Annotated in this window: 52 protein-coding genes (1 of these 52 running past the window's edge); 35 read left to right on the top strand and 17 right to left on the bottom strand. The window is 68.2% G+C overall.

Features of this window, described 5'->3' with window-relative positions:
- From JC881_RS22400 to JC881_RS22385, 4 genes are all read left to right on the top strand, one after another.
- A partial coding sequence (locus JC881_RS22400; RefSeq protein ID WP_198787875.1) for a DUF2345 domain-containing protein occupies window positions 1-236 on the top strand: 236 nt, incomplete at its 5' end.
- Between the two features lie 12 nt (window positions 237-248).
- Window positions 249-2,021, top strand: coding sequence for a M23 family metallopeptidase (locus tag JC881_RS22395; protein ID WP_198787874.1), 1,773 nt, complete (start codon window positions 249-251; stop codon window positions 2,019-2,021).
- Window positions 2,018-2,515: a hypothetical protein gene (locus tag JC881_RS22390; RefSeq protein ID WP_198787873.1), complete on the top strand. Its 498-nt coding sequence runs from the start codon at window positions 2,018-2,020 to the stop codon at window positions 2,513-2,515. The genes JC881_RS22395 and JC881_RS22390 overlap by 4 nt, the downstream gene beginning before the upstream one ends.
- Window positions 2,512-2,925, top strand: a complete 414-nt coding sequence (locus JC881_RS22385) for a hypothetical protein (protein ID WP_198787872.1) — start codon at window positions 2,512-2,514, stop codon at window positions 2,923-2,925. Before JC881_RS22390 ends, JC881_RS22385 begins: the two co-directional genes overlap by 4 nt.
- A 257-nt stretch (window positions 2,926-3,182) precedes the next feature.
- Here the strand turns inward: JC881_RS22385 and JC881_RS22380 are convergent, their stop codons facing one another.
- Complete coding sequence (locus tag JC881_RS22380; protein ID WP_198787871.1) at window positions 3,183-3,911, bottom strand: alpha/beta fold hydrolase; 729 nt, start codon at window positions 3,909-3,911, stop codon at window positions 3,183-3,185.
- Window positions 3,912-4,056: 145 nt separating this feature from the next.
- On the opposite strand from JC881_RS22380, the gene JC881_RS22375 reads away from it, so the two are divergent.
- From JC881_RS22375 to arsH, 4 genes are read left to right on the top strand one after another with little or no spacing between them, the layout of a single operon-like run.
- Complete coding sequence (locus JC881_RS22375) at window positions 4,057-4,383, top strand: ArsR/SmtB family transcription factor (RefSeq protein ID WP_198787887.1); 327 nt, start codon at window positions 4,057-4,059, stop codon at window positions 4,381-4,383.
- A gap of 22 nt (window positions 4,384-4,405) precedes the next feature.
- The gene (locus tag JC881_RS22370; protein WP_198787870.1) at window positions 4,406-5,707 is read left to right on the top strand and encodes an arsenic transporter; all 1,302 of its coding nucleotides are present in this window, start codon (window positions 4,406-4,408) and stop codon (window positions 5,705-5,707) included.
- Entirely contained in the window at window positions 5,704-6,135 is a 432-nt protein-coding gene (arsC, locus tag JC881_RS22365) for an arsenate reductase (glutaredoxin) (RefSeq protein ID WP_198787869.1), read from the top strand. Before JC881_RS22370 ends, arsC begins: the two co-directional genes overlap by 4 nt.
- Window positions 6,119-6,850, top strand: coding sequence for an arsenical resistance protein ArsH (arsH, locus tag JC881_RS22360; protein ID WP_198787868.1), 732 nt, complete (start codon window positions 6,119-6,121; stop codon window positions 6,848-6,850). Before arsC ends, arsH begins: the two co-directional genes overlap by 17 nt.
- Before the next feature lie 29 nt (window positions 6,851-6,879).
- Here the strand turns inward: arsH and JC881_RS22355 are convergent, their stop codons facing one another.
- Window positions 6,880-7,794 carry a LysR substrate-binding domain-containing protein gene (locus tag JC881_RS22355; protein ID WP_198787867.1) on the bottom strand — a complete coding sequence of 305 codons (915 nt, stop codon included), beginning with the start codon at window positions 7,792-7,794 and terminating at the stop codon, window positions 6,880-6,882.
- 74 nt (window positions 7,795-7,868) lie between these two features.
- On the opposite strand from JC881_RS22355, the gene JC881_RS22350 reads away from it, so the two are divergent.
- The 7 genes from JC881_RS22350 (at window position 7,869) to JC881_RS22320 (ending at window position 15,163) form a co-directional block, all read left to right on the top strand.
- Window positions 7,869-8,732 carry an HpcH/HpaI aldolase family protein gene (locus tag JC881_RS22350; protein WP_198787866.1) on the top strand — a complete coding sequence of 288 codons (864 nt, stop codon included), beginning with the start codon at window positions 7,869-7,871 and terminating at the stop codon, window positions 8,730-8,732.
- Window positions 8,716-9,690 carry a Bug family tripartite tricarboxylate transporter substrate binding protein gene (locus JC881_RS22345; RefSeq protein WP_198787865.1) on the top strand — a complete coding sequence of 325 codons (975 nt, stop codon included), beginning with the start codon at window positions 8,716-8,718 and terminating at the stop codon, window positions 9,688-9,690. Before JC881_RS22350 ends, JC881_RS22345 begins: the two co-directional genes overlap by 17 nt.
- A 50-nt stretch (window positions 9,691-9,740) precedes the next feature.
- Window positions 9,741-10,619 carry an amidohydrolase family protein gene (locus tag JC881_RS22340; protein ID WP_198787864.1) on the top strand — a complete coding sequence of 293 codons (879 nt, stop codon included), beginning with the start codon at window positions 9,741-9,743 and terminating at the stop codon, window positions 10,617-10,619.
- 3 nt (window positions 10,620-10,622) lie between these two features.
- On the top strand, window positions 10,623-11,756 hold the full coding sequence (locus JC881_RS22335) for a hypothetical protein (RefSeq protein WP_198787863.1): 1,134 nt from the start codon (window positions 10,623-10,625) through the stop codon (window positions 11,754-11,756).
- Window positions 11,753-12,964: a DUF5624 domain-containing protein gene (locus JC881_RS22330; RefSeq protein ID WP_198787862.1), complete on the top strand. Its 1,212-nt coding sequence runs from the start codon at window positions 11,753-11,755 to the stop codon at window positions 12,962-12,964. The genes JC881_RS22335 and JC881_RS22330 overlap by 4 nt, the downstream gene beginning before the upstream one ends.
- Window positions 12,965-13,003: 39 nt before the next feature.
- The gene (locus JC881_RS22325) at window positions 13,004-13,984 is read left to right on the top strand and encodes a Bug family tripartite tricarboxylate transporter substrate binding protein (RefSeq protein WP_198787861.1); all 981 of its coding nucleotides are present in this window, start codon (window positions 13,004-13,006) and stop codon (window positions 13,982-13,984) included.
- A 126-nt stretch (window positions 13,985-14,110) separates the two neighbouring features.
- On the top strand, window positions 14,111-15,163 hold the full coding sequence (locus JC881_RS22320) for a porin (RefSeq protein ID WP_198787860.1): 1,053 nt from the start codon (window positions 14,111-14,113) through the stop codon (window positions 15,161-15,163).
- A 15-nt stretch (window positions 15,164-15,178) separates the two neighbouring features.
- On the opposite strand, the gene JC881_RS22315 is transcribed toward JC881_RS22320, so the two are convergent.
- Window positions 15,179-16,159 carry a helix-turn-helix domain-containing protein gene (locus JC881_RS22315; RefSeq protein WP_198787859.1) on the bottom strand — a complete coding sequence of 327 codons (981 nt, stop codon included), beginning with the start codon at window positions 16,157-16,159 and terminating at the stop codon, window positions 15,179-15,181.
- A 136-nt stretch (window positions 16,160-16,295) separates the two neighbouring features.
- Between JC881_RS22315 and gnd the strand changes: the two genes are divergently transcribed.
- From gnd to JC881_RS22280, 7 genes are all read left to right on the top strand, one after another.
- A complete protein-coding gene (gene gnd / locus JC881_RS22310; RefSeq protein ID WP_198787858.1) occupies window positions 16,296-17,717 on the top strand; it encodes a decarboxylating NADP(+)-dependent phosphogluconate dehydrogenase in 1,422 nt (473 codons plus the stop codon).
- Window positions 17,718-17,819: 102 nt separating this feature from the next.
- The gene (locus JC881_RS22305) at window positions 17,820-19,532 is read left to right on the top strand and encodes a DUF2138 family protein (RefSeq protein WP_198787857.1); all 1,713 of its coding nucleotides are present in this window, start codon (window positions 17,820-17,822) and stop codon (window positions 19,530-19,532) included.
- 11 nt (window positions 19,533-19,543) lie between these two features.
- Complete coding sequence (locus JC881_RS22300) at window positions 19,544-20,212, top strand: DUF1175 family protein (RefSeq protein WP_198787886.1); 669 nt, start codon at window positions 19,544-19,546, stop codon at window positions 20,210-20,212.
- A gap of 2 nt (window positions 20,213-20,214) precedes the next feature.
- Entirely contained in the window at window positions 20,215-24,960 is a 4,746-nt protein-coding gene (locus tag JC881_RS22295) for an MG2 domain-containing protein (protein ID WP_198787856.1), read from the top strand.
- Between the two features lie 21 nt (window positions 24,961-24,981).
- On the top strand, window positions 24,982-26,757 hold the full coding sequence (locus JC881_RS22290; protein ID WP_198787855.1) for a DUF2300 domain-containing protein: 1,776 nt from the start codon (window positions 24,982-24,984) through the stop codon (window positions 26,755-26,757).
- Entirely contained in the window at window positions 26,754-27,560 is an 807-nt protein-coding gene (locus JC881_RS22285; RefSeq protein ID WP_198787854.1) for a YfaP family protein, read from the top strand. The genes JC881_RS22290 and JC881_RS22285 overlap by 4 nt, the downstream gene beginning before the upstream one ends.
- A 76-nt stretch (window positions 27,561-27,636) precedes the next feature.
- Window positions 27,637-28,215 (top strand): GNAT family N-acetyltransferase, encoded by a 579-nt coding sequence (locus tag JC881_RS22280; protein WP_198787853.1) that lies wholly within the window; start codon window positions 27,637-27,639, stop codon window positions 28,213-28,215.
- Between the two features lie 7 nt (window positions 28,216-28,222).
- Here the strand turns inward: JC881_RS22280 and JC881_RS22275 are convergent, their stop codons facing one another.
- On the bottom strand, window positions 28,223-28,663 hold the full coding sequence (locus JC881_RS22275; protein ID WP_198787852.1) for a DUF2000 domain-containing protein: 441 nt from the start codon (window positions 28,661-28,663) through the stop codon (window positions 28,223-28,225).
- Window positions 28,660-29,418: a TetR/AcrR family transcriptional regulator gene (locus JC881_RS22270; protein ID WP_233101965.1), complete on the bottom strand. Its 759-nt coding sequence runs from the start codon at window positions 29,416-29,418 to the stop codon at window positions 28,660-28,662. Before JC881_RS22270 ends, JC881_RS22275 begins: the two co-directional genes overlap by 4 nt.
- Window positions 29,419-29,673: 255 nt before the next feature.
- Between JC881_RS22270 and JC881_RS22265 the strand changes: the two genes are divergently transcribed.
- The 4 genes from JC881_RS22265 to JC881_RS22250 all read left to right on the top strand — a co-directional run bounded on the left by JC881_RS22265 (window position 29,674) and on the right by JC881_RS22250 (window position 36,612).
- Window positions 29,674-32,901, top strand: coding sequence for an efflux RND transporter permease subunit (locus tag JC881_RS22265; protein ID WP_198787851.1), 3,228 nt, complete (start codon window positions 29,674-29,676; stop codon window positions 32,899-32,901).
- 92 nt (window positions 32,902-32,993) lie between these two features.
- A complete protein-coding gene (locus tag JC881_RS22260) occupies window positions 32,994-34,247 on the top strand; it encodes an efflux RND transporter periplasmic adaptor subunit (protein ID WP_198787850.1) in 1,254 nt (417 codons plus the stop codon).
- Window positions 34,244-35,698, top strand: coding sequence for an efflux transporter outer membrane subunit (locus JC881_RS22255; protein ID WP_198787849.1), 1,455 nt, complete (start codon window positions 34,244-34,246; stop codon window positions 35,696-35,698). Before JC881_RS22260 ends, JC881_RS22255 begins: the two co-directional genes overlap by 4 nt.
- 149 nt (window positions 35,699-35,847) lie before the next feature.
- Window positions 35,848-36,612, top strand: coding sequence for a carbonic anhydrase (locus tag JC881_RS22250; RefSeq protein ID WP_198787848.1), 765 nt, complete (start codon window positions 35,848-35,850; stop codon window positions 36,610-36,612).
- Window positions 36,613-36,640: 28 nt separating this feature from the next.
- On the opposite strand, the gene JC881_RS22245 is transcribed toward JC881_RS22250, so the two are convergent.
- On the bottom strand, window positions 36,641-37,738 hold the full coding sequence (locus JC881_RS22245) for a PA0069 family radical SAM protein (RefSeq protein WP_198787847.1): 1,098 nt from the start codon (window positions 37,736-37,738) through the stop codon (window positions 36,641-36,643).
- Window positions 37,739-37,857: 119 nt separating this feature from the next.
- Between JC881_RS22245 and JC881_RS22240 the strand changes: the two genes are divergently transcribed.
- The 6 genes from JC881_RS22240 (at window position 37,858) to JC881_RS22215 (ending at window position 42,029) form a co-directional block, all read left to right on the top strand.
- Window positions 37,858-38,448 carry a GbsR/MarR family transcriptional regulator gene (locus tag JC881_RS22240; RefSeq protein WP_198787846.1) on the top strand — a complete coding sequence of 197 codons (591 nt, stop codon included), beginning with the start codon at window positions 37,858-37,860 and terminating at the stop codon, window positions 38,446-38,448.
- 63 nt (window positions 38,449-38,511) lie between these two features.
- Window positions 38,512-38,943: a thiol-disulfide oxidoreductase DCC family protein gene (locus JC881_RS22235; RefSeq protein ID WP_198787845.1), complete on the top strand. Its 432-nt coding sequence runs from the start codon at window positions 38,512-38,514 to the stop codon at window positions 38,941-38,943.
- 58 nt (window positions 38,944-39,001) lie between these two features.
- Window positions 39,002-39,946 (top strand): SAM-dependent methyltransferase, encoded by a 945-nt coding sequence (locus tag JC881_RS22230; RefSeq protein ID WP_198787844.1) that lies wholly within the window; start codon window positions 39,002-39,004, stop codon window positions 39,944-39,946.
- 28 nt (window positions 39,947-39,974) lie between these two features.
- A complete protein-coding gene (locus JC881_RS22225) occupies window positions 39,975-41,027 on the top strand; it encodes an SRPBCC domain-containing protein (protein ID WP_198787843.1) in 1,053 nt (350 codons plus the stop codon).
- Window positions 41,024-41,674: a DUF4166 domain-containing protein gene (locus JC881_RS22220; protein WP_198787842.1), complete on the top strand. Its 651-nt coding sequence runs from the start codon at window positions 41,024-41,026 to the stop codon at window positions 41,672-41,674. The genes JC881_RS22225 and JC881_RS22220 overlap by 4 nt, the downstream gene beginning before the upstream one ends.
- A gap of 7 nt (window positions 41,675-41,681) precedes the next feature.
- The gene (locus tag JC881_RS22215) at window positions 41,682-42,029 is read left to right on the top strand and encodes a DOPA 4,5-dioxygenase family protein (RefSeq protein WP_198787841.1); all 348 of its coding nucleotides are present in this window, start codon (window positions 41,682-41,684) and stop codon (window positions 42,027-42,029) included.
- Window positions 42,030-42,045: 16 nt separating this feature from the next.
- Here the strand turns inward: JC881_RS22215 and JC881_RS22210 are convergent, their stop codons facing one another.
- From JC881_RS22210 to JC881_RS22195, 4 genes are all read right to left on the bottom strand, one after another.
- Entirely contained in the window at window positions 42,046-42,429 is a 384-nt protein-coding gene (locus JC881_RS22210; RefSeq protein ID WP_198787840.1) for a DUF427 domain-containing protein, read from the bottom strand.
- Between the two features lie 50 nt (window positions 42,430-42,479).
- Window positions 42,480-43,826, bottom strand: a complete 1,347-nt coding sequence (locus JC881_RS22205; protein ID WP_198787839.1) for an erythromycin esterase family protein — start codon at window positions 43,824-43,826, stop codon at window positions 42,480-42,482.
- Window positions 43,823-44,494 carry a phosphoribosyltransferase gene (locus JC881_RS22200; RefSeq protein WP_198787838.1) on the bottom strand — a complete coding sequence of 224 codons (672 nt, stop codon included), beginning with the start codon at window positions 44,492-44,494 and terminating at the stop codon, window positions 43,823-43,825. Before JC881_RS22200 ends, JC881_RS22205 begins: the two co-directional genes overlap by 4 nt.
- Window positions 44,495-44,618: 124 nt before the next feature.
- Window positions 44,619-45,275, bottom strand: a complete 657-nt coding sequence (locus JC881_RS22195; RefSeq protein ID WP_198787837.1) for a glutathione S-transferase — start codon at window positions 45,273-45,275, stop codon at window positions 44,619-44,621.
- An 81-nt stretch (window positions 45,276-45,356) separates the two neighbouring features.
- Between JC881_RS22195 and JC881_RS22190 the strand changes: the two genes are divergently transcribed.
- A complete protein-coding gene (locus tag JC881_RS22190) occupies window positions 45,357-46,574 on the top strand; it encodes a polyhydroxyalkanoate depolymerase (RefSeq protein ID WP_198787836.1) in 1,218 nt (405 codons plus the stop codon).
- Window positions 46,575-46,609: 35 nt separating this feature from the next.
- Here the strand turns inward: JC881_RS22190 and JC881_RS22185 are convergent, their stop codons facing one another.
- The 7 genes from JC881_RS22185 to JC881_RS22155 all read right to left on the bottom strand — a co-directional run bounded on the left by JC881_RS22185 (window position 46,610) and on the right by JC881_RS22155 (window position 53,913).
- The gene (locus JC881_RS22185; RefSeq protein ID WP_198787835.1) at window positions 46,610-47,326 is read right to left on the bottom strand and encodes a glycosyltransferase family 2 protein; all 717 of its coding nucleotides are present in this window, start codon (window positions 47,324-47,326) and stop codon (window positions 46,610-46,612) included.
- An 8-nt stretch (window positions 47,327-47,334) separates the two neighbouring features.
- Window positions 47,335-48,903, bottom strand: coding sequence for a phosphotransferase (locus JC881_RS22180; RefSeq protein WP_198787834.1), 1,569 nt, complete (start codon window positions 48,901-48,903; stop codon window positions 47,335-47,337).
- Window positions 48,900-50,012 carry a hypothetical protein gene (locus JC881_RS22175; RefSeq protein WP_198787833.1) on the bottom strand — a complete coding sequence of 371 codons (1,113 nt, stop codon included), beginning with the start codon at window positions 50,010-50,012 and terminating at the stop codon, window positions 48,900-48,902. The genes JC881_RS22180 and JC881_RS22175 overlap by 4 nt, the downstream gene beginning before the upstream one ends.
- A gap of 19 nt (window positions 50,013-50,031) precedes the next feature.
- The gene (locus JC881_RS22170; RefSeq protein WP_198787832.1) at window positions 50,032-51,786 is read right to left on the bottom strand and encodes a hypothetical protein; all 1,755 of its coding nucleotides are present in this window, start codon (window positions 51,784-51,786) and stop codon (window positions 50,032-50,034) included.
- A 3-nt stretch (window positions 51,787-51,789) separates the two neighbouring features.
- Window positions 51,790-52,431 (bottom strand): aspartyl/asparaginyl beta-hydroxylase domain-containing protein, encoded by a 642-nt coding sequence (locus tag JC881_RS22165; RefSeq protein WP_198787831.1) that lies wholly within the window; start codon window positions 52,429-52,431, stop codon window positions 51,790-51,792.
- Between the two features lie 131 nt (window positions 52,432-52,562).
- Entirely contained in the window at window positions 52,563-52,922 is a 360-nt protein-coding gene (locus JC881_RS22160) for a hypothetical protein (protein WP_198787830.1), read from the bottom strand.
- A gap of 22 nt (window positions 52,923-52,944) precedes the next feature.
- Window positions 52,945-53,913, bottom strand: coding sequence for a LysR family transcriptional regulator (locus tag JC881_RS22155; RefSeq protein WP_198787829.1), 969 nt, complete (start codon window positions 53,911-53,913; stop codon window positions 52,945-52,947).
- Between the two features lie 95 nt (window positions 53,914-54,008).
- Between JC881_RS22155 and JC881_RS22150 the strand changes: the two genes are divergently transcribed.
- Together JC881_RS22150 and JC881_RS22145 are read left to right on the top strand one after the other, a co-directional pair.
- Entirely contained in the window at window positions 54,009-55,109 is a 1,101-nt protein-coding gene (locus JC881_RS22150; protein ID WP_198787828.1) for an adenosine deaminase family protein, read from the top strand.
- An 8-nt stretch (window positions 55,110-55,117) separates the two neighbouring features.
- A protein-coding gene (locus JC881_RS22145) for a Bug family tripartite tricarboxylate transporter substrate binding protein (RefSeq protein ID WP_198787827.1) crosses the window boundary here: on the top strand, window positions 55,118-55,951 show its 5' portion. 144 nt of this gene lie beyond the right edge of the window; the window shows 834 of its 978 coding nt (coding positions 1-834); the start codon lies at window positions 55,118-55,120; its stop codon lies beyond the right edge, outside the window.

Genomic DNA, 55,951 nt, shown 5'->3' with positions numbered 1-55,951 from the left:
AGCTGGAGGCCAACCGGATCAGCATCACCGCCAAGGAAGAGATCCTGATCAACGGGGCAAGCAGCTACACGCGGTGGAATGCCTCGGGGATCGTGCACGGCACCCAAGGCATCTGGCGCGAGCATGCGGCCACGCACAGCTTTGCAGGGCCCGACAGCCTGCCTGTGGCCATCGCCTCCTTCGACCTGCCCCAGGTGCTGCCGAAGAAAAACGGCAAGTTTCGTTTCTCTGTCTGAAGCTCGATCGACATGATCATCAGCCCCCCTTTTCTCTCGCTCAGCGACATCCCCGTCTACGACGGGCAGTGCGTCAAGGACGTCATGCCCGGTGGCATCGTTGGCAGCGGCGCTTATCCGGTCAGCCAGGCCATGGGCTGGCACGGCGGCCTTCACATCCATGCGCCGACCAACATGGAGCCCGTGCGCGCCATCGCCGACGGCATCGTGATTTTCAGGCGCGCCGCGGGCAACGCGCGCTACGACAACGAGGACCACTCGACCGGTTGCGTCGTGATCCGCCACGTGACCGAGATCGGCGCACAGGGCACCACGCCCGTCACCGTGACCTACTACTCCATCACCCAACACCTGCGGCAACTGGACCACGCTCTGCCCCCTGTCGGCAGGGCCATCTATCGCAAGGACAGGCTCGGGCTGGCTGGCACCATCCACGGCGAGAGCGACCGCATTCATCTGGAAATCATCGCGGGCGACGCCGACACCCTCAGGCTCGTCGGCCGCACCACGGGTGAGTTGGCCCTCGGTGGCAACGGCCGCACTGACGCGGTCTACGGCCAGGCGTACGTGCTGGTGCCCGCCAAGACCGCGTGCTACAGCGCCCAGCCGGTCGGCGTCACCCTGCCGGCGGCTGCGGGGGACAGTGGCAACGACGACCTGATCATTGGCATGAGGTATGAAGCGGGTAGCGCCACGCTCACCACTCACAAGCTCAACGGCGACATCGTGGGTACGGCGCCCCGAGAAACCGATGCCGAATACAACCTCTATACCGAAGCAGGCGCGCGCCATCGCCGCTTGAGCACAGCCGACCAACTCATCAGCAGCCCCAGCGGCTGGTACGAACTGCTGCGTTTCGGTCGCAATCTGGGCACCGACCCCTTGCCTGCGAATGCAGCCCATTGGCGCAAGGTCGCCGTGCCGGGCCAGCCGGGCGGCGTCTGGATCAATCTGAATGCCGCCAACACCAGGAAATTCAGCGACGCCGATTTTCCGCATTGGTCAGGCTGGAAGCTGATCGATGACGACGTTGCCGACGACAACAGTCGCTGCGACTCAACGGTGATGAACGCGATGCTGACCTCGCCGCCTCCACCGGGCGCCACGGCGTCACCTCAATCCGGCGCCACGGCGGCTCCCACACCAGCGCAGAAAGCAGCCGATCGCATGCACAACCTGTGCAAATCCGAAGTGCAGGAGAAATTGGCCAGGACCATCTGCAAGTTTCCGACCGAATGGGCAAAGGATGAAGTGCGCAAGCGCTGGGCATGGACAAGGGAGACCGGCAACCCCCATATGCCGTACCCGCTGGAAGACGAAACCGACTTCACGGAAATGGCGGACTTCGCGCAGAAACTCTGCTTCTGGGAAGACCTGCCTGCCGAAGACCAAAACCGACTGACGATCAAACACTGGCACTTCCATCCAAGGGAATTCATCAAGCACCTCAGGATGTGTGGGTGGTTAGGGAAAGAGGAATTGGCGCAACTGCTGCCCCGCCGATCTTACAAGTATGGACTTAATCCACCCAGAACTGACCCGGTGAATATTGGCTGGGTAACCGCTTTGCAAAGATTTTCAACCTACTCCAATGAATTCAACAGGGTCACCAGAAAATACGGAATTGGAATTGGTTTTCGCCTTGCTCACTTTCTAGGTCAAGTATTCATAGAAACCGATATCATCAGAACAATGAAGGAAATTGGACAAGGGCGACAAAATTCAAACGGCCATTGGCCGGCACCTGCCATGGAGTTCTATACCGTTTTTTTGGGCGAGGCATGATGCAATTGACTTGGCCAGAAAACTTTGATGGGTATCGAAGTTTTCGAACTTCGGCTTCGCTTCCCGATTCGACGGGCGCTTATACAGACCAATGGAACAGAATTACTACTACATCGATTCATTACTGGGCAAACCCCCGCGACGGTGGAATTCAACAAGTATGGTTCCCCCGGTACGATCCAGAAATAATTTCAAGCGACCCCTACAACGCCTGCGACTCCGCAGGCTGGTACTGGATCTCGAAAGCTATCGGCAATCGTCAAATCAATATCAACCGAGTTTGCGATCAGGGAATGACATCGGCAGCCATTGGAAGAGCGTCCGTCCTTGTGAACGGCGGAGGCTACGGGTACTTAGAGAGGCAAGCGTATGCGTTGTTTGTGATTCAATATTTAAGCGATTTTTCGCCCCGCTCCGACGAAGCGCAAATCCAAATCATTCATGGCAGGGCGACTGCGAATATTTTGGTTAACTATCAAGCGCAACGGCAATGAAATCGAAATTTCTCTGTTTCGTGGTTTTTTTTCATTTTGCTTTTCCTGCTTTTGCAAAAGACATGGTGTTGGAGTCAAAAAATGAGTTCCGTGCATGCATGCAAGAGACCAAGCCAGCCAGAAATGACTGCAATTTCGGAGGGTGTGGAAATATCGCTGGAACTTGCTATGAAAGACAGCTAAATGAGATTTCATCGGCAACTCAGGCTCTAACGAAAAAACTTAACGCCGGGCGGTGCAAGCAGGCCGCAAATTCAGCCTCTGATGAAGTCGATGATCTCGACGCGAAACTGAAACTGCTCACCCCTTTTGATGGCACTTGGAGTGGGTACGATATTCAGGTCGAAGTAGCATTGTTGAAAAATCGCGTCATGAATGCGCTAGCAACAGAGTGTGAGATTTCAGAATAGAACGGTTTCGATGCACAATGCGTGCCCCACGCCCACCCAAAGCACTGTGCGATGGGCAAGTCGGGCAGAAGGGAAATGGCATCGAGGGTGATTTGACACTCTGCGCTCTCAAACTCATTCGTAGCATTGAATTTATTGACTAAATAGCGAGTTCGTTTATTTCTCGGGATTTATATCAAATACCACAACGCAGGTGCACTGTGGATATACCTGACAGGCTGAATATCGAAGGAAACCGCGGTTGAGCAAGCGCCTCATCAGTCGCGCCCCGCCTCCGCGATCGCCTGCGCGAGCCGCGCGGGGTTCGAGAAGAACATCTCGTGGCTGCCGGGGCACTCCACCAGCCTGAAAAGCCCCAGCCGCTCCGACAGGCGCGGGTGCCACGGCAGGCTGTGCGGCAGCGCGATGTCCTGCTGGCAATTGACGTAGGACTTGCCCAGCGCGAGCGCCGCGAGCGGTTGCTTCAACCGGATCTTGTCGGTGAAGGTTCGGTACGGATGCGGGTTGAGCTTTTCGTAGGCCGCCTGCGCGAGCGCGAGGTCGGCATCGTTGATGAAGGCATCGCGCCACACCTCGAACGGCAAGGTCACGGCGTTGCCGTTCGCGCCGGCGATGGCGTCGAACATCGCGATGTAGTGCGGCGGCACCATGTCGTTGAGCGATTCGCCGTCGAGCGGCACGAAGGCGTTGATGTAGACGAGGCGCTTCAACCGCTGCGCGATGCGGTCCGCCACGCCGGAGATCACCATGCCGCCGTAGCTGTGGCCTGCCAGGCGCACGTCGGTCAGGTCTTTCTCTTCGATGTAGCGCACGGCCGAGTCGATGGCGTCTTCGAGGGTGGTCGTCGCGCGGTCGTCGCCGGCGCGGTTGCCTGCGAGCGTCGGGCAATGCACGGTGTGGCCGGCTTTGCGCAGGTGCTCGGCCACGGCTTCGATTTCCGCGCCGGTGTGCCAGGCGCCGTGGACGAGAACATAGGTGTCGGACATGGGTGTCTCCTTTTTCGCGGGTGGCAGGGAGCACGACTGTAGGAACCGCTGCGCGATGCGGATGGCCGCGGACTGCCAGGGCCATGGCCGGTTCGCGCCACGCGTCGGGATTGTCATCATTCAATAATTCAACGATACTTGAATGATGGAAGAAAACGACGTCGTCCGATCCCTGGCCGCGCTGGCGCAGCCGATACGCCTGCGCGTCTTTCGCGCCCTCGTGGTGGCCGGCCCCTCGGGCCTCACGCCCGGCGCGCTGACCAAGACGCTGGGGGTCCCGGCGACGGGCCTGTCCTTCCACCTCAAGGAGCTCGTGCATGCGGGCCTGATCTCGCAGGAGCGGCAGGGCCGCAACCTCATCTGCCGCGCGTCGTTCGATCGGATGAATGGCCTGCTCGGCTACCTCACCGAGCATTGCTGCGAAGGCGAAGCGTGCGCGGTCGACGGCAAGGCCGCGGCCTGCGATTGCTGAGACAAAAAAAGCCTTCGCTCGAATGCTGTCCGCCGTCCTGATCTTCGTCTTCACCCTCGTGCTGGTGATCTGGCAGCCGCGCGGCCTGGGCATCGGCTGGAGCGCCTCGCTCGGCGCGGTGCTCGCCCTGGCTTTCGGCGTGGTCCACCTGTCCGACATCGCGGTCGTCTGGGGCATCGTGTGGAACGCGACCGCGACCTTCATCGCCGTCATCCTCATCAGCCTGCTGCTCGACGAGGCCGGCTTCTTCGAATGGGCCGCGCTGCACGTGGCGCGCTGGGGTGGCGGGCACGGCCGGCGGCTCTTCGCATTCATCGTGCTGCTGGGCGCCGCGGTGTCGGCGCTCTTCGCCAACGACGGCGCGGCGCTGATCCTCACGCCCATCGTGATGGCCATGCTCGCAGCGCTCGGCTTCACGCCCGCGGCCACGCTCGCGTTCGTGATGGCCGCCGGCTTCATCGCCGACACGGCCAGCCTGCCGCTCGTCGTGTCGAACCTGGTGAACATCGTCTCGGCCGACTTCTTCGGAATCGGCTTCAACGCCTATGCGTCGGTAATGGTCCCCGTGAACATCGCGGCGGTGCTCGCCAGCCTTGCGGTGCTGATGCTGTATTTCCGCCGCGGCATTCCCGCGCGCTATGACGTGGCGCAGCTCAGGGCGCCGGCCGATGCGGTCCGCGACCCCGCGACGTTCCGCGCGGGCTGGGTCGTGCTGGTGCTGCTGCTCGTGGGCTTCTTCGGGCTGGAGCCGCTGGGCGTGCCGGTGAGCGCGGTGGCGGCCGCGGGCGCCGCCCTTCTTCTGGCGGTGGCCGCGCGCGGCCATGTCATCAGCACGCGCAGGGTGCTGCATGGCGCGCCGTGGCAGATCGTCGTGTTCTCGCTGGGCATGTACCTCGTGGTCTATGGCCTGCGCAACGCGGGACTCACGGCCCGGATCGCTTCGCTGCTGGACGTCTTCGCGCAGGGCGGCGTCTGGGGCGCGGCCCTGGGCACCGGCTTTCTCGCGGCCGCGCTGTCGTCGGTCATGAACAACATGCCGACGGTGCTGGTCGGCGCGCTCTCGATCGATGCATCGGGCGCGAGCGGCCTCGTGAAAGACGCGATGGTCTACGCCAACGTGATCGGCTGCGACCTCGGCCCGAAGATCACGCCCATCGGCAGCCTCGCCACCCTGCTCTGGCTGCACGTGCTCGAGAAGAAGGGCACGCGCATCGCCTGGGGCTACTACTTCAGGGTCGGCATCGTGCTGACCGTGCCCGTGCTGCTCGCGGCGCTGGCCGCGCTCGCGCTCCGATTGACTCTCCCTACCCTTGCTGGGCCATGACCGACATCACCATCTATCACAACCCCGCCTGCGGCACGTCGCGCAACGTGCTCGCGTTGATCCGCAACACGGGGGAGGAGCCCACCGTCATCGAGTACCTGAAGACCCCGCCCGACCGCGCCACCCTGCAGCGGCTGATCGCGGCGATGGGCGTGCCGGTGCGCGAGGTGCTGCGCCAGAAAGGAACGCCGTATGACGAGCTCGGCCTCGGCGATGCGAAGTGGCGCGACGACGAACTCATCGGCTTCATGCTGCAACACCCGATCCTCATCAACCGGCCGATCGTGGTGACGCCGATCGCCACGCGCCTGTGCCGGCCGTCCGAAGCGGTGCTCGACATTCTTCCGCGCCCGCAGCGCGGCGCATTCACCAAGGAAGACGGGCAAGCCGTCATCGACGCGAAAGGCCAGCGTGTTCCCAAGTCCTGACGATCTCCCCCACCTCGACGCCGCAGCCTTTCGCAAGCCCGACCTGCAGGCGCTGCTGCCCGCCACGCGCGCGATGCACGCGACGCATGCGCCGCGCATCCTGCTGCTCTACGGCTCGGTGCGCGAGCGCTCCTACAGCCGCCTGCTGACCGAGGAGGCCGCGCGCCTCTTGCGCGCGATGGGCGCCGAGCCGCGCATCTACGATCCGCGCGGCCTGCCGCTGCCCGACGCCGAACCCGAAGACCACCCGAAGGTGCAGGAGCTGCGCGCGCTCGCGCAATGGTCCGAAGGCATGGTGTGGACATCGCCCGAACGCCACGGCGCGATGACCGGCATCATGAAGGCGCAGATCGACTGGATCCCGCTGGCCGTCGGCTCGGTGCGCCCCACGCAGGGCAAGACGCTCGCGGTGATGGAGGTGTCGGGCGGCTCGCAGTCGTTCAACGCGGTGAACCAGCTGCGCGTGCTCGGCCGCTGGATGCGCATGCTCACGATCCCCAACCAGTCGTCGGTGGCCAAGGCCTTCATGGAGTTCGACGACGACGGCCGCATGAAGCCCTCGCCTTATTACGAGCGCGTGGTCGACGTGATGGAAGAACTGGTGAAGTTCACGCTGCTCACGCGCGACTGCGCGGACCACCTGGTCGATCGCTACAGCGAACGCAAGGAGAGCGCGGAGGCGCTGTCCCAGCGGGTCAACCTGCGCAGCATCTGAAACGCTGCGAACGCTGCGGTGGCAGCGCGCTACGACGCGACCCGGCGCTTCGCCCTGCGCTTGAGCGCCGCGCGAAGCTCCTTGAGCATCAGGTCCACATACGGATTGGGGTCCGCCTGACGGTGCGCCAGGTAGAGGCTGGAGACGGCCTCCTTGTCGAGCACCGTCTGGTAGACCACGCCGTCCAGCTGGATGCAGCGCGTGTCGCCCGGCACCAGCGCGATGCCGACGCCGGCGGCCACCAGCCCCGCGATGGTCGATGCCTCGCGCGCCTCCTGCACCATGCGCGGCCGGAAGCCCGCCTTGGCGCACAGGTCCTGCACCTTCCAGTAGAGCCCGATGCCGGCATTGCGCGGGTACATCACCAGCGGCTCGTCGCGCAGGTCGGCAATGCGCAGCGGCTTGCCGCTGAGCCGGTGCTCGCGCGGCACGACGGCCGTGAGCGGCGACTGGTACCACTCCTCCACGGTGATGCCGGTCGGAATCTCGACGTTCGGGCGGCGCAGCACGGCAATGTCGAGGCTGCGCCCGTGCACCGCGTCGAGCTGTTCCAGCGAGGTCATTTCCTTCAAGGTCAGCACCACCCGCGCATGCTGTTTCCGGAAGCGAAGAATGGCGCCGGGCATCGCCGGCGACAGCATCGACGACGCCGTGTAGCCCAGCGCGATGCTCCCCACCTCGCCCGAGGCCGCGCTCTGCGCCTCGCCCTTGGCCGTTTCCACATCCTGCAGGATGCCGCGCGCCCGCTCCAGGAAATGGCGCCCCGCCTGCGTGAGGAACACGCGCCGCTTGTCGCGCTCGAGCAGCCGCACCTTCAGCTCCTCCTCGAGCGCCTGGATCTGCACGCTCAGCGGCGGCTGCGCGATGTGCAGGCGCTGCGCGGCGCGCGTGAAGCTCAGCTCCTCGGCAACCGCGACGAAATAGCGCAGGTGGCGCAGTTCCATGATATTTCCCAGGTATTGAAAACCGACAACAATCGGTATTTCCAAATATAAGACAGCTTGCCTACGATGCCTGCATGACAAGCAGAGACAAGCCGCAGGCGCACCCTGCACCCCGCCCGTTCCAGGGCCACCCGCTGATCCAGGGGCTGGCCCGCGGCGAGCCCCTCGCGGCCTTCGGCATCCGCATGGCGCGCACCACCGATGTCGCCCGGCTGGCCAAGGCGAGCGGCCACCACGCGATCTGGATCGACCTGGAGCACAGCACCATCCCGCTCGATGCGGCCGGCGCGATCTGCGCCGCGGCGCACGACCTGGGCCTGATGGCGCTGGTGCGCGTGCCCGAGCGCGAGTACGGCGCCATCGGCAGGCTCCTCGACGCGGGCGCGTCTGGCCTGATCTTTCCGCGCGTGGAGACCGCCGCGCAGGCCGCCGACCTGGCCGCCGCCTGCCGCTTTCCGCCGCACGGCCACCGCTCGGCCATCGCCGCGCTGCCGCAGTTCGGCTATCGCCGGCTGCCGGCGGCCGAGACCTACCGCCTGGCCAACGATACGGTGGTCGTCAACGTGCTGATCGAGAGCCCGCTGGGCATCGAGAACGCCGAGGCGATCGCGCGCGTTCCCGGCGTCGATCTGGTGAGCATCGGCTGCAACGACCTGAGCGCCGAACTCGGCGTGCCGGGCGACTACCGCCACCCGCTGGTGCAGCACGCGCTGGACACCGCGCTCGCAGCCTGCGCGCGCGCCGGCACGCCGCTGTCGATCGGCGGCATCGCCGACGCGGCGCTGAACGCCGAGCTGCTCGCGCGCGGCGCGGCGCCCTTCCTCATGACGGGCATCGACACCGACGTGCTGCTCACCGCGATGCACGAGCGCGTGCGCGGCGCGCTGGCCGCCCATGCATCCATTGCCGCGGAGAAGCCGCATGCGCGCGCGGCCTGACTGGCGGGCGCTGCTTGTCGCGGCGGGCCTGCTGCTGGGCACCGCCTCTGCCGCCGCGCCGCAGGCCTACACGATCATCGTGCCCGCGCCGCCCGGCGGCCCCATCGACCGCGTCGCGCGGCTCCTCGCGCCCGACCTGTCGGCCGCGCTGGGCCACCCCGTGGTGGTCGACAACCGCCTGGGCGCGGCGGGCAAGATCGGCGTGCAGGCCGCCCTGCGCGCACCGCGCGACGGCCATACGCTGATCGCGGTGTCGCCGTCCATCGCCTCGGTCAATCCGGTGGTCGACAAGGCGCCCGGCTACGACCCGCTGACTGATTTCGACGCCCTGGGCATCGCTGCGACCAACGCCGGCGTGGTGGCCGTGCGCGCCGGCCTGCCGGTGGCCGACATGGCCGAACTCGTGCAGTACGCGAAGGCCCATCCGGGCGAGCTCACCTACGGCTCCTTCGGCATCGGCACCAGCCTGCACCTGCAAAGCGAGGAGCTGCTGCACACGCTGGGCATCGATGCGCGCCACATCCCATACAAAGGCGAGGCGCAGGTGATGGCCGCATTGGCCGGCGGCGAGGTGGACCTGATGCTCTACGCCACCGCGCCCATCGTCCCGCTCGTGCAGAGCGGCCGGGTGCGGGCCCTGGCGGCCACATCGTCCCGGCGCTGGGCGATGCTGCCGCAGGTGCCCAGCTACGCCGAAACCGGTGTGCCCGCCTTGCGCACCTACGAATACCGCTCCTGGGTCGGCCTCGTGCTGCCCACCGGCACGCCGGCCGCCGAAAAGCAGGCGGTGCTGCGGGCCTGGCAACGCGCGCTGGCCAGCCCGAAGCTGCGCGAGTCGCTGACGGCGCAGGGCTTCGAGCCCGCGTCGGGCGACCCCGCGGAAATGCAGCGCACCGTCGCCGGCGAGATCGGGCGCCTGCGCGCGCTGCTCGCGAGCGGCCGCATCAAGCTCGACTGAACGCCTCCCTTTTTTTCCTTTTTTTCCTTTTCTTCCGCCATCGCTCGACCATGACCCACGAGATCCTCACTTCCAAGCCCATGCGCGACGCGCAGACCCTCACCCGCGCGGCCTTCCAGGTGCCCGCCGGCGCCTGCGATGCGCACGTGCATGTCTTCGGCCCCGCCGAGCCGTACCCGCACGTCGCGCACCCGCACTACACGCTGCCGGACGGCAATCTCGCGCAGCTGCGGCGCGCGCTCGGCGTGCTGGACATCGAACGCTTCGTGATCGTGCAGCCCAGCTTCTACGGCACCGACAACCGCTGCATGCTCGATGCGCTGGACGCCGTGGGCGACCGCGCGCGCGGCGTCGCGATGGTGACGGACGAGGTGCCTGAAGAGGAACTTCGCGCGATGCACGCGCGCCGCGTGCGTGCGCTGCGGCTGGACCTGTTCCTCCGCGCGCAGTTGCCCACGGCCGAACTGCACGCCTACATCGAGCGCAGCATCCGGCGCATCGCGCCGCTCGGTTGGCACGTCCAGTTCTACACACCGGGCTGGGTCGTGCGCGACCTGATCCCGGTGCTGCCCGATCTCGAATCGGACTTCGTGATCGACCACATGGGCTACATGCTGGAGAGCGACGGCCTCACCCGCGCCGACTTCGACCGCCTGCTGCGCGCCGTCGCCGATGGGCGCGGCTGGTTCAAGCTGTCGGGTCCCTACCGCCTCGCGAAAGACGGCAACTACGCACGCCTCAGGCCGCTCGCGCAGGCGATCGTCGAGGCCGTGCCCGACCGCGTCATCTGGGGCAGCGACTGGCCGCACATCCCCGAGGGCGGGCGCGACACCGGCGAGTTGCTGAACCTCTTGGCCGACTGGATTCCCGATGCGGCCGCGCGCCGCAAGGTGCTGGCCGACAACCCCGCGCGCCTGTTCGGCTTCTGACCCATGACCGACCTCACCCTCATGCCTCTCATGCCCCTCATGCATTGCCTCCAGGAACTCGACACCTCCGGCGCACGCGCCGCCGAGGTCTTCACGCACGCCGGCACACGCTACCTCGTGGTGCCGCAACTGGCGCAAGACATCGCCGGCCAGCCCGCGCAGATGACGCTGGGCAACAGCGACGTCGAGGCGCTGGTCTACCGCTGGGAAAGCGGGCAGTTCGTCGAACACGCGCGCCTGCCGGTGCCGGGCGGCGAGGACGCCGAGTTCTTCTGCATCGGCACCCGCGCATTTCTCGCCACGGCGAGCCTGCGCACCGGCTCGGGCCCCTACGCGCTGGACACGCACTCGACGATCTTCGAACTGGTGGACGGCCGCTTCGACGTCTTCCAGCGCATCCCGACCTCGGCGGCCAAGCAGTGGACCCACTTCGAGATCGAGGGCCGTCATTTCCTCGCGCTCGCGCAGGGCGTGACCCACGGCGACGCGCCGCTCGCGCCCGGCGCGGAATCGTGCCTCTTCGAATGGGACGGCGAGCGCTTCGCCAAGGGCCAGACGGTGCGTTCGGGCTGGGGCTACAACTGGGCCTTCTTCGAGGTCGAGGGACAGAAGCTGCTGGCCTATGCCGACCATGCGGTGCCCTCGCAGCTGCTGCGCTGGAACGGCGACGCCTTCGAGCCCTTCCAGGAATTCGACGGCAAGAGCGGGCGCGCCTTCTGCTGCTTCGAAACGGCCGGCGCCACCTGGCTCGCGTTCGCCTGCCTGCATGAAGAAACCGTGCTCTTCCGCTGGACCGACGGCCGCTTCGAACCGCACCAGGTGCTCAGCGGCCCGGGCGGCCGCGAGTTCGAATGGATACCGACGGCGGATGGCGGACGGCTGGTGCAGATCAACTTCCTGCACGGCACGCGCGAGGCGCCGATCCCGCGGCTGCAGTCGACGATCTCGCGCATGCAGGACGGGCTCATGGTCCCGGTCGGCGAGTTCCCGACCTCCGGCGGCACCGACGCGACCTGTTTCGAATCGGAAGGCCGGCGCTACCTCGTGGTCACGAACAGCCTCAGCGGCGAGGTGCGGTTTCGCACGCCGAGCCGCGTGTACCGCCTCGACCTCGCGGCAGGCAAGGAGCCCGAATGAATCAGCTTCCTGTATCGCCGCAGAGCCACCAGAGCCCCGAACTGCTGCGGCTCTTCGAAACCTACACAGGCGGCCCGAAGGGCATCGGCGCGAACCTCGCCGCGCTGACCGGCGCAGCGACAGCGGGCGACCCGCTCATCGTGGCCACCAGCGCGGACGTGGTGCTGTTCCCCGGCAACGGCCGCGACCCCGAGGTGCAGGGCTTTCGCCTGTCCACGCGCGGCTTCAAGGAACTGGCCGGCATCTCGCACCACGGACCGGCGGTGGCGTCGATCCTCAAGATGCGCCTGGTCGACCGCGAAGGCGCGTTGTGGCGCACCGAGGCCGGGCGGCTGCTGGCCGCGACGCGCATCGCGCGCGAAGCCAACTCGGTGGCGCTGTGGCGCGACACGATCGCGGTGCCGGCCTACCGGGGGCGCGAAGAGAAGATCGCGAAGCTGGTGCACTACTCGTGCGCGCTGACCGAGCGATATCTCGAGCGCGTGCTCGCGCGCCCCGAGCTCTTCACGCCCGAGGACATGCGCACGCATTACCTCGAAGGCACAGGCACCGCCGTCGGCGCCACGGTGCCGATGAATGCCGTGATGATCGCGACCTTCTTCCTGGTCGGCATGGACATCAGCCACCGCGTGATCGGCTGGCTGGAGCGCCATGCCATCGACTGGTCGCGCGCCATGGCGCTGGTCGTGGGGCGCCAGGGCCGGCCGACCGCCGGCGTGACCTGGACCACCAACTCGGTGGCCGCGATGATCCTGGGGGCCTCGCGCCACACGCTCTCGCTCGACCGGCTCTTCATCGCGCCGCACGCGGGCGAGTTCGCGCCCGGCGCCGCCAACGACATGGCGGCTCTCCGCGCCTTCGAGACGCCGATGCGCCAGCTCTGGGCGCACACGCATGCCGTGAGCGAACTCGGCGCGCTGATGTACGAGGGCTATCCGCGCTACGAGCCCGGCTCGACCGTGCGCCCCGTGCTCGATGTCGACACCCGCGCGGTCGCCGAGATGCCGGCCATCGCCGGGCCCGATGACTGGCGCGCGCTGAACACGCGGCTGCGCGTGGTGCTCGAAGACCCGCGCCAGCTGCTCTCGGGCTGCGTGACCGACTACGCCGTCGAGCAACTGCAGGCGCACGGCAACGATCCGTCGCGCGTGACGGTGCCGGGCCTGGATGCCACGGCCTACCCGCCACTGCCCGGCGACGCCGCCTAAGCGTCGCGCCCCGAATACAAGAAATACCGGAGACAAACCATGCAGAAAAAACTCACCCACTCGCTGCTCGCTGCATTCATCGCTTTGGCCGCGTCAAGCACCTTCGAGTCCGCCTGGGCCCAGGGCGCGCCCTGGCCATCGCGCCCGATCAAGATCATCACGCCCACGCCCGTGGGTGTCGGCTCCGACATCTTCGCGCGCGCCTATGCCGACCGGCTCGGCCGCGCGCTGCAGACGCCGGTGGTGGTGGAGAACCGGCCCGGCGCGCTGGCCTCCATCGGCACCGATGCGGTGGCCAAGGCGGCGCCCGACGGCTACACGATCCTGTTCTCGACCAGCAACCCGTTCACGATGACGCCGTTCCTGCTCTCGAAGATGCCCTACGACGCGAAGCACGACCTCGTGCCCGTGACCCAGGCGCTCAAGGGCGGCTCGTTCATCGTGGCCAACAGCGCGGTGCCGGCGAAGAACATCCCCGAACTGGTCGCGCTCGCCAAGCGCGAGCCGGGCAAGATTTCCTTCGCCTCGTACGGCTCCGGCACCACCTCGCACCTGGGCTTCGAGCTGTTCCAGGAGGCGGCCGGCATCGAGCTGCTGCACGTGCCCTACAAGCAGAGCGCCGCGCCCGACCTGCTCGGTGGCCAGGTGCAGCTGGGCTTCGAGCCGCCCGTCTCGGCGCTGGCCAACATCAAGTCGGGGCGGCTCAAGGCCCTGGCCTACACGGGCAGCAAGCGCAGCCCCGCGGCGCCCGACGTGCCCACGCTCTCGGAAACCTATCCGGGCGTGGAGGTGTTCACCTGGCTCGGTTTCTGGGTGCCTGCGAAAACGCCGCCGGCGGTCGTGGAACGCCTGCACAAGGAGATCGTCGCCATCACGCATTCGCCCGAGATGGTGAGGCTCATCAACGAGGCAGGGCTCGATCCCATCGGCAGCACGCCCGCCGAAGCGGCAGCCGCCGTCGAGCGCGAGGCGCAGGCCATGGGCCGGCTGATCAAGGCCAAGAACATCCGCATCGACTGACGCTGCCCCGGCGCGGCTGAACGCGGCGCCGCTTTTTCTTTCCCGAAGTTCCCACGCCGCGGTGCCTGCAGTGCAGGCGCCGTGCGCCGACGCACGCCAATTCATTTCTACAACGAGGAGACACCCATGAGGATCACCACCCTTCCCTTTCGAATTCGCCGCCGATTGCCGCACGCCGTCACCGGCGCGATCTGCATCGCCGCCAGCGCGAGCGCCACGGCGCAATCGAGCGTCCAGGTCTTCGGCACGCTGGACATGAACGTAACCTACTCGAAGAGCGACGGCCGCTCGGTCAAGTCGATGGACCAGGGCGGCAACATCTTCCCCAGCCGCCTGGGCTTTCGCGGCACGGAGGACCTGGGCGGCGGCCTCGCCGCGAGCTTCTGGCTGGAGATGGCGCTGCTGCCCGACACCGGCGAGATCCAGGGCACGGGCTTTCACCGGCGCTCCACGGTGAGCCTGTCGCACAACAGCTTCGGCGAGCTGCGGCTCGGGCGCGACTACACGCCCACGTTCTGGAACATCTCGCAGTTCTCGCCCTTCGGCACCGTGGGCGTCGGCGGCTCGGCCAACATCGTGGAGGGCTGGCCCTTCGGCCTCGGCGGTGCGCGCACGCTGGCACGCGCCAACAACTCGGTGGGCTACTTCTTGCCCAAAGGCCTGGGCGGCTTCTACGGCCAGGCGATGTACGCCCTGCCCGAAGGCGAAGAAGGCGCGCGCTACCGCGGCGGGCGCGTGGGCTGGACCAACGGCACGGTCGACGTCGCCGCGGCCTACGGCGTGACGCCGGTCGGCCCCAACGACTACACCGTGGCGACCCTGGGCGGCACCTACGACTTCGGCCTCGCCAAGCTCTACGCGAACTACTACCGCCAGAAGACCGAGGGCGACAAGCAGGTCAACGCGATGCTGGGCGTGAGCGTGCCCGTCGGCGCGGGCGTGATCAAGGTGTCGGTCGCGCGCTCCAACCGCTCCGGGCCCGGCCTGGACAACGACGACGCGACGCAATACGCCGTCGGCTACGTGCACTACCTGAGCAAGCGCACCGCGCTGTACGGCACCTACTCGCTCGTGCGCAACCGCGGGAACGCCGCCTACGTGGTGGCCGACTCGTCGCCGGCCAGCACGCCGGGCCGCGCGGCCAGAGGGCTGCAGTTCGGCATCTCGCACAACTTCTGAGCGCGCGTCAGCACCTCAACGCAGCCGCCGCAGCTCGCCCGGCGTGCGCCCCAGGTGCCGGCGGCACTGCCGCACGAAGTGCGAGGCGTCGGCGAGCCCCACGCGAGAGCCGATCTCGGCGACGCTCAACCGGTCGAAGCGCGCATCGGCCAGCATGCGTTGCGCCACCTGCATGCGAAAGCCGGTGAGCGCGGTCGCGAAGGTGGTGGCGCCATCGGCCACGCACCGGTGCAGGCTGCGCTCCGAAATGCCCAGCTCGCGCGCCACGGCCGCGGCGGTGAGGCCGGGCTCGGCATGGCGCTCGCGGGTGGCGTCGAGCACGCGCCGGCGCAGTTCGGCGCGGCCGCCCTGGTCGGGCATGGCAACCGGTTGCCCGAACGCCAGCGAAAGCAGCCCGCCCAACTGGTCGGTCAGCAGCGCCGGCGGCAGCGGCGGCTTGGCGGCCACCTCGGGCGAGAGCTGCTGCGCGAAGCTGCCGAGCACGCCGCCCCAGCCGGTGCGTCCGTCGATGCGTTGGGCCACGAGGTCGCCGGCATCGGGCAGCCACGACTCGACCCACGCGGTGGGCAGTTCGATCGAGATCGTGTCGGCCGACTGCAGGAAGTGAAAGGCGTAGCAGCGCCGCGAATCGACCAGCACCACGTCGCCCGGCAGCATGCGGGCGGACCGGTCTTCCTGCACGACCACCCAGGGCGAATCGGTCTTGCAGAGCAGGTAGTAGTAGTTGCTGCGGCTGTGGGCGATGGCGCGGCGGGTGCGGTAGACGTCCTGCGCCGTGCCGCGCACCCGGTTCACGCCCAGGGGCCCGAGCGGCACGGATTCGAGCGTGGCGCCGAAGGTGCGCGCCTGGCTGCTGGTCACGTCCATTTCGAGGAAACCTTCGCAGATCGCGCCGATCCAGTAGTCCAGGCGCTGGGGCTGCGGCACGGCGTCGGTCGACCAGGTCTGGATGGCGGCGGGAGTGACTTGGGTGACTTGAGTGACGGCATGGGTCATCCCGCAACATAGCCAGCCCGGGCGCGTTTGCCAAGCGGGTATAGACGCCCTCCGACGGCGGGCGGCGGTGGCCCCCGGCACAATGACCGTCACTACGACCACCACCAACCGCATACGCATGAAGGGCGCAACACACATGAGCAAGCAAAGCGATTTCGGACTGATCGGCCTGGCCGTCATGGGCCAGAACCTCGTGCTGAACGTGGAAAGCCGCGGCTTCCAGGTCAGCGTCTACAACCGCACCGAGGCCACCACCGAGGCCTTCGTCGCCGCGAACCCGGGCAAGAAACTGGTCGGCACCAAGACGCTCGAGGAGTTCGTCCAGAGCCTGGCCAAGCCCCGCAAGATCCAGATCATGGTGAAGGCCGGCGCGCCGGTGGACCAGGTGATCGAGCAACTCATTCCGCTGCTGGACAAGGACGACATCGTCATCGACGGCGGCAACAGCCTCTACACCGACACCGAGCGCCGCGACGCGTACCTCTCGAGCAAGGGCCTGCGCTTCATCGGCGCCGGCGTCTCGGGCGGCGAGGAAGGCGCGCGCAAGGGCCCCTCGATCATGCCGGGCGGCCCGCTCTCCACCTGGGAGGTGATGAAGCCGATCTTCGAGAGCATCGCGGCCAAGGTGGACGGCGAGCCCTGCGTCATTCACATCGGCCCCGGCGGCGCGGGCCACTACGTGAAGATGGTGCACAACGGCATCGAGTACGGCGACATGCAGCTGATCTGCGAGGCCTACAGCCTGTTCAAGGCAGCCGGTTTCACGACCGACGAGATGGCTGCCATCTTCAACGAATGGAACGACGGCGAGCTGCAGAGCTACCTGATCCAGATCACCGCCAAGGCGCTCGAGCAGAAGGACCCGGAAACCGGCAATCCCATCGTCGACATGATCCTGGACAAGGCCGGCCAGAAGGGCACGGGCCAGTGGACGCTGATCAACGCGGCCGAGAACGCGGTGGTCATCAGCACCATCAACGCCGCGGTCGAGGCGCGCGTGCTCTCCTCGCAGAAGAAGGCGCGCGTGGCGGCCAGCAAGGTGCTGCAGGGGCCGAAGATCGAACTGTCCCTGGAGAAGAAGGCGCTGGTGGCCAAGGTGCACGACGCGCTCTATGCCTCTAAGGCGATCAGCTACACGCAGGGCTTCGACCTCATCAAGACGATGGGCGACAAGAAGGAGTGGAAGCTCGACCTGGGCGGCATCGCGTCGATCTGGCGCGGCGGCTGCATCATCCGCGCGCGCTTCCTGAACCGCATCACCGATGCCTTCCGCACCGATCCGGCGCTGGGCAACCTGATGCTCGATCCGTTCTTCAAGGACCTCCTGAACCGCACGCAGCAGAACTGGCGCGAGGTGGTGGCACTCGCCGTGAGCAACGGCATCCCGGTGCCGGCGTTCAGCGCGTCGCTCGCCTACTACGACAGCTACCGCACCGAGCGGCTGCCGGCGAATCTCCTGCAGGCGCAGCGCGACTTCTTCGGCGCGCACACCTACGAGCGCACCGACAAGCCCGAAGGCCAGTTCTTCCACACCGACTGGCCCGAAGTCATCGGCTGAACCGGCTTCGGCCCGGCGCCGCGTCAGCGTCTTGCGGACCTGCCAGAATCGCGGCCACGCGCTGCCGGGGGGCGGCGCGGCCTTCATGTCGGGTAGGGACTCATGGACACAAGAAAAAAATGGATGGCCGCGGCGCTCGCGGCCATCGTGCTGGCGGGTGCGGGCGTGGCCGTCGTCAAGATGCGGCGGCCGCATTTCGAGGGCGACATCAACGCCCTGAACGTGGACCTCGCGGCGCCCTTCGCCTACATCTCCACCCCCGCGCTCTCGCGCCTGCCGCGCGACATCGTGCAGGCACCGGTGGTGCGCGACGTGCTCACCGAGGATTTCGCCTTCTATTACGAAGACCAGGAAGACCGGCTGAGCCTGCGCGGCGCGATCAAGCGCATCGCCTACGAGCGCGAGACCACCTGGTCCGACCAGCTGCTGGCCACCGCCCTGGACGAGCCGGCCGAGATGGCCTGGTGGCCCGATGCCAAGGGCGCCCCGCGCTACTGGGCGCTGACCATGACCCGCGGCGCCGTGGCCACCGCCCTGCAGGGCCTGGCGGGCATCGCCGCTAAGGATTCGCAGCTGAGCATCATCGGCACGCTGAAGGCCAACGGGAGCGACGTCGATGCCTACGCATTGGTGCTGTCGCCGCGCCGCACGCTGGTGCTGCTGTCGCAAGGCAACCGCGTGGTGGTGCTGAGCGATGCGGGCCTGCTGTTCAACAACGAAAGCCAGGCCAGCGCATCGGCGCTGGAGGTGGTGGCGGGGCTCCTGTCCGGCGATGCCCGCTCGCAATCGGCGTGGCGCCGCGGCTTCGGGCTGGGTGAACAGGCCGCCGGTGCGACGGGTGCAGCCGGCGCAACAGGCGGCTCGGCGATCGTGGCCGATGCGCGGCTGCTGTCCTTCGGCTACCAGCATTTCTTTCCGGGCGTGCAGGCGGTTCGCTTCGACGTCGCGTCGAACGGCGCCGCGCTGCGCACTTCCGTGCGCGTGAAGGCATCCGGCACGCTGCCCGCCGCGCCGGGCGACCGCGAGCTGTGGTCGGCGCTGCCGGCCAACCCGGCCGCCTGCACGCTGCTGCCGGTCGAATGGGGGCAGATGGAAAAGCTGATGGAAGACGCCCCGCCGCCGCCATCGGCCACCGGCGACACCCAGCCGGTCGAACCTCCCAATGCCGATGCGATGAAGGCCCTGGCCGCGCAGTTCGACGGCCCCGCCGCCATCTGCTGGTATGCCCGCTCGCAATTGCACACGCCGCTCTTCGTCGCGCGGCTGAAGGCCTCCGCCGGCCCCGAGACCGATGCGACGCTCGCGGGCCTCGCGAGCTGGGTGATCTCGACCAACGCCGCGAGCACCGACCCCGCCGCGAAACCCGGCATCGGCAAGTGGCAAAGTCAGGTGAAGGGTCCGTGGGGCCCGTATGCCGATGGCGATGACAAGGCCTACCGGCCCACCCTCACGCGGCAGGGCCGCTGGGTCGCCTTCTCGCCCGATGACAAGCTGGTCGAACTCGCGCTGAACACGCAGGCCAAGCGCTACCCGGGCGTGGCCGATACGCTGCCCCCGGCGGGCGGCGCCACGCTGGTGGTCGGCGCGCCCGCGCAGATCGCCGACCTGCTGCAGCGGGAAGCCATGGCCGTGCTGCCCGCCGACCAGGAGATCCTGCGCCAGGCCGCCCGCCAGCACTTGGTGCCGCGCCTGGATGCGCTGCGCAAGCTGCCGCCCGCACGGGCCGTGGCGCAAGGCGCGGGCGACGGCAACGGCTGGGTGCCGGTCGAGTGGCAGGCGATGACGGCCGCGGCACCGGCGCAGCAGCCCAAGTGACGCGCCCTTTCATGACGCCCGGCATCGACCGCCGGACGGCGCTCGGCCGGGGCGCGGCGCTGGCCCTGGCGTCCGCGATGCCGGCGCTGCCCGCGCTTGCCGCAACGGCGGCAACGCCATCGCTCGATCGCGCACAGTCCGCGCATTTCCGCGACTGGATGACCCTGCTGATCCACGAGCAGATCGAGCGCGGCCCCACGCCGCGCTGGACGCACCGCGACTGCGCGGGGCTGGTGCGCTTCTCGGTGGCCGAATCGCTGCGCGAACACGACGTGGCCTGGCGCCGCGCCAACGGCCTCCTCTCGCGCCGCCTGCCGCCCGACATCGACCCGGCCGCCGCGGCGCCGCTGCGCAACACCTGGCGGCGCGCCGACGGCACGCGCGACGCCTACGTCGGCGCGCTCGAGCTGGTGCAGGAGAACACGCGCTTCGTCACGCGCCAGCTGCAGCAGGCGCTCCTGGGAGACATGCTGTTCTACGACCAGGGCGACGAGCAGCACCTGATGGTGTGGATGGGCAACTACATCGCCTATCACACCGGCCGCGTGGAGCCCGGCGACAACGGCCTTCGCGCCGTGCGCGCCACCCAGCTGCTCGGCTGGAGCGACACGCGCTGGCGCCCGTCCGACGACAACCCCAATTTCGCCGGCGTCTACCGGCTCGCCTTTCTCGCACGATGACCATGCACACACCCGTCCAGTCCCTGCGGCCCTTGTTGCGGCGTCTCTTTCCGCTCGCGCTCGCGGCGGCCACCGCGTTGGCGGCGATGCAGCCGCTCGCCACCCACGCGGCGCCCGATGCGCAGCCCCAGCCGCTGGAGAACAGCCGCTCGCCCTACACCGGCGAGCCTTTCTTCCTGCTGTCGGACGCCACCTTCGCGAGCGACCAGACGGCCCTCGTGCGCCTGGAGGTGAACCAGCCCTCGGCGCTGGAACAGGTGGGCGGCGTGGACGTGCTGGTCTACCGCATTCCCGACGCCCTGGCCTTCCTGCAAAAGCAGAAGAACCTGCACCGCGTGCAGGTGGGCGCGCGCCCCGCCGACGAGGGCCTGGCCAACACGCTGACCCACCTGTGGGACAGCTGGGTGGTCAAGTCGCGCCTGGCCTGGCAGCGGATGTTCTCGGCCAGCGCGCGGCGCGCGGTGACGCAGCAGGCGCCCGAACTGAAGACGCCCGCCAAGCTCACCCAGCCCTCGGTCTTCGAGGAGCCGCGGCAGTTCCGCCCGATCCCGGGCCTGCCGGTGGTCGAGCGCTTCCGCTACCCGGTGCACAAGGCCCAGCCGATCGGCCTGCCCAAGGGCGTGAAGCTGGAAGGCTCCAGCAGCGAATTCATCACCGCCTCGCAAGGCAACGTGTTCGTGCCGGTGGGCAAGCGCGCGCCGGGGCTGTACCTGGTGGAAGCCATCAGCGGCCAGTTCCGCGCGACCACGCTGCTGTTCGTCTCGGACACCGTGGCCATCACCAAGGTCTCGGGCGACCAGATGCTGGTGTGGGCCGCGCAGCGCGCGGCCGGCGCGCCGGTGGCCGGCACCAAGGTGGTGTGGACCGACGGCGTGGGCGTGCTCAAGAGCGGCGAGGCCGATGCCCAGGGCCTGGTCAAGCTCGACCGCCCATCGCCCGAGCAGACCTACGTGTTCGGCCAGGACCCCGCGGGCGGCGTCTTCATTTCCGAGAATTTCTACTATGACAGCGAGATCTACAACGCCAAGGTCTACACCGTGACCGACCGCCCGCTGTACCGCCCGGGCGACTGGGTGAACGTGAAGGTGAGCGGGCGCGAATTCCGCAGCGCCCGCGAATCCGTGGCCCTGAAAGACGCCGACCTGGCGCTCGCCGTGCTCGACCCGGCCGGCCAGGTGGTGCATGCGCAGAAGCTCGCCTTCTCCGGTGCCAAGGGCGCCGACGCGCGCTTCCCGCTGCCCGACAACGCCGTGGCCGGCGGCTACGAGCTGCGCCTGGCCATGGGCGGCGACACCTACACGGCGGCCTTCCGCGTGGCCGATTACCAGAAGCCGCATTTCGACATCGTGCTGCTGCCCGAGAAGTCCGACTTCAAGACGGGCGAAGCCGTCGGCGGCAAGCTGCAGCTGAACTACCCCGACGGCAAGCCCGTGGCGCGTGCCCGTGTGAGCCTCACGGCGCGCTCGCAGAAGCTGGCCATGGTGAACGGCGAGCTGGACTACGCGGGCCAGTTCCCGGTCAAACTGCAGCAGGCCGAGCTGGAGACCGACGGCGATGGCGTCGCGAAGTTCTCGCTGCCCGCGGCCACCGAGCCCAGCCGATACCTGCTCACCGCGCTGGCCACCGACGGCGCGGCCTACCGCGTGCGCACCTCGCGCGAGCTCCTGGTGGAGCGCGGCGCGGTCTCGTTCCGCCTCGCGGCCGAGCGCCAGTTCTCCCAGCCGGGGCAGGCGGTGGCCTTCAAGCTCGCGGCGAGCCAGCGCGCCGGCGCCACCGTGGCATCGGTCGCGCCAACCGACGCGGCCGCCGCGACCGCCACGCCAGCGCGCCCCGCCACCTGGGAATGGGTGCGCCTGGAAGACCGCACCAAGCAGTCCGGCCCCATGCCCGCGGGCGACACGCTCTCGGTCAACTTCCCGGCGTCGGGCAGCTACACGCTCTCGCTGCTGGACGACAAGGGCCGCATCGTCGGCGCCGCCAGCCATTGGGTGAGCGGCGACGGCGTGAAGGCGCCCGCCGGCAGCGTGGGCATGGTGCTCGATCGCGCGAGCTACCGCGCGGGCGACACGGCCCAGGTGCTGGTGAGCTTCCCCGAGCCCGTGGACAACGCCCTTCTCACGCTGGAGCGCGACCGCGTGGAAGCCACCGCGCTCATGGGCCGCAGCGCCGACTGGATCAAGAGCGAGCGTGTGGCCCCCACGCAGTGGAAGTTCACGCTCCCCGTGCGCGACGCCATGAGCCCCAACATGACGCTGTCGGTGGCCTACGTGAAGAACGGCGACTACGTGTTCCAGAACCAGGGGATCATGGTCGAGCAGGAGCGCATCGCGCTGGCCTTCACGCCCGACAAGGCGGTGTACGCGCCGGGCGACACCGTCACCATCGACGTGAGCGCCACGCTGGCCGGCAAGCCCGTGGCCACCGACCTGGCCGTGGGCGTGGTCGACGAGATGATCTACGTGCTGCAGCCCGAGATCGCCCCGGCCATCGGCGATTTCTTCTATCACCCGCGCCGCAACAACGTGCGCACCAGCGCGAGCCTTTCCTTCATCGGCTACGACCTCGCGACCAGCAAGCTGGGGACGCTCCCGGGCGCGCGGCAGGTGAACGACCGCGCGGTGAAGGTGCTGGAGCGCCCGCGCCGCGACAACATCGACACCGCCGCCTGGGAGCCGCGGCTGGCGACCGACGCCTCCGGCCACACCCGCTTCAGCTTCACCATGCCCGATTCGCTCACGCGCTGGCGCATCACCGGCCGCGCCATGAGCGCCGCCGGCGCGGTGGGCCAGCAGGTGAGCTGGGTGCGCTCGGACAAGGCCTTCTACGCCAAGTGGACCAGCCCCGACTGGCAGCGCCAGGGCGACAAGGCGCAGGCCTCGCTGGCGCTCTTCAACCAGACCGGGCGCGACGCCAAGGTCGAATGGACCGCCAGCGGCGCGGGCGTGGAGCGCAAGGACACCGTCACGGTGCGCCCCGGCGTCAACTTCATCGCGCTGCCGCTCGCCGCCGGCGACGCCGACAGGACCGGCGCGGTCGCCGTCACGCTGCGCCAGGACGACCGCGTGGTCGACAAGCTCGACGTGCCGGTGCGCCGCATCCCCGTGGCATGGCGTGCGCCGCGCGACAAGGCGCTCGACATGTCATCGGGCAATGCGCCGCTGGCCCTTCCGCCCGACGCATCGCGCGTGCGCGTCTCGCTCGCGCAGGACGCCGGGGCCGGCGCCTTCAGCCAGCAGATCGACGCCCTGATCGACACCCCGCGCGGCGGCGTGGAGCAGACCGCCAGCCGCATGCTGCCGCTGTCGCTCGCGCTGCAATCGCTGTCGGCGGCGCAGCAGCCGATGGCGCCGGCGCTCGCGCAACGCCTGGCCACCGCGCGGCTCGCGCTCGCGCAGATGGCCGGCCCGCAGGCGCAGTTCGGCTGGTGGGGACGCGGCATGCCCAACGATGCCTTCCTCACCGCCTACGCCTACTACGCCGACTGGCGCGCCACCCAGGCGCTGCGCGTGACGCTGCCGGCCTCGAACTGGCAGCGGCTGCTCGACGTGTACGCCAAGGACGGCCAGAAGCTGCCGCCGCTGCAGCGCGCGCTCGCGCTCTCGTGGATGCAGGAGATGGGCCTGCCCGTGGGCTCGATGGCCGGCGGCCTCGCCGACCAGTTGGCCGCCCAATCGGCCAGCGACGCCACGCAGCTGGCGCAACGCCGCGGCAGCCTCGCGATGGTGGACACCGCCGCGCCCAATCCCCTGGACACCCGCGACATGGCGCTCGTGCTGGCAGTGCAGACTGCCGGGCCGGCGGTTGCCAGCGCCAAGGCGCGCGCCGCCGCCGACGAGGCCGCCGCGCGCCTGGCCGCCGTGGACGCGCCGCTGGTGCAGGCGCTGCTCATGGCCACGCAGCGCGCCGGTGCCGACAAGGCCGCGGCGGTGCTCGGCCAGATCCGTGCCGACACGCCCTCCATCGACCGCGCGCAAACGCTGCTGTGGCTGCATCGCGCGCTCGGCGCGAGCAGGCTCGCCGCCACGGATGCGCCGTCCCTCGGCGCGCCCTGGGTGCGCGCGACCGACGGCACCGGCACGGGCTGGCGCCTGCCGCCCGGCACTGCCGCGCCGGCCACGCTGGAACTGCCCGCCGGACAGAAGGCTGCCTGGGCCTTCGTGAGCTACGAGAGCAACGAAGCGCAGGCACCCGCGCTCGATGCCAAGGTCGAGCGCACGCTGTGGCGCGTGGTCACCCAGCCGCGTCCGGCCCCCGAGCCGCCAGCAGCAGCAGCGGCGCCGGGCCAGCCCGCGCCGGCACCGGCGCCAAGCGCGCCCGCCTCCACGGTCAACGACGGGCGCATCACGGTGAAGCTCGAGGCCGTGAAGCCCGGCACGCCGCTGGACACCAACGCGCTCTACCTGGACCAGCTCACCGTCACCGCCCCCAAGGCCATGCGCTGGAGCCTCGTGGAGGCCGCGCTGCCGCCGGGCGCGGCGGTGGAAGAAAGCACCTGGGGCATCGACATGGCCGACAGTGCCGGCAAGTTGCAGCCGATGGAGCGCGCGCAGAGCCAGGCCACCGCGCAGGGCTACGCCGTGCCGGTGGACACGCTCGCGGCGGGCACGCCGCTGACCGTGCGCCACCTGGTGCGCTTCGCGCAGCGCGGCACCTTCAAGCTGCCGCCGGCGCGCCTGTTCCGCGTGTACGAGCCCGAGGCCAAGGCCCTCGAGGGCAACGGCCACTGGGCCAGCGTCGAAGTGCGCTGAGCGGCGGACGGCGAGCCCACCATGAAAGCGGCACGGATGCTCTCGCGACTGGCGATGCCGGGCGCCGGTGCGTTCGCGCTCGCGGCCGCGCTGGTGCTGCCCGCCCTCGCGGCGGCGCCACCCAAAGTGCCGCCGCGCCTGGCCTGGCTCACCGACGAAGGCATGGTCGCGGTCGAACGCACGCCGCGAGGCACCGAGGCTCTTGCAAACCCGACGAACGCGACGAACCCGACGAACGCGACGAACCCGACGAATGTGCCGAACGCAGCGGGCAATTTGCAGACCCCGCTGGGCAGCGTGTGGAAGCTCTTCGTCTACAGCTACCTCGCCGTCAACGCCACGCAGGAGCCGGCCTACCGCTGCGCCAGCGCGGAACGCCGCACCGACGACGAGTACTGCTGCGACCCCGGCGCCAGCATCGGCCGCGAACAGGCGCTGGCCCAGTCCTGCGGCCCCTATTTCGAGCCCGCGCGCCTGGGCCTGGACGCTGGTGGCTGGACGCGCTTCTGGCGCGACAACGACGCCCCCGCCTGGCTGCAGCGGCTGGACGCCATGAAGCCCGAGACGCGGGTGCCGGTGGCCGATCTGCTGGCCGCCCTGCGCCAGGTGCCCGCCCCCGCGCGCACGGCCGCGCGGCAGGCGCTGCAGCCCGTCACGGTGCGCGACGACGAAGTGCTCGCCGCGCTGGGTGGCGGGCCGCGCCTGAAGACCTGGTCGTGGCGCGAAGGCACGCAGCCCGTCGGCGGCGCCGCCGGCTGGCTGGCCGACGGCACGCCCTTCTGGTTCGGCGACGCCGGCACCAGCCGCAGCGCGCTGCGCGCCGAAGCCCCATGGATGGCCGCGCAGTGGGCCGCGCACGGCCTGGCCGCGCCCGTGCCGGACGCCGCGGCCGTGAGCGCGCAGCCCTGCATCGCGGTCGATTTCTTCCAGCGCTATCCGATCGCCAGCGTGCAGCGCGCGGCCGCGGGCAACACCGCCGCCGCGCCGGCCGGCCCGTTGCGCGGGCGCTACCGCATCGCCTTCCAGAACGGCTCGCAGCTCGCGATGGAGGCCGTGCCGGCGCAGGTGCTGCGCTACGGCGCGGACGGCCCGCGCATCGCCGCGCGCCTGCCGCTGGAGGACTACGTGGCGCGCGTGGTCGATCGCGAAGGCGATGCGCGCCAAACCGAAGCCGCCCGCGCCCTGGCGATCGCGGCGCGCAGCTACGTGCTGCAGAACGCCGCCGAAACCGAGGGCTGCCGCCAGATTGCCGACGACAGCCGCGCGCAGCGCGTGAGCCCCAATCCACCGAGCGCCGCAGCGCGCGCCGCGACGGCCTTCACCGAAGGCCTCGTGATCGACGGGCAGGCGGTGCGCTATCACGGCGACCAGGCGTCGCCCGGCGTCATGTCCTGGCAGGCCGCGGTCGCCGCGGGGCGCCAGGGGCAGCCGTTCGCGGCCATCCTGCGCACGGCCTACCCGCGCGGCAGCCTCGCGCCGTTCCGCGCCGAGGCCGACTGCACGCCCCTGCCGCTGGCGCAGCAATGGCTGGCCGAACGCCAGCAGCGCTGGCGCCGGGTGCTGCGAGCCGAGGCCGGCTTCCAGCCCGTGGACGACACGCTGCGCGTGTGCCAGCTGGCCATGGGCGTGCCCCATTCCGACCAGCGGCGCCTGGTGATCCGGGTGCGCGAATGGCACAGCCGCGAAGGCCGCGTCTCGCTCATCCACGAATACCTGCACCTGGCCTTCCGCGACCATCCCCACGGGCAGGACGAAACCTTCATCGAACGGCTTGCGCAGCAACTGGCAGACTCATGAACCACTCTTCGACGGCGCGCCGCGCCACCTTTGCGGCCATCGGCCTTCTTTGCGGTCTTTCCAGCGTCGCGGCGCTGGCCCAGGCCACGCTCGACACCCCGCGCGGCGGCTGGCGCAACGCGCCGGCCCAGCAGCAGGACTTCGTGCAGGAAGTGCACTACCCGGCCAGCAGCGTGAACGCCAACGGGCGCTCGGAAGCCTCGCTGATCCGCGGCCGCATCGCCGCCACGCCCAAGACAAAGGACGCGAAGGACACGGCCCCGCGCACCCCCGCGCGCCTCATCGTGGACGGCATCGCCATTCCGCTCCTGACCGACGAGAAGGGCAACTTCGCGCGGCCCTGGTCGTTCGGCAGCGGCAGCCACGGCGTGGAGGTGCGCTCGCCCAACGGCGAAGTGGCGCGCTCCCAGTTCTACGAGACGCAGGCCAGCCGCGTGCCCGTCAAGCTGCGCGTCGTGCTCAGCTGGGACAGCGACAGCACCGACCTGGACCTGCACGTGGTCTCGCCCGACGGCCAGCACGTGTTCTACGGCGCGCGCGTGGCCCCCAACGGCGGCGCGCTGGACGTGGACGTGACGACCGGCTTCGGCCCCGAGATCTTCGCCACGCCCAGCCCGGTGCAAGGGGCCTACCACGTGTTCGTGAACTACTTCGGCGCGGGCGAGCAGCGCGAGGCGGTCACGACCGCGCAGGTGGCGATCCTGCAGGACGAGGGCACGCCCCGCGAAAAGCAGCAGGTCTTTCGCGTGCCGCTGCGCAAGCCCGGCGAGCTGACGCTGGTGCATTCGTTCCTCGTGCCCTGAACACTCCTGAAGAGGGAGGGGGCGAGCGAGGGGATGCCACGTTGACCTGCCCCGGGGGGCGTGGCACAACCGGGCTATGGCAACGCAGGCGCCCTCCCCCGATCCTTCGTCACGCTACCCGCGCCACCTGGCCGAGGACTGGCAGCTGGCCGACGGCACGCGGGTGCGCATCCGGCCGATCCACGCGGACGACCTCGCGATGCACACGGCGTTCGTCGCGGGCCTGTCGAACCAAACGGGCTACCACCGCCTGCTCTCGCCGCGCAAGCCCCAGCCCGACGAGCTCTGGCGCATGACCCACATCGACTACGACCGCGAGCTCGCGCTCATCGCGACCACCGTGGTCGACGGCGCAGAGCAGCAGATGGGCGTGGTGCGCTACGTGCGCGGCGACACGCCCGAGACGGCGCACGTCGCCGAATTCGCGGTCGTGATCGGCGATGCGTGGCAGCACCGCGGCGTCGCGATGAAGCTCCTGCGCAAGCTGATCGATGCGGCGGCCGCGGCCGGCGTGAAGCAGCTGGCGGACATCACGCTCTACGACAACGTCGGCATGCTCGCGCTCGCGCGCAAGCTGGGCTTCAAGGTGCAGCGCGACCCGGGCAATCCGAACGTCACGCGGCTGCGGCTGGCGCTGGATGCGCCCGCGCAGTGAACAGGCCCTAGCCCAGCAACCCGAGCTTGGACACCACCTTGCCCAGCGGCTTGCGCTCGCCGACAAGCGCCACCGCCACATAGCGGAGCGCCTGCCCCGGCACGGCAGCCACGGCTTCGCCGAAGGCCGCGTAGTTGGTGGTCTGCTGGCCCTGCACCGGAAAGTCGACCACATCGCATTCGGTCGTCGCCATGGCCTTGTGGCGCACCGCGGCCAGCTCCTCCTGGCTCGCGCCGAGCACGGCGATGCCGATCGGTATGAGGCCCGGATGCACGCCGCCCGACGCATCGACCAGCGGCGCGCCGACCAGGCCCGGATGGCGCTGGCCCACGGTGAGCGCCACCACCGCCGCGGCGTTGGCCGCGAGCCCGGCGGGCAAGGCGTTGTCGACGACGATCACGCAGCGCTCGGGCAGCGTGGACGAAAGAGAAGGTACGGAATCGTTCATGAAGAGGTCTTGCGAGATTTTGAAGACGGGGAAGACGGTGATGGGGAAGAAGGCCCATCGAGCCGCCGCAGCGCATGGCCCACTTCCGCGCGGAACTGCGAGAGCGCGTGCAGCGACGCATCGGCGGGCACGAGGGCGCTCCACAAGAGCTCGGTGAGCTGCGACGCGGTCTGCTCGATGTCGGGTTTCTTGCCGGAGACCACGTAGTCCCAGAGCACGTGCTCCATCGCGCCGAACACCATGTCGCGCACGAGCCGCAGCGGCACGCCGTCCCGCAGTTCGCCGGCCTCGCGCGCGGCGGCCAGCGCGTGCATGAACGGCGCGGTGTAGCGGCGCTTGAGGTCGGCGATGACGCCGCCGAACGCCGCATCGGCCGTGCGCCCTTCGCTCAGCACCAGCGCGCAAAGGCCCGCGCCTTCGCCCATCAGGTTGACCAGGTGCTTGCGCACGACGAAGGCCAGCTGCGCGCGCAGGCCGCCCAGCAGCGGCAGCTCGCGCTCGACCTCCCCGGAGATCTGGTCGTACCAGCGGCGGATGACTTCCAGGCACAGCTCGCGCTTGCTGCCGAAATAGGTGAACACGGTGGCCTCGGAGACGCCCAGGCGCTGGGCGATCTCCAGCGTGGTGGTGCGCTCGAAGCCCTTCTCGGCAAAGACTTCCCTGGCGACCGAGAGCAGGCTCTCGATGCGGCGGCCGGATTTCTCGCTGCGCGCGGCGCGGAGCGGCTTCGTGGTGTCGACTTTGGGCATGGTCATATTTTTGAGTATTACTTGATCATAAGTCACTCTCAAAAATACCGGATACTCAAATAAATTGAGCATTACTTGAAAATCTTCGCCCTGCCGCCCCGCGGCCGGCGCCGCGCTCTGCCACCGCGCGACTACCAGTCGGACCCCGCCCCCATGCGGCCTTTTGGTAAAGCACCACACCAAAGAGATGGCGAGAGCAAACTTAAATCTACTTCCTTATGATGCGAAACCTTTTTCCGCCGGAAGCAGAGAACCCTCGCCATGGTCCAGCTCGCGTTGCGTCGTCCTTACACCTTCATCGTCATGGCGATGCTGATCGTGCTGGCCACGCCTTTTGTCCTGGCGCGCATGGCCACCGACATCTTTCCGGAGATCAACATCCCGGTGGTCAGCGTCATCTGGAACTACACGGGCCTGCCGGCCCAGGAGATGGGCCAGCGCATCTCGGGCCAGGTCGAGCGGGGCCTCACGACCACGGTGAGCGACATCGAGCACATCGAGTCGCAGTCGCTCGCGGGCGTGTCGATCATCAAGGTGTTCTTCCAGCCCACGGCCAACATCGAGATGGCGATCTCGCAGGTGGTGGCCTCCATGCAGGCGCAGGTGCGGCAGCTGCCGCCGGGCATCACGCCACCGCTGGTCATCAAGTATTCGGCCTCCAGCGTGCCGGTGATCCAGCTGGCGCTCTCCAGCCCCACGCGCTCTGAAAACTCGCTCTTCGACGCCACCGTCAACCAGCTGCGCCCGCAGCTCATCACGGTGCCGGGCGCGGCCATTCCCTTTCCCTACGGCGGCAAGAACCGGTTGATCTCGGTCGACCTGGACACCCAGGCGATGCAGGCGCGCGGCTTGACGCCGGCCGACGTGGTGAACGCGGTCAACACGCAGAACCTGATCCTGCCCTCGGGCACCGCCAAGTTCGGCGCCACCGAATACAGCGTGCGCATGAACGGCTCGCCCGACGCCATCGCGGGCCTGAACGACCTGCCGGTGCGCACCGTGAACGGCGCCACCACCTACCTGCGCGACGTGGCCTATGTGCGCGACGGCTTCTCGCCGCAGACCAACATCGTGCGCCAGGACGGCGTGCGCGGCGTGCTGCTGTCGGTGCTCAAGAACGGCGGCGCCTCCACGCTGGACATCGTGGCCAACATCCGCGCGATGCTGCCGATCGCCACCCAGTCGATGCCGCAGGACATCAAGGTCACGCCGCTCTTCGACCAGTCGGTGTTCGTGAAGGCCGCCGTCAAGGGCGTGGTGTTCGAGGCCATCCTGGCCGCCGCGCTCACGGCCGCGATGGTGCTGCTGTTCCTTGGCAACTGGCGCAGCACGCTCATCATCGGCCTCACGATTCCGCTATCGATCCTGGCCTCGATCCTGGTGCTGTATTCGCTGGGCGAAACGCTCAACCTCATGACGCTGGGGGGCCTGGCGCTCTCGGTGGGCATATTGGTGGACCAGGCGATCGTGACCATCGAGAACATCGAGCGCCACCTGCACATGGGCACGCCGCTCAGGGAAGCCATCGAGGTCGGCGCGGGCGAAATCGGCAGCGCCGCCTTCGTCTCCACGTTGTGCATCTGCATCGTGTTCGTGCCGATGTTCTTTCTCTCGGGCGTGGCGCGCTTTTTGTTCGTGCCGCTGGCCGAGGCGGTGGTGTTCGCGATGCTGGCTTCGTACCTGCTCTCGCGCACGCTGGTGCCCACGCTGGTGATGCTGCTGATGGGCGGCGTGCATGCGCAGCCGGCCAACGGGGCCGTGGCCAAAAAGCCCAGCGCATTGCAGCGCGTCTACCAGAGCTTCGACCGCCGCTTCGAGCGCGTGCGCCGCGCGTACACGCTGCTGCTGTCGGTGGTGCTTTCCAAGCGCGGCGGCTTCATCGGCCTCTTCCTCGGCTTCTGCCTTCTTTCCTGCCTGCTGTATCCGGCGCTGGGCCGCGACTTCTTCCCGACCGTGGACGCGGGCCAGATCCGCCTGCATGTGCGCGCGCCCACCGGCACCCGCATCGAGGAAACCGCGCGCCTCACGGACCGGGTGGAAGTGGCCATACGCGAGCTGGTGCCGGCCGACCAGCTCGAAACGATCCTGGACAACCTGGGCATTCCCAACAGCGGCATCAACCTCTCGTACAGCAACGCCGGCACCATCGGCACCTTCGATGCGGAGCTGCTGCTCTCGCTGAAGGACGGCCACCGGCCCACCGAGGAATTCGTCTCGCTGCTGCGCGCGGAGCTGCCCAAGCGCTTTCCGGGCATCGAGTTCTTCTTCCAGCCCGCGGACATCGTCACGCAGATCCTGAACTTCGGCCTGCCCGCGGCCATCGACGTGCAGTTCAGCGGCGCCGACACGGCCGGCAACGCGGCCCGCGCGGCCGAGCTCACCAAGGCGATCAAGCAGATCCCGGGCGCGGTCGATGCGCACGTGCACCAGCGGCTCGATGGCCCCAGCCTCAACCTGCAGATGGACCGCACGCGGCTGCAGCAGTACGGCCTCACGGCGGCCAACGTCGGGCAGAACGTGCTGATCGCGCTCTCGGGCAGTTCGCAGACGGCGCCGGCCTTCTGGCTCAATCCGGTGAACGGCGTGGTCTACAGCATCGCGGTGCAGACGCCGCAGTACAACATCGACTCGCTCGATTCGCTGCTCAACATCCCGGTGGGAACCGGCGGCGCCGCGGCGGCAACTGGCGCCTCGCAGCAGCTGCTGGGCAACCTGGTCGATGCGCAGGCGGCGCGCCAGCCGGCCATTCAGTCGCGCTACAACATCGCGCCGGTGATCGACGTCTACGTGAGCGTGCAGGGCACCGACCTCGCGAGCGTCGCCTCCAAGGTGCAGGTGCTGGTCGACGAGATGCGGCCCAAGCTCTCGCGCGGCAGCCAGGTCACCATCCGCGGGCAGGTGCAGACGATGCAGTCGTCGTTCATCGGCCTCGGTGTGGGCCTCGTGATGGCGATCGTGCTGGTGTACCTGCTGATCGTGGTCACCTTCCAGTCGTGGCTGGATGCGGCCATCATCATCACCGCCCTGCCCGCCGCGCTCGCGGGCATCGCGTGGATGCTCTTCATCACCGGCACCACGCTGAGCGTGCCCGCGCTCACGGGCGCGATCATGACCATGGGGGTGGCCACGGCCAACTCCATCCTGCTGGTGTCGTTCGCGCGCGAGCGCCTGCAAGCCGGCATTCCGCCGCTCTCGGCCGCGCTCGAAGGCGGCGCTACCCGCATCCGCCCGGTGCTGATGACGGCGCTGGCGATGATCATCGGCATGATCCCGATGGCGCTGGGCCTGGGCGAAGGCGCCGAGCAGAACGCGCCGCTGGGCCGCGCGGTCATCGGTGGCCTGCTTTTTGCCACGGTGTCGACATTGTTTTTCGTACCCGCCGTGTTCGCGGGGGTGCACAGTCGGCTTGCGCACCGCAAGGCGGCACGCGAGGAAGCCGCCGCACATTCGGCGCAACCGCCAGCGGGCATCGCGCCCCAGGAGAACTAGTACGTGACCCCCACGCTCATTCACTTCATGTATTCGCTGCCCCCCGAGGGGGCCGCAGCTCGCCTTGGGGGCGGCCCGGCGCCGAGCTGGTCATGACGGAGCAACGCCACTCGGCATTGGCCATCCACCCCATCGCCGCCGAAGAGGGCGAAGGCGAACTGCTGCGCCGCCGGCAGATCGTCAAGCGCACGCGCTGGCTCGTCGTGATCGTGCTCGTGCTGCTGGCGCTCGGTGCGGCGCGCACGGTGTTCGTGCGCATCGCCAACGCGCGCGCGCTCGAGGCGGGCACGAGCGAACGCGCCAAGCTCTATGTGCAGACCGCGCTGCCGCGCACGCCCACCGCCGGCCAGACGCTGGCGCTGCCGGGCACGCTGCAGGGCTTCGTGCAGTCGCCGATCTCGGCGCGCGCGAGCGGTTACCTCAAGCGCTGGACCAAGGACATCGGCAGCCGCGTCGAAAAGGGCGAGCTGCTCGCGGAAATCGAAACGCCCGAAATCGACCAGCAGCTCTCGCAAGCGGTCGCCGCGCGCGCGCAGGCCGCCTCGGGCCTCGGGCTCGCGCAGAGCACCGCCGAGCGCTGGGAAAACCTGCGCAAGAAAGACGTGGTCTCCCAGCAGGACCTGGACGAGCGCCGCAGCGCCGTCGCGCAGGCCACCTCGAACGTGGCCGCTGCCGATGCCAACGTGCAGCGCCTGAAGCAGACCGAAGGCTTCAAGCGCGTGGTCGCGCCGTTCGCGGGCGTCATCACGCGCCGCAACGTCGACGTGGGCGACCTCATCGACGCGGGCGCGGGCGGCGGTGCCGGGCGCGCGCTCTTCATGCTGGCGCAGACCGATCCGCTGCGCGTGTACATCAACGTGCCGCAGGCTTATGCGCAGCTCGTGAAGGCCGGACAGCCGGTGGTGGTGACGCAGGCCGAGCTGCGCGGCCAGACCTTCAAGGGCGAAGTGGCGCGCACCTCGGGCGCCATCGACGCGAGCACGCGGATGATGCAGGTCGAGGTGTCGCTCCCGAACCGCGACGGCGCGCTGCTGCCGGGCGCCTACGTGCAGGTGTCGCTGCCGCTGGCCGCGGCCCGCACGATCACGGTGCCGGCCAATGCGCTGCTGTTCCGCGCCGAGGGCACGCGCATCGCGGTGGTCGATGCACAGGGCCGCATCGCGCTGCGCGCGGTGACGCTCGGCCGCAACTACGGCGAGAGCGTCGAGGTGACCGACGGCCTCGGCAACAACGACCGCATGGTGCTCAACCCCTCCGACTCGCTGGCCGAAGGCGACGTGGTGACCGTGGCGCCCGATGAACCCGCACCCGCTGCGAAGGCAGCCGCGAAGAAGGAACCGGCGTGAGACTGCGGGTCATTGCCGCCGCGACCCTGCTCGCCGCGGCCCTGCTGGCCGCGGGCTGCGCGGTCGGGCCCGACTACAAGACGCCCGAGACGCCCCTGCCCGTCAGCTGGACGCTCGAGGCGCCCTGGCGCGAGGCCACGCCGAACGACATGGCCGACAAGGGCCCGTGGTGGAAGCGCTTCAACGATGCGCGGCTCGACGCGCTGCAGGACAGGGCCCTCGCCGGCAGCCCGACGCTGGTCATCGCCAACGCGCGACTGGCCCAGGCGCGCGCCAATCTCGACGCCAACGCGGCCAGCCGCTTCCCGCAACTGGGCTTGGGCGCCCGCGCCTCGCGCCTGAAGATTTCCGCCAACCGGCCGCTCACCAACTACGCGACGACCAACGCGTCGACCGTGCAGAACGACTTCGCGCTGTCGCTCAACGCCAGCTACGAGCTCGACCTCGCGAGCCGCGTGCAGCGCACGGTCGAAGGCGCGACGGCCTCGGCCGAGCAGTCGGCCGCGGACCTTGCGAACACGCGCCTCGTGCTCACCGCCGACGTGGCGAACAACTACTTCAACCTGCGCTCGACCGACGTCGAACTCGATGTGCTCTCGCGCTCCATCGGCCTGCAGCGCCGCGCGCTCGAGCTGGTCACGGCGCGGCACGACCTGGGCGCGATATCGGGCCTGGACGTCGCGCAGCAGCAGGCGCTGCTGGAGACCACGCTGACGCAGGTCGACGTGCTGAGAAAGCAGCGCGCGCAGTACGAGCACGCGCTCGCCACCCTCACCGGCACGCCCGCGCCGAGCTTCGCGCTGCCCGCGGACCTGCGCGAGATCCGCCCGCCCGCGGTGCCGCTCGGTGTGCCGTCCGAAATCCTCCAGCGCCGGCCCGACGTGGCGTCGGCCGAGCGCTCGATGGCGGCCGCGAATGCGCAGATCGGCGTGGCGACCGCGGCCTTCTATCCGAGCTTCATCATCTCGCCGACCGTGGGCGTGGACAGCCGGTTGATCGAATCGCTGTTCAACGGGCCCAGCCTCCTGTGGTCGGTGGGCGTGTCGGCCACGCAGGTGCTGTTCGACGGCGGCCGCGTGCGCGCGAACGTCGACTTCGCCAAGGCCGGCTACGACGCGACCGTGGGCAACTACCGCCGCACCGTGCTCACCGCGATGCAGGAGGTGGAAGACGGCATCACCGGACTCTCGGCGCTCGACAGCGCCACCACGCAGGCGCAAGCGGCCGTCGCCGCCGCGCGCCGCGTGCTCGACATGGCGACCAGCCGCTACGAAGGCGGCGCCTCGACCTACCTGGACGTGATCACCGCGCAGCAGTCGCTGCTGACGGTGGAGCGGCAGGCCGCGCAGTTGCAGGGGCAGCGCCTGCTGACCGCGGTGTTTCTGGTGAAGGCGCTGGGCGGCGACTGGGAAGGTGCCGCCACGCTGGGCTCGGTCGCGCGAAAGGAATGACGGCAGCGCGCCGTGCACGCCATCGCGCGTGAACGGCGCTGCGCCGCGGGTTCATCTCGAAGTGGTAGAAGGCCATCGGCCATCAGGCATCAGCCATCGAAGAAGGCGATGTCCGATGGCCGCTTCAACCATCAGAGAAAGAACAAACAATGACATCACATCTCTCGATCCTCATCCGGCTCGCCATCGGCAGCCTGATCGCCACCGCGGCGCTCGCCGCATCGGCCGAGGACGCGCACACGCACTGGGACTACCGCGGCAAGCTCGGCGCCAAGGCATGGGGCGACCTGGAGCCGGGTTTCGCGACCTGCAAGCTCGGCAAGCACCAGTCGCCGATCGACATCAAGGCGCGGCAGGCGAAGAAGGCGGCGCTCACGCCCATCGGGTTCGACTACGCCGAGGGCAGCGGCGAGACGGTCAACACCGGGCACACCATCCAGGTCAATCTCGCGAACGGCGGCACCCTGCACCTGGCCGACGGCGACTTCAAGCTCGTGCAGTTCCACTTCCACACGCCGAGCGAAGAACGCATTGACGGCAAGGCCTACCCGATGGTCGCGCACCTGGTGCACAAGAGCGATGCGGGCCAACTCGCGGTGGTCGCGGTGCTGCTGAAGGAAGGGCATGAAAACGCGGCGCTGAAGTCCGTGTTCGATGCGCTGCCCTCCAAGGCCGGGCAGGCCGAGCCGCTGAAGGCAGCGTTGAACCCGTCGGACCTGCTGCCGGCCCGGCGCGACTACTACCACTTCACCGGATCGCTGACCACGCCGCCCTGCAGCGAAGACGTGAGCTGGCAAGTGCTCAAGCAACCCGTGGAAGTTTCGCGGGGCCAGCTCGCGGCCTTTCGCAAGCTCTACCGGATGAATGCACGGCCGGTGCAGCCGCTCAACGGCCGCGTGCTCGAGCAGAGCTGAGCGCCGGACGTCACCGCATGCAGGCTCGCTAGAACAGATTGCCCTGCCCCACCGCCCCCGGCGGCCGGAACGCGGTGACATCGAGCGGAATGCGCTCGCGGTTGAAGCCCAGGCGCTGGGTCGCCTTCTGGAAGCGCTGGTGGATCAGGTCGGCCCAGAGGCCCGAGCCCTTCATGCGCGTGGCGAAATCGGCGTCGTAGTCCTTGCCGCCGCGCATCTCGTGGATGCGCGCCATGATGCGGTCCGCGCGCTGCGGGTAGTGCAGCGCGAGCCATTCCTTGAAGAGCGGCGCCACCTCCCAGGGCAGCCGCACCACCGTGTAGAAGGCGCTGCGCGCGCCGGCCTCCCAGGCGGCTTCGAGCACGTGCTCCATGTCTTCGGTGACGAAGGGAATCTGCGGCGCCACGCTCACGCCCACCGGCACGCCCGCCTCGGCCAGCGTGCGGATGGTGCGCAGCCGCCGGTGCGGCGCGGCGGCGCGCGGCTCGAGCTTGCGGGCGAGTTCGCCATCGAGCGTGGTCACCGTGATGTACACGGCCACGAGGTGCTCGGCCGCCATCGGCGCGATCAGGTCGAGGTCGCGCTCGATGGCGCTCGATTTGGTGACCAGCGCGAACGGGTGCCGCACTTCCTTCAACAACTCGATGACCGAGCGCGTGATCCGCAGCTCGCGCTCGATGGGCTGGTAGCAGTCGGTGGCGGTGCCGATCGCGATGTAGCTGGGCTTGTAGCTCTTGCGCCCGAGCTCGGCGCGCAGCACCTCCACGATGTTGCGCTTGGCGATGAGCTTGGTCTCGAAGTCCAGGCCCGGCGAGAGATTCAGGTAGCTGTGCGTGGGCCGCGCGAAGCAGTAGATGCAGCCGTGCTCGCAGCCGCGGTAGGGGTTGAGCGAGCGGTCGAAGTAGATGTCGGGCGATTCGTTTTCGGTGAGCACCGACTTCACGTCCTCGAAGCGCACCTCGGTCGCGAGCGGCATGAGCTCCTCGGCCTCGGCCACGCCCTCTTCGAGCGTGCCCCAGCCGTCGTCGAAGGCGTCGCGTTCGTCCTTGGAGAACCGGTGCGCGAGCCGCGTGGCCGCGCCTCGGCCCTTGATGATGTGGATGGGAATGGTGGATTCGGATGCCATGGCAAATCCTCGGAATGGAATTTACTGTTTATTCATACAGTATTTCACCATTCTCCGGCGCCCGGTGATTTTTCTATTTCTCTATTGACAGAAATTTAGGAAATCCTAGACTCGACCGCATGGAACTCACAGAAATTCAACGCAAGTTCGTCGTCCACTGGGGCGAAATGGGCTCCATGTGGGGCGTCAACCGCACCGTCTCGCAGATCCACGCGCTGCTCTTCGCCCACGGCAAGCCGATGCACGCCGAAGAGCTCTCCGACACCCTGGGCGTGGCCCGCTCCAACATCAGCAACAGCCTGAAGGAACTGCAGGCCTGGAACCTCGTGCGCGTGACCCACATCCTGGGCGACCGGCGCGATTATTTCGAGACCAGCGTCGATGTGTGGGAGCTCTTTCGCACCGTGGTGCGCGAGCGCAAGGAGCGCGAGTTCGACCCCACCATCCGCGTGCTGCGCGAGCTCGTGTCCAGCCCCGATTTCCAGAAGGAGCCGGCCGATGCGCAGGACCGCATCCGCTCCACCATGGACCTCATGAACAAGCTCGCCACCTGGGCCGACGAGATGCTGCGGCTCTCGCCCGGCACGCTGGACAAGGTGCTCACGCTCGGGGCGAGCGTGCAAAAGTTCGTGCGCGGCGATGCGCCCGCGGCACCCGCTGGCAAGGGCGACGATCCGGACGCGCACCACGCCAGCCTGCCGATGATCTGAGCTCTTCCCTTTTTTTGCCTGTCTATTTCTGTTTTGACTGAAATATCGAGAACCAAGAACACCATGAGCCGCACCGCCGCCACGACCTACCCGCTGACCGTCTACTACGACGCCACCTGCCCGCTCTGCGTGGCCGAGATGGGCGCGATGCGCGCACGCGATGCCGACGGCCGGCTGAACCTCGTCGACTGTTCGCCCCTCGGCTTCGCCGCCGGCCCAGCGCCGCGCGAGGCGCTGATGACCGCGATGCACGCGGTCGATGCGGATGGCCGCGTGCTGTCCGGCGTCGCCGCGATCCGCGCCTGCCGCGCCGCCGTCGGCCTGCCCGCTGGCGGCGCACTGCTCGATGTGCCGCTCGTCGGCGCCCTCGCCGACCGCGCCTATGCCGTGCTCGCGCGCAACCGCTACCGCCTGCCGCGCTGGCTCGTCGCGCGCCTGGCGGGCCGCGGCGCCATCGCGCCCACCACCTGCGCCGACGACCACTGCCGCCTCTGAACCGATCACGCTGTCACGCCCCCAGGGAACACAAGAACCAACGTCCGAAAGAGCCTCGATGCCCACCGTCTTCCAGCCCGACTTCCGCATGCCCTCCACCGCGCCGCATCCGTCGGCGCACGCCACGCCCATCACGGCCGAGGACACGCAGGACTACTTCACCGAAGTGGCGGTCGACTACAGCGCCTGGAGCCCGAGCTACAACATGCACTTCGGCTTCTGGCGCGCGGGGCTCAACCCGCTGCGCCGCGAAGGCATGCTGGTGGAGATGAACCGCGCCGTCGGCCGCGCGCTGCGGCTCGATGAGATGCAACCCGCCGCAGGCCAACGCCGGTGCGTGATCGACATGGGCTGCGGCGCCGGCGCCACCGCACGCACGCTGGTCGGCGACGACGTCTCGCTCTGCGCGGTCACCGTCACCAACGTGCCGGTGCAGAACCGCATCGCCGCGCGGCTCGATGCCGCGGCCGGCGTGGCCGATCGCGTCGCGCACATCGAGGCCGACTACACCCGCACGGGCCTGCCGGCCGCGCAGGCCGACGGCGCCTGGGCGGTGGAGAGCGCCTGCTACGCCGAAGGCACCGCCAAGGCCGACTTCGTGCGCGAAGCCGCGCGCCTGCTCAAGCCCGGCGCGCGGCTCGTGGTGGTCGATGGTTTCCTGCTGCGCAGGAACCCCGGCCGCATCGCCCACTGGCTGCACCGCCTCTGGGCCGACAGCTGGGCCGTGCCCACGCTGGCCACGCGCGACGACTTCATCGCGGCCCTGCACGACCACGGCTTCGGGGACATCGAATTCAAGTCGCTGCGCTGGCGCGTCGCGCCGAGCGCGCTGCACATCCCGGTGCTGGCCACGCGCTTCACGCTGGCCGAACTCTGGAAGGCGCGCGGCAAGTTGAGCCCGTGGCGCCGCAAGCACATCGTGGCGAGTTATTGCGCGCTCGCGCTGGGCATGTTCTGGCGCGACTTCGACTACGCCATGGTGACTGCCACGCGCAACAGTTGATAAAACACAAAGAGGAGAAGATTTTTCGATGAGCACCGAACCCGAAGAAAGCAGGCTCTCCGAGCTCGCCCCCCTCCACGCCGATTCGAACGACGCCGAAGAGCCGCCCCGCCGCCGCATGCCCTTCGCCTGGTTCTGGCCACTGCTGGTCGGCGCGGCCGCCGCGCTCGTGCTGCGCATCGCCTTCAGCGGCGGGCCGGGCCATCCGTTCTCGGCCATGCTCGGCGCCTTCGTGTACCTCGCGCCCGCGGTGTGCGGCGCGGTCACGGTGTACATGGCCGAGCGCATCGAGCGCCGCAGCTGGGGCTACTACATCTGGGCGCCGTGGGTCTCCACGGCCCTCTTCGTCATCGGCACGCTGCTGGTCTTCATCGAGGGGATGATCTGCGCCGTCGTCATCGTGCCGCTCTTTGCCGTGATGGGCAGCATGGGCGGCCTCGCGATGGGGCTGGTGTGCCGCGTCACGAACTGGCCCAAGCCTGCGCTCTACAGCTTCGCGATGCTGCCGCTCGTGCTCGGCGCCATCGAGCCGCACCTGCCGAACCCCGACCAGTTCTCCACCACCTCGCGCACGCTCTTCATCGCCGCGCCGCCCGAGCGCGTGTGGCACGAGCTCAACAACGCGCGCGACATCCAGCCCGCCGAAGTCGATGACGCGTGGGCCTACCGCATCGGCGTGCCGCTGCCCCTGGCCGGCGTGACCGAGGAGACGCCCGAGGGCCGCGTGCGCAAGGTGCTGTGGCAGAAGAACGTGCACTTCGAGGAGGTCATCACCGAGTGGCAGCCCGGGCGCCTCCTGAAGTGGCGCTACCGCTTCGCGCCCGACTCCTTTCCGCCCGGCGCGCTGGACGACCACGTGATGATCGGCGGCCAGTATTTCGACCTGCGCGACTCGGCCTTCACGCTGACCCCGCGCGATGGCGGCACCGAGCTGCGCGTCGATGTGGCGTGGCGCGTGAGCACGCGCTTCAACTGGTATGCGGACCGCGTCGCGGGCTTCCTGCTGAACGACGGCGCCGAGCACATCCTGCGCTTCTACAAGGCGCGCAGCGAAGGCACCGTGGCGGTGGCTGCGCAATGACGCGCGACACCGCGCCACCGGTCTTCCAACAAGCGCTCGGCGCGGACTGGGAACGCCTGGGCGACGTGATCCGCCGCCACTACACGATGACGCCGTTCTCCGACGACTACGTGTGCGTGCGCGGCACCATGAACGAAGTCCATCACGCGCCCTGGGCCGCGCTGCTCATGCCCTTGGGCCGCCTCTTCGGCGCGCTCGTTCCCTACACCGGCACCGGCGTGCCGATCGAGGTGCACTACCGCTGCCACCCCGAAGACGCGAACCTGTACTGGGACCGCGTCTTCCACTTCGCGGACCGCAAGCCCTTCCACTTCCGCTCGCACATGGAGCACACCGCGTCGCACGGCGCCGAGGTGATCGAGTACGTGCGCTTCGGCATCGGCATGCGCCTGGCCGTGAGCGCGGAAGACGGCGCGCTGGTGTTCCGCGACCGGGGCTACATCTGGCGCATCGCGGGCCTGCGCATCCCGCTGCCGCTCGGGCTCTTCATGGGCACGGCCTACGTCGAGGAACGCCCCGACCCCGCGAGCCCCGAGCACTTCACGATGAAGATGCTGCTGCGCCACCGCTGGTTCGGCGACGTGTTCCGCTACAGCGGGCGATTTCACCTGCCGGCGCATCAGGCATCGCGCGTGGGATCACAATGAGCGCACCATGCCGCGCCGCCCCGAAAACCTCTACCCCCAGTACCACGCCCACGTCTACTTCGCACCCGATACGGTGGCGCAAGCGCGTGAACTCTGCGAGCGCGCGGGCCGCGAGCTGATGGTCGTCGTGGGCCGCGTGCACGAGCGCCTCGTCGGCCCGCATCCGCACTGGAGCTGCCAGCTCGCCTTCGATGCGGCCGAGTTCGACCAGGTCATCGCATGGCTCGATGCCAACCGCAAGGGCCTCGATATTTTCGTGCACGGCGTGACGGGCGACGACCTCGCCGACCACACGGCGCATGCGATGTGGCTCGGCGAAGAAAGCGCGCTCGACCTGCGGATGTTCCGGCGCTAGGACCTCCGCCCGCGGCTTACGGCAGGCTGCGGATGCGCAATGCGGCGGACGCCGTCTCGTCGAATGCGAGCCGCCCCGCGAGCGCCTTGTGCTCGTCGTAGGGCACCTCGTAGCTCCACGCCACGTCCTTCGCGTGCTTGTGCCGCGTCTCGGCATCGAAGTAGCTGGCCTGGCCCTTGAACGGACATTCGGTGACGGTGGCCGAGGGCTTCAAGAATTCCATCCGCGCGTCCTCGCGCGGAAAGTAGAAGCGCGGCGGATGGCCGTCCTCGTCCACGCGCAGCACGTTGCGCGAATCGGCGACGGTCTCGCCGTCGATCTCCACCGTCATGCGGGCATCGACGATCGACTCTTCGACCTTGTGCTCGGGCGAGTTGTGATGGCCTGGGGATTTGCTCATGGGTTGGGTTCCTCTGTGTCGGGTTGTCGGGTTGTCGGGTTGTCGGGTTGTCAGGTTGCGAAGGGATAGGTGTCGGGCAGGTCCGCCGCATCCGATGCGGCGTCCCACGCGGAATGCGCATCGAGCGGGCGCACCGCCCGCGTCGCGTCGATGTGCACCAGCGCATCGAACTGGCTCGCGGGCTCGGCCTCGAAGTAGTGGCTCTGGCGTTCGGTCTCGGGCCGGTAGATGACGCCGATCGCGCGCTCCAGCAGGCGCTGGCGCAGCACCGCCACATGAGCGCCGTCGCCCCGCAGCGGCAGCGTGAAGCGCCCGATGCCGGTGTCGTGCAGCAGGCGCTCCACGCTGCCCGCGAGCGAGGGCACGACCTCTTTGCGCTCGAGCGGCGCATCCCAGTCGGAGGCCGCCGCCACGGTGCCGTGGTGCGTGGTGAAGCCGACCAGGAAGGCGTCGCCCCCATGGCGCTCGCGCACCAGCTGGCCCAGCGTCAGTTCGCCGCGGCGCTGCCCCATCTCGGTGGCGCGCGCGTCGCCGACGTGCGAGTTGTGCGCCCAGACGACGATCTTCTCCAGGCCGCTGCGGCCCAGGTGCGCTTCGATCGCATCGAGCGTCCCGGCCATGTGCGTATCGCGCTGGTTCCACGACGACACGTTGCGCATGTACATGCCGCGGTAGTACGACTCGGCATTGCGCACCAGCCGCGCGTTCTGCTCGGCATCGAACGCGGCCTCGGCGTCGAGCGGCCCGGTGCGTTCCCGCGCGGCGGCACGCTGCACATCGACGAGCATGGCGACGACCTCTTCCTCGCAGCCCTCGGCGCCGCGCAGGCCCGTCATCATTCCGTAGACCTGGCTGTCGTCGCCGAAGCGGTCGAAGCACGCGTAGCGCTCGCGCGCGAGCGGCGCGACCTCGGGGCGATGGCGTTCGAGCCAGGCGAGCACCCGCGCCATGGAGGCGTGCAGGCTGTACATGTCCAGGCCATAGAAGCCGCACTGCGCGGCATGCGCCCGGCCGGCGTCGAAAGCGCGCAGCCAGCCCACGAAATCCAGCACATCGGCGTTGCGCCACATCCAGGTCGGAAAGCGCTCGAAGCCCGCGAGCGCCTCGTTCGCCGAGGCAACGGACGCATCCCGGCCCGCGCCGCGCACGAAGGCGTTGACGCGGTACGCGTCGGGCCAGTCGCCCTCCACGGCGACCGCGCGAAAGCCGCGTTCGGCGACCAGGCGCTGCGTGATGCGTGCGCGTTCGCGATAGAACTCGTGGGTGCCGTGCGAGGCCTCGCCGAGCAGCACGAAGCGCGCATCGCCGATCGCATCGAGCAGCGCCGAATGATCGCCGCCGGGCGACAGCAGCACCGCGGCGGCGCGAATGGCCTCGACGTCGGCAGAGCGGTTCATGGCACCGCATGCGCGTGGCGCGCAGGTTCAAGATGCCGGGCTTCGGCCAGGAGCCGACGGACCTCCTCGTCGGTGGTCTGCGAAAAATCCGCGTACCACTCGCCAACCGAGAAGAAGGTCGCGGGGCAACGCACGCCGAGCACTTCGTCGGCTTCGGGCCGCAAGAGCGCGATCGCGTCCGGCGACACCACCGGCGCCGCCGCGACCACGGCGCGCGCGCCCAGTTGCCGGAGCCCGCGAACGGCGGCGAGCATCGTGGCACCCGTGGCCAGGCCATCGTCCACCACGAGCACCTGGCGTTCGCGAACATCGTGCGGCGGTTGGCCGCCCCGGTAGTCGCGCTCGCGCCGCTCGAGCTCCGCGCGCTCGGCCTCGATCACTTCCTCGACAGCGGTGGCATCGAGGCCAAGCCCCCGCACCACGGCCTCGTTGATCACCGACACGCCGCCTCCGGCAATGGCGCCGAAGGCGTACTCCTCGTGCCCGGGAATGCCGAGCTTGCGCACGACGTACACGTCCAGCGGCAGTCCGAGCCGACGCGCTACTTCCCACGCGACCGGCACGCCGCCGCGCGGCAACGCCAGTACGAGGGCGTGTGAAAAGTCGCCATGCGCGCTGAGCACCTGGGCCAGCAGGCGGCCTGCGTGTGCGCGGTTGCAGAATTCCATGCCTCGATGTCCTTCGATGGCATTTCAATCTCCGCGCAACGCGCAGCGGCGTCTGTCGGAAGCGGCGTGTACGGGCGTAGGAATGGTCGGACCCGGCGCGGCCCGCGCGCGCCTAGGCGCGCGCCTAGAACTCCGCGTCGAGCTCGTCGATTTCCTCGGGCTCCTGCTTGGCCGCGGCCACCCATTCCTTCATCGCCGGCAGTTCCATCACGCGCTTGCAGTAGGCCGCGCAGGTGCTGTCGAGCGCCACGTCGTAGCTCAGGAACCGCGTGACCACCGGCGCATACATCGCATCGGCGATGCCCGGCTGCTTGCCGAACAGGAACGGCCCGCCGTAGGCCTTGAGGCACTCGCGCCAGATGGCCACGATGCGGTCGATGTCCGCCTGCGCGCGCGACCACACCTTGAAATTCTTGAAGTGGGCCTTGATGTTCATCGGCAGCGCGCCGCGCATCGAGGCGAAGCCCGAATGCATCTCGCCGCAGATCGCGCGGCAGTGGGCGCGCGCGGCCGCATCGGCCGGCAGCAGCCCGGCCTTGGGCTTGATCTCGTTGAGGTACTCGCCGATGGCCAGCGTGTCCCACACCTTCACGCTGGCGTGCTGCAGCGAGGGCACCAGCATCGAGGAGGACAGCAGCAGCATCTCAGCCTTCATGGCCGGATCGTCGGGCGGAATGATCTTCTCGCTGAAATCGAGCCCGGCCAGCCTGCACATCAGCCAGCCGCGCAGCGACCACGCGCCGTAGTTCTTGCTGCTGATGGTGAGAACGGGTTTGGCCATCGGGAAGCTCCTTGACGTTGCATGCCTTGCGTGCAAGCGCCATGCCACCCGGTTGGCCCGCAACTTGCCTGCACCCCCTGCATGCTGTACCGGGCCTACCAGAACCAAGCCGACCTTCTCTCGCCCTTGCGGCTCGCGGCGCAGTACTGGGGCAAGGCCCTCTGGAAAGACGGCACCGACCGCACCATGTCGCGGCGCCTGGCGGCCCAGTTCGAGGTGTTCTCGCGCATGCGGCTCACCCACTCGCGGCCGGCCTACGGCATCGATTCGGTGATGGTCGATGGCACGCAAGTCGTTGTCCACGAAGAGAAAACGCGGGTCTCGCCGTTCGGAACGCTGTTGCACTTCCGCAAGGACATCCAGGCCGTGCACCCGCCCGTGCTGCTGGTTGCACCACTGTCGGGCCATTTCGCGACGCTGCTGCGCGAAACCGTGCGCACCCTCTTGCGCGACCACGACGTGTACCTGACCGACTGGCACAACGCGCGCGACGTGCCGCTGTGGCACGGCGGCTTCAGCCTCGATGACTACACGCTGCAGCTCATCCAGTTCCTGGAGGCCATCGGCCCTGGCGTCCACATGGTGGCGGTCTGCCAGCCCTGCGTGGCGGCGCTGGCCGCGACCGCGCTCATGGCCGAGGACGACAACGCCGCCACGCCGCGCAGCCTCACGCTGATGGCCGGACCGGTCGATTGCCGCATCAACCCGACCGGTGTAAACGTGCTCGCGACCAGCAAGCCCATCGAGTGGTTCCGCCGCAACCTCATCAGCCACGTGCCGTGGCCGCACGCGGGCGCGATGCGGCGCGTGTACCCCGGCTTTTTGCAGCTCTCGGCCTTCATGAGCATGAACCCCGAGCGCCACAAGAAGCAGTTCCAGGACATGTTCCAGCACCTGGTGGAAGGCGACATCGAGAAGGCCCGCACCATCGGCGGCTTCTACGACGAGTACCTCGCGGTGAACGACCTGCCGGCCGAGTTCTACCTGGAGACGGTGGAGCGCGTGTTCCAGACCTACGACCTGCCGCGCGGCGTGCTCACCGTGGGCGAGCGCACGGTGAACCCCGCGGCCATCCGCCGCACCGCACTGCTCACGGTCGAAGGCGAGCGCGACGACATCTGCGCGGTCGGGCAAACGGTGGCCGCGCAGGACCTGTGCACCGGCATCCGGCCGTACCTGAAGACGCACCACCTGCAGGCCGGCGTCGGTCACTACGGCGTGTTCAGCGGCAGCAAGTGGAACGCGCAGATCTATCCGCGCGTGCGCGAGACGATCCACGCGGCGGCCGAGCTGCACTGAGGCCGCAGCCAGGCCGCAGCCGCTTCACGCGGGTTTCAGTCCCACCGTTTCGCGGCCGCCTCTTCGTACTCCTGCGGCGTTCCGCAGAACACGATCTCGCTGCGGTCGACGAGCTCGTAGGCCACGCGCCCGCCCTTCTCGATCAGCGCGTTGTAGCAAGGCGCGATGTAGTACTCGCCGCGCGTCATCGCCTGCCTCGCGCGCTGGTGCGCGAAGGCCTCGTCGAAGACCCGCGCATCCGCGAAGTGATAGAGGCCGTCGCTGCAGAGGTTGGAGATGCGCTCCTTCTCCGTCGTCCGAAGCACCGCATGGTCCGGGCCCGGTTCCACGAACGACCAGTGATCGCCCTCGCCCTCGAACACCTCCAGGTACCCCAGCGCATCGGCCGCCCGGGGCGACTTGCTGAAGCCCGGGCGGATGGTGTCGATGTTGAAGACGTACAGCGCATCGCCCGGCGGCATCTGCCGCAGCCCCTGGTGCACCGTGTCGGCCTGCCCGAGCGTGTCGCCCTCGATCTCGACGATGCGGAATTCCTTCACGCCCAGGGTCTTCAGCTCCTGCTTGATGAACCCCGCGACGTCGTGGTCGCGCCGCACCACGAAGAGAAAAAGATCGTTCGCGAAGTAGCGCTCGAACGACTTCACGACATGGAAGAACACCGTCTGCCCATGCAGCGGCAGGCGGTACTTGGGCAGCGCGTAGCCGGCCTCGGTGAAACGGCGGCTCTTGCCGACCATCGGTATGACGAACATGTTTTTTCTCAGTGCTCCATGTGCGCCATGAGCTCGTAAAGGCGCAGTGCGTTGGCGAGCATCGCGCGCTGGCGGCGCGGCGTGTCCTGGTGCAGCGGCAGCATCGACAGGAACAGCATGACGGTGATGGGCGCCACATGCCGCGCCGTCATGCCGTTCAGAAGCGGCAGGCCCGCGAACAGCTTCTGGATCGCGGCCGCGTCTTCGTCGGCGTGGATGCGCAGCTGGAAGTCCAGCCCCGTGCCCTCGTCGATGTCGAAGGCGTCGGCCACGATGTAGTCGTACAGGCCCAGCACCGAATGCGCGAGCTTCGCGAGGTCGTAGCGCAGGTCGCCCACCAGGCGCGCCTCGCCGCGGAAATTGAGGCCGCGCGGATCGATCACCTTGATGCAGTCCGAGCGCGTGTCGAACAGGATGTTGCTCAGGCACAGGTCGCCGTGCATCACGCCCGGCACCAGCGGCACGCGCGCCGCGGCCTCGATGCAGCGGTCCAGGATGTCCGAAAGCGACGGCAGCGTGCGGCCGTTCAGCCGCGTGGGCGCCGACACGCTCAGGCCGCAACCGTCGGCATAGGCGTTCATGCGCGCCCGGGTCTTTTCCGCGAGCATGCCGCGGCTGTCTTCGGCCACGACCTGCCGCTGGCTGTCGCTCAACGGCACGGCCGACTGGCAGGCGGCCAGCCAGTCGGCCAGGTGCTTGAACACGCGCGACCAGAATGCCGTCGAGTTGCAGCCGTGCACGTACAGCTCGTTGAGCGGCGCCATGCACAGGTACTCCAGCTCGTAGCCGTAGCCGTCGGGCGCGACCGGGCCGTGGTCCAGCAGCTGCGGCGCGTACACGCGAAGGCGCGGCGGCAGCGCGCCGAACCACTGCGCCTCGGCCTTGATCTTCTCGGCAGGCCTGCCCGTCTTGCGCACCCGGCGGTCGCCGATCGCCAGGTCGTTGAACGCGCGCTGCGTGGTGATCTGCGCGCGCGATCGGTAGAAGGTGTTGACGTGTCCGAAGTCCGACCACTTGTCGGTGTGCACCCGCTCCAGGTAGCAGGCCTCGTCGTAGGCCGAGACGGCCTTCTCGAACGCGCCGCGCGCCGCCACCAGGCACTTGGCCAGCCGCCCCACCGAGTGGAAGGCGAAGTAGCCGCACCACACGCGCGTGCCGGCGTCGGGCCCCTGGTCGACGTGCCAGTCGTAATCGTCCGCGGACTCGGCCACGCAGAGGCAGTCCCAGGCGGGCGGAAGGTCCTCGATCAGCGTGTCGCCGTGCAGGATGCGCAGCCCCTCGCCGTAGTTGCCGATGGTGTTGATCGAGAACAGCACCGAATCGGCCAGCGTGAGCCCGTCGGGCACCCGCAGCACCTGCACCGCCTGCGCCTCGAGCGCGCGCACGTCGCGGTGCGGGATGGCGTAGCTCTCGGGCAGCGAAAGATAGATGGCCTCGCCGGGAAAGCGCGCCTGCAGCACCGCGAACTGCCGCAGGAACAGGCGCCGGTTGCCCACGGGCAGAAAGGCGGGCGGCAGGCGGCCGAATTCCGATTGCAATTCCGAATCGACGTAGGCGGCGGAAGTGATGACGATCACTGCGCTGGCCCCAGGTCGATGGCGAGGAATTGTTTGACCTCCGCGCCCGAAATCGAATAAGACGCCAACGCACGCTGCACGATTTTCATGAGCCGGGGGTTGTGGACCGCGGCGCGCTGGTCTTCGTTGGCCCAGGCGTAGGGCGGCAGGTTCCTTTCCTGGCCGACCACGTCGTCTTCTGCGTCCAGCCCTTCCAGGATCTTGAGCATCAGGGCGCGGCCGCGCCAGATGTTGTCCTTGATCACCGGCGTGCCATCGGCGAATTTCCGGTCCCGCAATTCCGGGGGAATGATCATGGGAAATTCCTTTTTCTTGACGAGTTCCGCCAACCGGTTCCAGAAATGCCTGACGTCATAGGGATTGGGATTGAGAAAAACCTGTTCGTTCAATTCCCGCAATGACGAAGGCAATGGCGTGTTCCACAATTTCGGATTGCGATCGTTTTCCGCCAGCGTGACCCATTCCGCCCATTTGGCCATGCCTTCCAGGAACCAGCTGGCGCGGAACATGGTGTAGCCGTATTGGTATAAATGGAACAACTCATGCGGAATGAGAAAATCCTTGACGCGCTCGTGATTGCCTTTCAATGCGGAATTGATGGCCATTGAAATCGAGCATTTATCGGCGCGAATACTGCTGCCTGGATAGCGAATCACCGCCGAAAACGACAGGCCGCGCTTGTCCGTGATCTCGGGGCTGTAGACATCGAAGTTCAGGAAATCGATATCGATGGATTCGGCCTGCCGGAACCTCGGGCTGGCGAGCGGATCGCGGAAGCCGTTGCGGTTGAAGATCTGCCGGACGGTGTCCAGATGGAGCGCCGCGTCTTCTACGATATCGGGCACGCCATTGCGATTGATATCTGCATTGCTATACAGCGCGTGCGGGCCCGATTGCGTATAGAACACGCGAATGCCATTGAATTCGAATTTCTGTTCCAGTTCGAGCCGGTGCTGATTCCTGGAATTGCGGCATCCCGGCGCCTCCTGCAATTCCCGGGCGGACACCGAAGGCACGCACGCGGCGTACGCAATCGCACCGCCCGCGAGAATCTGCTTCCAGGGCAATCGGATGGCCGGCATCGGGGCGCCTGCGGCGGATATTCGCATGGTTATTTCGGTGAATTCTTCAACTCAGGGAATTCCAGAGCAATTTGTCCATTTCGCTCGATGGTCCCGAGGGTAGATCGATGGCGAGCAATTTCCGCAATTCATTCTTTCCATAGGACGCAGCGGGCATCGCCTCGACGGGCACGATGTTTTCGAGGGGGCGGCGCCGTACACCCTGGAACAACAGCGAATGCGCGAGCGAACAATGCGAGCGCAGGCGCCTCGGAAATCCGAACCATTTTTCGTCGATCGCCTGGGTCTGGAGCTTCAGCGTGTTGGCGTAGCAGCCGATGGCTTCCGGAGATCCGATCGCGAATTGATCGCCCGCATAAAGCGTCTTGGTGACCATCAAATGATTGAAATAAATGACGCGCTGTTTGCGGCATTCTTCGGCCATTTTTATCCAGTCCGGTTTTTTGTCGCTTGCCCGGAATGTGCGGTCGGGCCTTATTCTGAGCACGAGATCGAAGGCTCCGCCGTCGTCCATCATCAGGCGGTGCGCTTCCTGGATCTTGTAGAACATCTTGCGCTGGTTGTTCGTGTCGTTCTCGAATTCGGGCCTTTGATGGCTTTCAATGACAATTGCCGTATCATTTCCATAGACCGCTTTGATATCCGATTCATTGACCGTTGAAGATACCGCCAGCATCGAAAAGAAATTCGGATACGCCTTTTTCATCGCTTCGAGGCCGTATTGAAATCCCGCCTGCTTATAGGCCTGCGCAAATGCTGCATGCTTGAATATGCGATCGACGCCATTTCCAGACAGCGGATCGGGAAATCGCCAGCCGGTGTCTTCCCAGGTGTGGACGAAATATTTCACGCGGTGGCCGTCGAGGTGCAGGTGCTTCCAGGTCTCGAAAGCCTCCGCATAACCTCGCATCTGGCCCGAAATACAAATCGCAATATCGAGTTGCTGCCTGTTCAATTCGCGGGGCGGACTTTGGACTGCGGTACCGAATGCACGGGCAATTCTCGCGCTGGACAGCGCCGCGCCACCTTTTTCAGCCGCGACAGATTCGCGCACCTGCTGAAGCGCCCGATCGTAGACCGCCTCGTCCAGCAAAGCGCACCCCAGAATCAGGACGCGGCAGATGGCCGTATCTTTCAGGCGCCGGATTCCTTTTTCGTCCTGCAGGATATCGGTGACGAATTCCCTGAATATCTTTCCATTGGCCGGAAGCGCGGTCTGGAAGAATTTGCAAAGGGTCTCGTGGTTCTGGCTTTCAAAGAAATCGATCAGGTTTTCTTTTTGAACATCTTCCCCATAGCCTTCAAATCCTTCGATCGCCAATTTCAATGCAATCAAATCCTGAGGATTCTCGGAAGATTTCTCCTCGATCAAAGGCCGCGCAATACCGGCAATGCTCTGATAGGTCGCCGCGTGATGCCTTTTCAACCCCGCCAGATAGGTGGCGAATTCAAACGGAGACGCATCGATCACCTGCGCCAGCCGCCGCGCCAGTTGCGCGATCTGCCCCGCGATCAGCTGCGTGAACGCGACGTCCATCCCCTGCTGGTCCTTCTGGAACGCCGCTTTCCACCGCTCGCTGCTCCGCAACTCCAGCGCCGCATTGACGTTGCCCGACAGGATCAGCGCGTCCTGGTACCTCGGAAGAATCTCCTTGCTGAACGCGTGCTCCTCCTTCAGCGCGCTGCGCAGGCGGTAGAGGCCCAGCTCCAGCTGGTCCGACTTGCCCAAGGCGTGCAGGTCGGCGTCGATGTCCGCCGCGGATGTCCAGGCGCCGAAGCCGTTCAGGTCATCGGTGGGCATCGGTCAGTCCGTCGCCGCGAAGGCGTCGGTCTTCTGGAACACCGGCAGCCACGGCTCGGCCAGCATGCGCAATTCAGGCCCCGGGTTCAGGCCCATCAAGAGGTGCGCGCGGCTGGAGGGCTGGTTGCTGCGGTTCACGGCGCGGTGGTTCACGTCCACCCGCACCAGCCAGGCCGAGCCGTCGGCGGGCAGGTGCACGCTCTCGATGCTGCCGTCGGCGCGCTGCCACTCGAAAAAGCAGTTCGGGTTGGTGACGATCGGGATGTGCAGGCGCCAGGTTTCCTTGAGCGCATCGGTGTGCAGCGGCATCTCGGCGCCCTCGCTCTCCAGCTGCATGATGCGCGCGCGAAAGGGCGCCAGGCCCGTCTCGCGCAGCGCATCCATCACCTCGGCGAGATACCCCGAGCAGGCGTCGGTCCGCGCGGTGCCGGGCACGAAGGGCTGCTTGCCGGGGATGCGGCGGATGCCGTCGGTGAGCGTGCCGTCGCGGCTCGTGACGGCCCAGCCGATGTAGTCCACGCGGTTGTCGCGGTACGGCATCGAGGGCAGCGTGCAGACGTGCGCCAGGAAATGGCGCCGCAGCGCATCGGCATCGATGCGGAAATCGGCCAGCCTCGCGAACATGACATCTCGTGAGTGCTTCATGTCTTCTCCTCGTTCCTCTTTCTTGTCGGTGCCATCGCGAACGGATGGCGCGGATCGCGCGAGGCGCTTGCACAAACGATGAGGCAAGGCTGCGCGCACAAGCGCGGGGTCGGCGGGCGAGAGGCCCGGACCTATGCGAAGAAGGCGGGAGTTTGCGGCGGCCGCGTGGGCCGCTCGAGGTACGTCAGCGAGACGAACGCCGGCGCGAATTCCGGCTGCGATGCCGGCAGCGGCGCGAAGCCGAAGAGGTGCTCGACAAAGGGCGCTTCGATGCTGTGGCCGATGTCCAGGTCCGCGTCGTCCGCGGGCTGCGTGGTACCGGCCACGCCGGCCGTGTTCACCGCATCGGTGGTGGCGGACGCGTCGGCAAAGAGCACGTGCGCCACCTCGTCGCGCTGGTTGGCCGCGTCGACCAGGCCCTGCGCAAACACCACGAGCCCGTGGCAGCACAGGAGGATCGCGAACACGGCGGCGACGAGCGGGCGAGGCATGTGCGGCGCATCTTAGCCGCGGCTAGGGCTGGCGTCGAACGCGTGTTCCCCGAGTGACACGGCGCACTTGGGGCTCTCCACTTTGGGGCAACCGGTTACGCAGTAATGCGATGAGGTCCTGCGCCACCACGTTGCGCATCGGGCCCGGCAGGTAGGCGAGCACCACGCGGCGCTCGATGCGGGGCTTGAGCAGCGGCACCACCGCGAGCTCCGGGTCGCGCAGCGACGTGGTGTACAGGCGCGGCATCAGCCCGAGCGCCTGGCCGCTGCGCACCAGCGCGTAGAGCGTTTCGGAATAGCTCACGCGGTAGGGCTCGGCGCCCTGCGCAAACTGTGCACGCGCGGGGTTGCCCAGCGCCGGCATGCTGCCGCTCTCGAACAGCACGAGGCGTTCGCGGCCGATGGCCTCCCAGTTCGCATCGCCGGCCGCGGCCAGCGGATGGTCGCGGCGCACCACCAGCACCAGCGGATCGCGGAAGAGGTCGATGCAGGTGAGGCCCCCCGGCGGCTCGGTGATGGCGGCCACCGCCATGTCGAGCTGGCCGCTGCGCAGTTCGGCCAGGAGGGTGGTCGAGGGCGCATCGCGCCAGGCCAGCTCGACCTCGCGCTGGCCGTCTTGCTCGAGGAATTCGCTCACGACCGCGGCCACGCGCGCGCTGGCCGAAGGGATCACGCCTACGCGCACGAAGGCACGGCCGCGCTGCACGGTGCTTTCGATGTCGCGCAGCGCCACCTCGAAGGTGTTGACCAGGAAGTCGGTGCGCGCGAGCACCTCGGCGCCCACGGGCGTGAGTTCGAGGCGGTGGGTGGAGCGGGTGAGGAGTTCGGCGCCGAGGAGCTTTTCCATCTGCTTGATGGCGTTGCTGAGCGCGGGCTGCGTGATGGCCAGGCGGCGCGCGGCGCGGCCGAACTGGCCTTCTTCCACCAGCACCGAGAAGAACTGCAGCTGGCGCAGCGTGAGCGCACGCAGGGGCAAGGCGGCTGTGGCCATGGCATCTCCAGAGAGCGGCGGTTATTGATCGGGTGAATCAAATTATAGAAATTCAAAATTTTCCTTATGGGGCCGCGCTGCCTAGACTGGTCAGCATGACCAGCCCCTCCATGCCGCATTCGCCGCCCTTCACGCTGGAATCGTTCCTCCGCGCGATCCCCAAGGTCGAGCTGCACTGCCACCTGTTCGGCACCGTGCGCCACGAGACCTTCAAGCAGCTGAACCTGCGCGCCGGCGCGCCGCTGGCGGCCGACGAGATCGAGGGCTTCTACACGCGCGGCGAAAAGCCGGTCGGCGTGCTGCGGGTGCTGCGCGCGCTCGACGCGCAGCTGGTGCGCGGCCCCGGCGACCTGTACCAGCTCACGCTCGAATACCTGCAGGACGCGGCCTCGCACAACGTGCGCTACGCGGAGTTCTTCTGGAACCCGACCGGCACGGTGCACGGCTCGGGCATTCCGTACGCGATGGCGCAGGCCGCGATCGTGCGCGCGGTGCAGGATGCGCAGCAGGAGTTCGGCATCACCGGCCGGCTTATCGCGGCCATCGACCGTGAGGCAAGCCCCGAGGCGGCGGTGGAGATGGTCGAGTGGGTCGTGGCGCACCGCTGCGACGAGGTGATCGGCATCGGCATCGATTACCGCGAGGTCGACCGGCCGCCCGAGCTGTTCACAGAGGCTTATGCCGCGGCGAAGAAGGCGGGCCTCAAGACCACCGCGCATGCCGGCGAATTCGGCATGCCCTGGACGAATGTGCGCACCGCGCTCGACGTGCTGCAGGTGGACCGCATCGACCACGGCTACACGGTGGTCGACCAGCCCGACTACGCGCGCGAATGCGCCGAGCGCGGCGTGCTCTTCACCGTGGTGCCGACCAACTCGTACTACCTGCGCACGCTCTCGCCCGAACGCTGGGCCATCGACCATCCGATCCGCCGCATGCCCGGACTCGGGCTGCGCATCCACCCCAACACCGACGACCCGACGCTGCACAAGGTCACGCCCACCGGGGCGTGGCTGATGATGGTGCGCGACTTCGGCTTCGGGCTGGACGATCTGCGCGGCTTCATGCACAACGGCCTCGATGGCGCATGGATCGACGACACCCAGCGCTGCGCATGGCGCACGCAGTGGAGCGAAGCGTTCGACACGCTGCGCGCCCGCCTCGACACCGAACCCACGCCTTCCACCCTCGGATGAACCACGCCATGAACACGCCCCGCCGCCTTCTTCTTGCCGCCGCACTTTGCGCCGCCCTGCCCACCGCCGCGCTCGCGCAGGCATGGCCAACCGCCAAGCCCATCACGCTGATCGTTCCGTACACGGCCGGCGGCAGCGTGGACGTCAACGCGCGGCTGGTCGCGCAGCGCCTGGGCGAGCGGTTGAAGCAATCGGTGGTGATCGACAACGTGAGCGGCGCGGGCGGCGCCATCGGCGTGGCCAAGGCGGTGAACGCGGCGCCCGACGGCTACACGCTGGTGGTCGGGCCGGACAGCGCGATCGCCATCGGCAAGCTGGTGAATCCGACGGCCTTCCGCTTCGATCCGCTGAAGGATCTCGCGCCGGTGGGCCTCTTGAACACCGCGCCGATGGTGCTGGTCGCGCGGCCCGGGCTCGAAGCGCAGACCTTCGCCGATTTCGTGAAGCTCGCCAAGGCCAAGCCCGGCCAGTACAACTACGCCACCTCGGGCGTGGGCACCGTGCTGCAGCTGGCGATGGAACTGCTCAAGGAGCGCAGCGGCATCTTCGTCACGCACGTGCCGTACCGCGGCGGCGCGCAGATCGCCACCGACGTGATCGGCAACCAGGTGGACCTCGCGATGCTGGTGAGCACCAGCGCCATTCCGCACGTGAACGGCAAGAGGCTCAAGGCGCTGGGCATCACCAGCAACAAGCGGCTGGCCGCGCTGCCCGGCGTGCCCACCTTCGACGAGATGCCGGGCCTGAAGGGCTTCGACATGGTGAGTTGGACGGGCATCTTCGCGCCCGCGAAAACGCCGCCGGCCGTGGTCGCGCAGATCAACCAGGAACTCAATGCGGTG

The organism is Variovorax sp. IB41, from assembly GCF_016405905.1.
Lineage (GTDB): Bacteria > Pseudomonadota > Gammaproteobacteria > Burkholderiales > Burkholderiaceae_C > Variovorax.
Note: the sequence above shows the minus strand (reverse complement) of the source record. Positions and strands in the feature narration are given on the sequence as shown.

Coding starts and splice junctions, on each gene's coding strand:
- JC881_RS22270 (WP_233101965.1), bottom strand. CDS start 29,418: ATGACCATGCCCAAAGTCGACACCACGAAGCCGCTCCGCGCCGCGCGC.
- JC881_RS22350 (WP_198787866.1), top strand. CDS start 7,869: ATGACAAGCAGAGACAAGCCGCAGGCGCACCCTGCACCCCGCCCGTTC.
- JC881_RS22155 (WP_198787829.1), bottom strand. CDS start 53,913: ATGGCCACAGCCGCCTTGCCCCTGCGTGCGCTCACGCTGCGCCAGCTG.
- JC881_RS22245 (WP_198787847.1), bottom strand. CDS start 37,738: ATGGCATCCGAATCCACCATTCCCATCCACATCATCAAGGGCCGAGGC.
- JC881_RS22160 (WP_198787830.1), bottom strand. CDS start 52,922: ATGCCTCGCCCGCTCGTCGCCGCCGTGTTCGCGATCCTCCTGTGCTGC.
- JC881_RS22170 (WP_198787832.1), bottom strand. CDS start 51,786: ATGCCCACCGATGACCTGAACGGCTTCGGCGCCTGGACATCCGCGGCG.
- JC881_RS22300 (WP_198787886.1), top strand. CDS start 19,544: ATGACGCCCGGCATCGACCGCCGGACGGCGCTCGGCCGGGGCGCGGCG.
- JC881_RS22370 (WP_198787870.1), top strand. CDS start 4,406: ATGCTGTCCGCCGTCCTGATCTTCGTCTTCACCCTCGTGCTGGTGATC.
- JC881_RS22385 (WP_198787872.1), top strand. CDS start 2,512: ATGAAATCGAAATTTCTCTGTTTCGTGGTTTTTTTTCATTTTGCTTTT.
- JC881_RS22190 (WP_198787836.1), top strand. CDS start 45,357: ATGCTGTACCGGGCCTACCAGAACCAAGCCGACCTTCTCTCGCCCTTG.
- JC881_RS22205 (WP_198787839.1), bottom strand. CDS start 43,826: ATGAACCGCTCTGCCGACGTCGAGGCCATTCGCGCCGCCGCGGTGCTG.
- JC881_RS22340 (WP_198787864.1), top strand. CDS start 9,741: ATGACCCACGAGATCCTCACTTCCAAGCCCATGCGCGACGCGCAGACC.
- JC881_RS22320 (WP_198787860.1), top strand. CDS start 14,111: ATGAGGATCACCACCCTTCCCTTTCGAATTCGCCGCCGATTGCCGCAC.
- JC881_RS22265 (WP_198787851.1), top strand. CDS start 29,674: ATGGTCCAGCTCGCGTTGCGTCGTCCTTACACCTTCATCGTCATGGCG.
- JC881_RS22260 (WP_198787850.1), top strand. CDS start 32,994: ATGACGGAGCAACGCCACTCGGCATTGGCCATCCACCCCATCGCCGCC.
- JC881_RS22390 (WP_198787873.1), top strand. CDS start 2,018: ATGATGCAATTGACTTGGCCAGAAAACTTTGATGGGTATCGAAGTTTT.
- JC881_RS22240 (WP_198787846.1), top strand. CDS start 37,858: ATGGAACTCACAGAAATTCAACGCAAGTTCGTCGTCCACTGGGGCGAA.
- JC881_RS22230 (WP_198787844.1), top strand. CDS start 39,002: ATGCCCACCGTCTTCCAGCCCGACTTCCGCATGCCCTCCACCGCGCCG.
- JC881_RS22210 (WP_198787840.1), bottom strand. CDS start 42,429: ATGAGCAAATCCCCAGGCCATCACAACTCGCCCGAGCACAAGGTCGAA.
- JC881_RS22295 (WP_198787856.1), top strand. CDS start 20,215: ATGCACACACCCGTCCAGTCCCTGCGGCCCTTGTTGCGGCGTCTCTTT.
- JC881_RS22380 (WP_198787871.1), bottom strand. CDS start 3,911: ATGTCCGACACCTATGTTCTCGTCCACGGCGCCTGGCACACCGGCGCG.
- JC881_RS22200 (WP_198787838.1), bottom strand. CDS start 44,494: ATGGAATTCTGCAACCGCGCACACGCAGGCCGCCTGCTGGCCCAGGTG.
- JC881_RS22345 (WP_198787865.1), top strand. CDS start 8,716: ATGCGCGCGCGGCCTGACTGGCGGGCGCTGCTTGTCGCGGCGGGCCTG.
- JC881_RS22150 (WP_198787828.1), top strand. CDS start 54,009: ATGACCAGCCCCTCCATGCCGCATTCGCCGCCCTTCACGCTGGAATCG.
- JC881_RS22195 (WP_198787837.1), bottom strand. CDS start 45,275: ATGGCCAAACCCGTTCTCACCATCAGCAGCAAGAACTACGGCGCGTGG.
- JC881_RS22375 (WP_198787887.1), top strand. CDS start 4,057: ATGGAAGAAAACGACGTCGTCCGATCCCTGGCCGCGCTGGCGCAGCCG.
- JC881_RS22165 (WP_198787831.1), bottom strand. CDS start 52,431: ATGAAGCACTCACGAGATGTCATGTTCGCGAGGCTGGCCGATTTCCGC.
- JC881_RS22215 (WP_198787841.1), top strand. CDS start 41,682: ATGCCGCGCCGCCCCGAAAACCTCTACCCCCAGTACCACGCCCACGTC.
- JC881_RS22185 (WP_198787835.1), bottom strand. CDS start 47,326: ATGTTCGTCATACCGATGGTCGGCAAGAGCCGCCGTTTCACCGAGGCC.
- JC881_RS22315 (WP_198787859.1), bottom strand. CDS start 16,159: ATGACCCATGCCGTCACTCAAGTCACCCAAGTCACTCCCGCCGCCATC.
- JC881_RS22290 (WP_198787855.1), top strand. CDS start 24,982: ATGAAAGCGGCACGGATGCTCTCGCGACTGGCGATGCCGGGCGCCGGT.
- JC881_RS22395 (WP_198787874.1), top strand. CDS start 249: ATGATCATCAGCCCCCCTTTTCTCTCGCTCAGCGACATCCCCGTCTAC.
- JC881_RS22325 (WP_198787861.1), top strand. CDS start 13,004: ATGCAGAAAAAACTCACCCACTCGCTGCTCGCTGCATTCATCGCTTTG.
- JC881_RS22280 (WP_198787853.1), top strand. CDS start 27,637: ATGGCAACGCAGGCGCCCTCCCCCGATCCTTCGTCACGCTACCCGCGC.
- gnd (WP_198787858.1), top strand. CDS start 16,296: ATGAGCAAGCAAAGCGATTTCGGACTGATCGGCCTGGCCGTCATGGGC.
- JC881_RS22220 (WP_198787842.1), top strand. CDS start 41,024: ATGACGCGCGACACCGCGCCACCGGTCTTCCAACAAGCGCTCGGCGCG.
- JC881_RS22330 (WP_198787862.1), top strand. CDS start 11,753: ATGAATCAGCTTCCTGTATCGCCGCAGAGCCACCAGAGCCCCGAACTG.
- JC881_RS22335 (WP_198787863.1), top strand. CDS start 10,623: ATGACCGACCTCACCCTCATGCCTCTCATGCCCCTCATGCATTGCCTC.
- JC881_RS22250 (WP_198787848.1), top strand. CDS start 35,848: ATGACATCACATCTCTCGATCCTCATCCGGCTCGCCATCGGCAGCCTG.
- JC881_RS22285 (WP_198787854.1), top strand. CDS start 26,754: ATGAACCACTCTTCGACGGCGCGCCGCGCCACCTTTGCGGCCATCGGC.
- JC881_RS22275 (WP_198787852.1), bottom strand. CDS start 28,663: ATGAACGATTCCGTACCTTCTCTTTCGTCCACGCTGCCCGAGCGCTGC.
- JC881_RS22305 (WP_198787857.1), top strand. CDS start 17,820: ATGGACACAAGAAAAAAATGGATGGCCGCGGCGCTCGCGGCCATCGTG.
- JC881_RS22235 (WP_198787845.1), top strand. CDS start 38,512: ATGAGCCGCACCGCCGCCACGACCTACCCGCTGACCGTCTACTACGAC.
- JC881_RS22225 (WP_198787843.1), top strand. CDS start 39,975: ATGAGCACCGAACCCGAAGAAAGCAGGCTCTCCGAGCTCGCCCCCCTC.
- JC881_RS22175 (WP_198787833.1), bottom strand. CDS start 50,012: ATGCGAATATCCGCCGCAGGCGCCCCGATGCCGGCCATCCGATTGCCC.
- JC881_RS22355 (WP_198787867.1), bottom strand. CDS start 7,794: ATGGAACTGCGCCACCTGCGCTATTTCGTCGCGGTTGCCGAGGAGCTG.
- arsC (WP_198787869.1), top strand. CDS start 5,704: ATGACCGACATCACCATCTATCACAACCCCGCCTGCGGCACGTCGCGC.